The 57,671-nt window shown below is 55.5% G+C and carries 49 protein-coding genes (2 of these 49 only partly in view); 22 read left to right on the top strand and 27 right to left on the bottom strand.

All coding sequences use genetic code 11. The features are described 5' to 3' along the window. The 3 genes from ACQKLP_RS07955 to ACQKLP_RS07945 form a co-directional block, all read left to right on the top strand. Window positions 1–1,027 carry the 3' portion of an NAD-dependent succinate-semialdehyde dehydrogenase gene (locus ACQKLP_RS07955; RefSeq protein WP_427321711.1) on the top strand. The gene continues 329 nt to the left of window position 1, outside the view, so 1,027 of the gene's 1,356 nt are visible here — the last part of the coding sequence; its start codon lies off the left edge, out of view; the stop codon is at window positions 1,025–1,027. A 387-nt stretch (window positions 1,028–1,414) separates the two neighbouring features. Continuing rightward, window positions 1,415–2,179 carry a glycosyltransferase gene (locus tag ACQKLP_RS07950; RefSeq protein ID WP_427321709.1) on the top strand — a complete coding sequence of 255 codons (765 nt, stop codon included), beginning with the start codon at window positions 1,415–1,417 and terminating at the stop codon, window positions 2,177–2,179. Further along, window positions 2,176–2,982, top strand: coding sequence for a polysaccharide deacetylase family protein (locus tag ACQKLP_RS07945; protein WP_427321707.1), 807 nt, complete (start codon window positions 2,176–2,178; stop codon window positions 2,980–2,982). The genes ACQKLP_RS07950 and ACQKLP_RS07945 overlap by 4 nt, the downstream gene beginning before the upstream one ends. On the opposite strand, the gene ACQKLP_RS07940 is transcribed toward ACQKLP_RS07945, so the two are convergent. Beyond that, window positions 2,922–4,178, bottom strand: coding sequence for a PmoA family protein (locus ACQKLP_RS07940; RefSeq protein WP_427321705.1), 1,257 nt, complete (start codon window positions 4,176–4,178; stop codon window positions 2,922–2,924). The two genes, ACQKLP_RS07945 and ACQKLP_RS07940, sit on opposite strands and share 61 nt — an antisense overlap. Before the next feature lie 107 nt (window positions 4,179–4,285). Here ACQKLP_RS07940 and ACQKLP_RS07935 point away from each other — a divergent pair, with 107 nt between their 5' ends. The 3 genes from ACQKLP_RS07935 (at window position 4,286) to ACQKLP_RS07925 (ending at window position 6,634) form a co-directional block, all read left to right on the top strand. Continuing rightward, complete coding sequence (locus ACQKLP_RS07935) at window positions 4,286–5,770, top strand: hypothetical protein (RefSeq protein ID WP_427321703.1); 1,485 nt, start codon at window positions 4,286–4,288, stop codon at window positions 5,768–5,770. Further along, window positions 5,757–6,017, top strand: a complete 261-nt coding sequence (locus ACQKLP_RS07930; protein WP_427321701.1) for a hypothetical protein — start codon at window positions 5,757–5,759, stop codon at window positions 6,015–6,017. The genes ACQKLP_RS07935 and ACQKLP_RS07930 overlap by 14 nt, the downstream gene beginning before the upstream one ends. Window positions 6,018–6,211: 194 nt before the next feature. Then, the gene (locus ACQKLP_RS07925; protein WP_427321699.1) at window positions 6,212–6,634 is read left to right on the top strand and encodes a hypothetical protein; all 423 of its coding nucleotides are present in this window, start codon (window positions 6,212–6,214) and stop codon (window positions 6,632–6,634) included. Here ACQKLP_RS07925 and ACQKLP_RS07920 read toward each other — a convergent pair. From ACQKLP_RS07920 to ACQKLP_RS07905, 4 genes are all read right to left on the bottom strand, one after another. Continuing rightward, window positions 6,631–7,650, bottom strand: coding sequence for a dipeptide epimerase (locus ACQKLP_RS07920; protein WP_427321697.1), 1,020 nt, complete (start codon window positions 7,648–7,650; stop codon window positions 6,631–6,633). The two genes, ACQKLP_RS07925 and ACQKLP_RS07920, sit on opposite strands and share 4 nt — an antisense overlap. Before the next feature lie 393 nt (window positions 7,651–8,043). Next, window positions 8,044–10,422, bottom strand: a complete 2,379-nt coding sequence (locus tag ACQKLP_RS07915; protein WP_427321695.1) for a 4-alpha-glucanotransferase — start codon at window positions 10,420–10,422, stop codon at window positions 8,044–8,046. A gap of 32 nt (window positions 10,423–10,454) precedes the next feature. Next, window positions 10,455–11,063 carry a hypothetical protein gene (locus ACQKLP_RS07910; protein ID WP_427321693.1) on the bottom strand — a complete coding sequence of 203 codons (609 nt, stop codon included), beginning with the start codon at window positions 11,061–11,063 and terminating at the stop codon, window positions 10,455–10,457. A 49-nt stretch (window positions 11,064–11,112) separates the two neighbouring features. Then, on the bottom strand, window positions 11,113–11,427 hold the full coding sequence (locus ACQKLP_RS07905) for a hypothetical protein (RefSeq protein WP_427321691.1): 315 nt from the start codon (window positions 11,425–11,427) through the stop codon (window positions 11,113–11,115). 203 nt (window positions 11,428–11,630) lie between these two features. On the opposite strand from ACQKLP_RS07905, the gene ACQKLP_RS07900 reads away from it, so the two are divergent. Beyond that, the gene (locus tag ACQKLP_RS07900; protein ID WP_427321689.1) at window positions 11,631–12,545 is read left to right on the top strand and encodes a BPSS1187 family protein; all 915 of its coding nucleotides are present in this window, start codon (window positions 11,631–11,633) and stop codon (window positions 12,543–12,545) included. 68 nt (window positions 12,546–12,613) lie between these two features. On the opposite strand, the gene dnaK is transcribed toward ACQKLP_RS07900, so the two are convergent. Then, window positions 12,614–14,476 carry a molecular chaperone DnaK gene (gene dnaK / locus ACQKLP_RS07895; protein ID WP_427321687.1) on the bottom strand — a complete coding sequence of 621 codons (1,863 nt, stop codon included), beginning with the start codon at window positions 14,474–14,476 and terminating at the stop codon, window positions 12,614–12,616. Window positions 14,477–14,736: 260 nt separating this feature from the next. Between dnaK and ACQKLP_RS07890 the strand changes: the two genes are divergently transcribed. The 3 genes from ACQKLP_RS07890 to argS all read left to right on the top strand — a co-directional run bounded on the left by ACQKLP_RS07890 (window position 14,737) and on the right by argS (window position 19,006). Next, a complete protein-coding gene (locus tag ACQKLP_RS07890; protein ID WP_427321685.1) occupies window positions 14,737–16,089 on the top strand; it encodes an OmpA family protein in 1,353 nt (450 codons plus the stop codon). 117 nt (window positions 16,090–16,206) lie between these two features. Next, window positions 16,207–16,791: a porin family protein gene (locus tag ACQKLP_RS07885; RefSeq protein WP_427321683.1), complete on the top strand. Its 585-nt coding sequence runs from the start codon at window positions 16,207–16,209 to the stop codon at window positions 16,789–16,791. A gap of 106 nt (window positions 16,792–16,897) precedes the next feature. Then, entirely contained in the window at window positions 16,898–19,006 is a 2,109-nt protein-coding gene (gene argS / locus ACQKLP_RS07880; protein WP_427321681.1) for an arginine--tRNA ligase, read from the top strand. Window positions 19,007–19,063: 57 nt separating this feature from the next. On the opposite strand, the gene ACQKLP_RS07875 is transcribed toward argS, so the two are convergent. The 3 genes from ACQKLP_RS07875 to lepB all read right to left on the bottom strand — a co-directional run bounded on the left by ACQKLP_RS07875 (window position 19,064) and on the right by lepB (window position 21,866). Then, window positions 19,064–20,065 (bottom strand): tetratricopeptide repeat protein, encoded by a 1,002-nt coding sequence (locus ACQKLP_RS07875; protein WP_427321679.1) that lies wholly within the window; start codon window positions 20,063–20,065, stop codon window positions 19,064–19,066. A 39-nt stretch (window positions 20,066–20,104) separates the two neighbouring features. Further along, entirely contained in the window at window positions 20,105–20,590 is a 486-nt protein-coding gene (locus ACQKLP_RS07870) for a cytidine deaminase (protein ID WP_427321677.1), read from the bottom strand. Window positions 20,591–20,696: 106 nt separating this feature from the next. Next, a complete protein-coding gene (gene lepB, locus ACQKLP_RS07865) occupies window positions 20,697–21,866 on the bottom strand; it encodes a signal peptidase I (protein WP_427321675.1) in 1,170 nt (389 codons plus the stop codon). Between the two features lie 165 nt (window positions 21,867–22,031). Between lepB and ACQKLP_RS07860 the strand changes: the two genes are divergently transcribed. Further along, window positions 22,032–22,934 (top strand): MerR family transcriptional regulator, encoded by a 903-nt coding sequence (locus tag ACQKLP_RS07860; RefSeq protein ID WP_427321673.1) that lies wholly within the window; start codon window positions 22,032–22,034, stop codon window positions 22,932–22,934. Window positions 22,935–22,938: 4 nt separating this feature from the next. Here ACQKLP_RS07860 and ACQKLP_RS07855 read toward each other — a convergent pair whose 3' ends face one another. Genes ACQKLP_RS07855 through ACQKLP_RS07845 form a run of 3 tightly spaced genes read right to left on the bottom strand, consistent with a single transcriptional unit; the run spans window position 22,939 to window position 24,963 of the window. Continuing rightward, entirely contained in the window at window positions 22,939–23,592 is a 654-nt protein-coding gene (locus ACQKLP_RS07855) for an alpha/beta fold hydrolase (RefSeq protein ID WP_427321671.1), read from the bottom strand. After that, window positions 23,585–23,761, bottom strand: coding sequence for a helix-turn-helix domain-containing protein (locus ACQKLP_RS07850; RefSeq protein ID WP_427321669.1), 177 nt, complete (start codon window positions 23,759–23,761; stop codon window positions 23,585–23,587). Before ACQKLP_RS07850 ends, ACQKLP_RS07855 begins: the two co-directional genes overlap by 8 nt. Window positions 23,762–23,778: 17 nt before the next feature. Continuing rightward, window positions 23,779–24,963, bottom strand: a complete 1,185-nt coding sequence (locus ACQKLP_RS07845; protein ID WP_427321667.1) for a sigma-54-dependent transcriptional regulator — start codon at window positions 24,961–24,963, stop codon at window positions 23,779–23,781. Between the two features lie 183 nt (window positions 24,964–25,146). On the opposite strand from ACQKLP_RS07845, the gene ACQKLP_RS07840 reads away from it, so the two are divergent. Continuing rightward, window positions 25,147–25,956 carry a serine O-acetyltransferase gene (locus ACQKLP_RS07840; RefSeq protein ID WP_427321665.1) on the top strand — a complete coding sequence of 270 codons (810 nt, stop codon included), beginning with the start codon at window positions 25,147–25,149 and terminating at the stop codon, window positions 25,954–25,956. Continuing rightward, window positions 25,953–26,837, top strand: coding sequence for a cysteine synthase CysM (gene cysM, locus ACQKLP_RS07835; protein ID WP_427321663.1), 885 nt, complete (start codon window positions 25,953–25,955; stop codon window positions 26,835–26,837). Before ACQKLP_RS07840 ends, cysM begins: the two co-directional genes overlap by 4 nt. A 143-nt stretch (window positions 26,838–26,980) precedes the next feature. On the opposite strand, the gene ACQKLP_RS07830 is transcribed toward cysM, so the two are convergent. Together ACQKLP_RS07830 and ACQKLP_RS07825 are read right to left on the bottom strand one after the other, a co-directional pair. Beyond that, window positions 26,981–27,964, bottom strand: a complete 984-nt coding sequence (locus tag ACQKLP_RS07830) for a pyruvate dehydrogenase complex E1 component subunit beta (RefSeq protein WP_126247137.1) — start codon at window positions 27,962–27,964, stop codon at window positions 26,981–26,983. A gap of 84 nt (window positions 27,965–28,048) precedes the next feature. Beyond that, complete coding sequence (locus ACQKLP_RS07825; RefSeq protein ID WP_427321661.1) at window positions 28,049–29,221, bottom strand: acetyl-CoA C-acyltransferase; 1,173 nt, start codon at window positions 29,219–29,221, stop codon at window positions 28,049–28,051. Between the two features lie 228 nt (window positions 29,222–29,449). Here ACQKLP_RS07825 and dnaG point away from each other — a divergent pair, with 228 nt between their 5' ends. Continuing rightward, on the top strand, window positions 29,450–31,453 hold the full coding sequence (dnaG, locus tag ACQKLP_RS07820) for a DNA primase (RefSeq protein WP_427321659.1): 2,004 nt from the start codon (window positions 29,450–29,452) through the stop codon (window positions 31,451–31,453). A 47-nt stretch (window positions 31,454–31,500) separates the two neighbouring features. On the opposite strand, the gene ACQKLP_RS07815 is transcribed toward dnaG, so the two are convergent. Continuing rightward, window positions 31,501–31,992 (bottom strand): dihydrofolate reductase, encoded by a 492-nt coding sequence (locus ACQKLP_RS07815; RefSeq protein WP_427321657.1) that lies wholly within the window; start codon window positions 31,990–31,992, stop codon window positions 31,501–31,503. Next, window positions 31,989–32,783 (bottom strand): thymidylate synthase, encoded by a 795-nt coding sequence (locus ACQKLP_RS07810; protein WP_427321655.1) that lies wholly within the window; start codon window positions 32,781–32,783, stop codon window positions 31,989–31,991. The genes ACQKLP_RS07815 and ACQKLP_RS07810 overlap by 4 nt, the downstream gene beginning before the upstream one ends. 695 nt (window positions 32,784–33,478) lie before the next feature. Here ACQKLP_RS07810 and ACQKLP_RS07805 point away from each other — a divergent pair. Continuing rightward, window positions 33,479–36,442, top strand: a complete 2,964-nt coding sequence (locus ACQKLP_RS07805) for a SusC/RagA family TonB-linked outer membrane protein (RefSeq protein WP_427321653.1) — start codon at window positions 33,479–33,481, stop codon at window positions 36,440–36,442. A 25-nt stretch (window positions 36,443–36,467) separates the two neighbouring features. Next, complete coding sequence (locus ACQKLP_RS07800; protein ID WP_427321651.1) at window positions 36,468–37,757, top strand: RagB/SusD family nutrient uptake outer membrane protein; 1,290 nt, start codon at window positions 36,468–36,470, stop codon at window positions 37,755–37,757. Window positions 37,758–37,978: 221 nt separating this feature from the next. Here ACQKLP_RS07800 and ACQKLP_RS07795 read toward each other — a convergent pair whose 3' ends face one another. After that, the gene (locus tag ACQKLP_RS07795; RefSeq protein ID WP_427321649.1) at window positions 37,979–39,157 is read right to left on the bottom strand and encodes a proline dehydrogenase family protein; all 1,179 of its coding nucleotides are present in this window, start codon (window positions 39,155–39,157) and stop codon (window positions 37,979–37,981) included. Between the two features lie 203 nt (window positions 39,158–39,360). Here ACQKLP_RS07795 and ACQKLP_RS07790 point away from each other — a divergent pair, with 203 nt between their 5' ends. Continuing rightward, the gene (locus tag ACQKLP_RS07790) at window positions 39,361–40,137 is read left to right on the top strand and encodes a FecR family protein (RefSeq protein ID WP_427321647.1); all 777 of its coding nucleotides are present in this window, start codon (window positions 39,361–39,363) and stop codon (window positions 40,135–40,137) included. Between the two features lie 99 nt (window positions 40,138–40,236). Here ACQKLP_RS07790 and ACQKLP_RS07785 read toward each other — a convergent pair whose 3' ends face one another. The 3 genes from ACQKLP_RS07785 to recQ all read right to left on the bottom strand — a co-directional run bounded on the left by ACQKLP_RS07785 (window position 40,237) and on the right by recQ (window position 43,942). Continuing rightward, a complete protein-coding gene (locus tag ACQKLP_RS07785) occupies window positions 40,237–40,551 on the bottom strand; it encodes a hypothetical protein (protein ID WP_427321645.1) in 315 nt (104 codons plus the stop codon). A 78-nt stretch (window positions 40,552–40,629) separates the two neighbouring features. Then, complete coding sequence (locus ACQKLP_RS07780; RefSeq protein WP_427321644.1) at window positions 40,630–41,658, bottom strand: sugar phosphate isomerase/epimerase family protein; 1,029 nt, start codon at window positions 41,656–41,658, stop codon at window positions 40,630–40,632. 115 nt (window positions 41,659–41,773) lie between these two features. Then, a complete protein-coding gene (recQ, locus tag ACQKLP_RS07775; RefSeq protein WP_427321642.1) occupies window positions 41,774–43,942 on the bottom strand; it encodes a DNA helicase RecQ in 2,169 nt (722 codons plus the stop codon). 203 nt (window positions 43,943–44,145) lie between these two features. Here recQ and ACQKLP_RS07770 point away from each other — a divergent pair, with 203 nt between their 5' ends. Continuing rightward, window positions 44,146–44,529, top strand: coding sequence for a VOC family protein (locus tag ACQKLP_RS07770; RefSeq protein ID WP_427321640.1), 384 nt, complete (start codon window positions 44,146–44,148; stop codon window positions 44,527–44,529). 236 nt (window positions 44,530–44,765) lie between these two features. After that, window positions 44,766–45,458, top strand: a complete 693-nt coding sequence (locus ACQKLP_RS07765; protein WP_427321638.1) for an alpha/beta fold hydrolase — start codon at window positions 44,766–44,768, stop codon at window positions 45,456–45,458. Window positions 45,459–45,526: 68 nt separating this feature from the next. Here ACQKLP_RS07765 and ACQKLP_RS07760 read toward each other — a convergent pair whose 3' ends face one another. From ACQKLP_RS07760 to ACQKLP_RS07745, 4 genes are all read right to left on the bottom strand, one after another. Next, on the bottom strand, window positions 45,527–46,003 hold the full coding sequence (locus ACQKLP_RS07760) for a DUF4920 domain-containing protein (RefSeq protein WP_427321636.1): 477 nt from the start codon (window positions 46,001–46,003) through the stop codon (window positions 45,527–45,529). Window positions 46,004–46,168: 165 nt separating this feature from the next. Then, window positions 46,169–46,873 carry a LytR/AlgR family response regulator transcription factor gene (locus ACQKLP_RS07755; protein WP_427321634.1) on the bottom strand — a complete coding sequence of 235 codons (705 nt, stop codon included), beginning with the start codon at window positions 46,871–46,873 and terminating at the stop codon, window positions 46,169–46,171. A 17-nt stretch (window positions 46,874–46,890) separates the two neighbouring features. After that, window positions 46,891–48,093: a DUF4407 domain-containing protein gene (locus tag ACQKLP_RS07750; protein ID WP_427321632.1), complete on the bottom strand. Its 1,203-nt coding sequence runs from the start codon at window positions 48,091–48,093 to the stop codon at window positions 46,891–46,893. After that, entirely contained in the window at window positions 48,090–49,604 is a 1,515-nt protein-coding gene (locus ACQKLP_RS07745) for a sensor histidine kinase (RefSeq protein WP_427321630.1), read from the bottom strand. Before ACQKLP_RS07745 ends, ACQKLP_RS07750 begins: the two co-directional genes overlap by 4 nt. Before the next feature lie 109 nt (window positions 49,605–49,713). Here ACQKLP_RS07745 and ACQKLP_RS07740 point away from each other — a divergent pair, with 109 nt between their 5' ends. After that, window positions 49,714–50,592: a carbon-nitrogen hydrolase gene (locus ACQKLP_RS07740; protein WP_341843475.1), complete on the top strand. Its 879-nt coding sequence runs from the start codon at window positions 49,714–49,716 to the stop codon at window positions 50,590–50,592. Next, window positions 50,589–51,635, top strand: coding sequence for an agmatine deiminase family protein (locus ACQKLP_RS07735; protein WP_427321628.1), 1,047 nt, complete (start codon window positions 50,589–50,591; stop codon window positions 51,633–51,635). The genes ACQKLP_RS07740 and ACQKLP_RS07735 overlap by 4 nt, the downstream gene beginning before the upstream one ends. A gap of 74 nt (window positions 51,636–51,709) precedes the next feature. Here ACQKLP_RS07735 and ACQKLP_RS07730 read toward each other — a convergent pair whose 3' ends face one another. After that, window positions 51,710–54,190, bottom strand: a complete 2,481-nt coding sequence (locus ACQKLP_RS07730) for a TonB-dependent siderophore receptor (RefSeq protein ID WP_427321626.1) — start codon at window positions 54,188–54,190, stop codon at window positions 51,710–51,712. Between the two features lie 399 nt (window positions 54,191–54,589). Continuing rightward, window positions 54,590–56,722, bottom strand: a complete 2,133-nt coding sequence (locus tag ACQKLP_RS07725) for a catalase (protein WP_427321624.1) — start codon at window positions 56,720–56,722, stop codon at window positions 54,590–54,592. 224 nt (window positions 56,723–56,946) lie between these two features. On the opposite strand from ACQKLP_RS07725, the gene ACQKLP_RS07720 reads away from it, so the two are divergent. Continuing rightward, complete coding sequence (locus ACQKLP_RS07720; RefSeq protein WP_341843472.1) at window positions 56,947–57,147, top strand: hypothetical protein; 201 nt, start codon at window positions 56,947–56,949, stop codon at window positions 57,145–57,147. Window positions 57,148–57,222: 75 nt separating this feature from the next. Here ACQKLP_RS07720 and ACQKLP_RS07715 read toward each other — a convergent pair whose 3' ends face one another. After that, window positions 57,223–57,671, bottom strand: the end of a protein-coding gene (locus tag ACQKLP_RS07715; RefSeq protein ID WP_427321622.1) for a hypothetical protein. It continues 844 nt past the right edge of the window; 449 of the gene's 1,293 nt are visible here — the last part of the coding sequence; its start codon lies off the right edge, out of view; the stop codon is at window positions 57,223–57,225.

Here is a 57,671-nt window from a genome sequence, read left to right as displayed (position 1 = left end):
CGCGCGCAAGAGCTACGCGGCTTTTGAGCCTAAAGGGATCATCCTCGCCATCATGCCCTGGAATTTCCCGTACTGGCAGGTGTTCCGGTTTGCCATTCCGAACCTGCTCGCAGGGAATGCCGCCGTGCTGAAGCATGCCAGCAACGTGAGCGGCTGCAGCCTGGCGATTGCCGGGGTTTTCCTGGAAGCGGGGTTCCCGGAAGGCGCCTTCCAGGCGCTGCTGGTGGCCTCCAAAGATATTGAGCCCATTATCGCCGATCCCCGCGTGCAGGGCGTTACGCTGACGGGCAGCACGCCCGCGGGCATGAGCGTGGCCTCCCTGGCCGGGAAGCACCTCAAGAAAACCGTGCTGGAGCTCGGCGGCAGCGATCCGTTCATCGTGCTCAAAGACGCCGACCTCAAAACCGCCGCCGCCACCGCCGTGAAAGCCCGGATGCAGAACGCCGGGCAATCGTGCATCGCCGCCAAGCGCTGGATCGTCGAGAAAAGCATCGCGGAAGATTTCACCCAGCAGGTCCAGAGCCTGATCACCTCCATGCGCCAGGGAGACCCTTTCCTCCCAGAAACCGACCTCGGCCCCATGGCCCGCCCCGACCTCGCCAAAGAGCTCAACAGCCAGCTGCAGAGCACGATCTGGCAGGGCGCTGAATTGCTGGCAGGCGGAGAGCAGCATAACGCCAATTTCGCGGCTACGCTCCTTTCCGGCGTAAAACCCGGTATGACGGCCTTCGACGAAGAAACGTTCGGGCCGCTGGCAGTGGTGATCTCCGCCAACGACGAGCAGGATGCCATCCGCCTCGCCAATAATACCCCCTTCGGCCTGGGTTCCTCCCTGTGGACGAAAGACCTGGAAAAAGCGGCCCGCCTCGCCCCGCTCATCGAAAGCGGCAACGTGTTCGTCAACGCCATGGTACGGTCAGACGCGCGGCTGCCTTTCGGCGGCATCAAGCAATCCGGCTACGGGCGCGAGCTTTCCATCGAAGGGGTGCATGAGTTCCTCAATATCAAGACGGTTTATATCCAGTAATCCGTCAACAGGGCTGACTTTCCGCCTTCCCACATTCGTAGTATTTCACTTAATTTTATCTAGTCCCGCTTTTAAAGAATAGGGGTTCTTCCTATATTTGAACGTCTTAGAGACAGAACCTAACAATATGCATACGACCGATGTAACGGCACGGGCCAACACATCATTTTTACAGGGCCAATTTTCCCCAGGCCATACCAAGAACGGAAGCCTTCGTTACACGGGCTTTCGCGAAATCAACGGGCACGGGTGCCCGGAGGAGTTCTCATGCTGTCAATCTGTTCGGTGAACTAAAACTTGATCCCGCGCGCGAAAGGCGCGCGGAGAAATGCGCATCTATTATTTGGACCTAACGATCGAGCTGTGAATTAAAACATTGAAACAGACATGCTGGAACTGACCAGGTTACCGTCCCATTTAAACCTAACTATTGCTGGAAACACGGTAACCACAAAATTTGACCTCATCATTCCCTGCTGCAATCCGCCGGAAGGCTGGGTAGGGCAAATGACAAAAGATTTCCGGGAACTGCAGGGGCTGATGCCCGGCACGGAAATCAGGCTGATACTGGTGAACGACGGGTCTGTCCGCAACATGCACACCGCGCTGTTGCAGGAACTGGCGCTCCGCATTCCCGGCGTCCGCATCATCGATCACCCCGTCAACCGAGGGAAAGGCTACGCATGCCGTTTAGGCGTTGCCGTTAGTGACGCATCGTATATCGTTTGTACCGATTACGATTTCCCGTTTGGCGTAGAGGCGGTGAAGCGCGCTTTCGAACAATTGCTCGAAGGTGCCGACGTGGTTGCCGGTGCACGCGGAAGCCAGTACGTGGCCATGCTGCCGCCCGCCCGTAAAATGATCACACGGGTAAACCGCCTCATGAACCGCTGGCTGCTGCAACTGCCCGTTTCCGACGCGCAGGCCGGGCTGAAAGCCTTCAATAGCCGCGGCAGGATGGAGTTTTTGTCTACCCGCATCGACGGATTCCTGTACGACAGCGAGTTCGTCAAGCGGGCAGGCCGCAACAAAACGCTGAACATCCGTTCCATCCCCATTTCCTGCCGGCCAGACATTCAGTTCTCCGAATTCCGGAGCACCGTGCTGCTGCGCGAATTCGTTAACTTTATGGGCCTGCTTGTAAAAAGATGAAAAAAATCCTGATCAGTGTAGACGTCGAGGAATTCGATATTCCAGAAGAGTATGGCCAGCGCATCCCGCTGGAAGAGAAGCTGCGCGTGAGTGAAGCCGGCGTGAGAAAAACGCTGGACCTCTTCGCGGAATGCGGCGTGCGGGGGACTTTTTTCATCACCGCTTTCTGGGCGAAACATTTCCCGGAACGGGTCCGTGAAATCGCGGAACGGCACGAGATCGCATCGCACGCTTACTTCCACGACCGTTTCGAAAATCCCGACCTGCTGGCCTCAAAGCTCGAACTGGAAAGGATTTCGGGCCGGCCGGTAAATGGTTTCCGGATGCCGCGGCTCCAACCCGTAGACCTCGATGCACTGCATGCCGCCGGTTACCTGTACGACGCTTCGGTGAACCCCACCTGGCTGCCCGGGCGGTACGATAACCGGCACGTTCCCCGACACGTGCATGCCCTGGGGCCGGTCTGGGAAATGCCGACTTCGGTGACGCCGCGGATGCGCGTCCCGGTTTTCTGGCTCAGTGTCAAAAACATGCCGCTGTGGTTCTCGCAAACCTGTGCTGCCAGTATTCTCAAAAAAGAGGATTATTTCAGTTGCTACTTCCACCCCTGGGAGCTGGAAGATATCGGCCGGTATCAACTGCCCATTTACGTGAAACACGCGCGCGGCCCGCATTTGGTGGAAAAGATGCGCCGTTGGCTGATCTGGCTGGGCACGAAAGGCACTTTCGTTTCCCACACGGATTACCTCCGCGAAACGGGCCTGCTCACCGGCTCCACCGTAACTTCCGGCGGAAAGGCATAATCGTTCCAATACGCTTCGGCCTGCGCCGCCGTCAACTCACCATCGAACGTAACGATGCGGTAACGCTGCGCATAAGTCTGACCCGGCACGAGGGGCCAGGGCTTGTTTTTCGTGGGACTGAAGTTCGCGAAAACCTGGCCGCCCTGGTCGTTTTCCGGCCAAACGCGGAGGGGTTGCGGGGCATTGAAATTCTGCGGACAGGAGAGCACGAGCAGTCCGCCGTTACCGGCTTTCAGCGCGCCCTGCACGATGAACCACCGCGCCAGGGAGCCATCCGCCTGCCTACGGTCTTTCCCTTCAGAGGTCAGCACTTTACTGTTCCCATTGTTCCATTCTTCCGCTCCGCGGATGGCAAATCCGCCGCCATAGCGGTATTCGTTCAGCGTGATCGGCGCGGCGGACGCACATTGGAGGGTGGAATTGTAGTCCCACACGAAATGATCGTCTGCCGTGTTGTAGACTTTTATTTCCAGCAGCTCGGTCATGGCCGTGCGATCGGGGCTTCCGATCACGATATGGTCCTGCATTTGCCGGAATCCGCCGAACACGTTGCCGGCGGTGAGGGAATTTTGCGGGGAGGAAACGGGGCGCACGGTGCCGGAGCGTTTTTTCAGGTTCCAGAAATCCACCGTTTTGCCTTCGAATTCAGTGTCTGTCCAGGGGCTCCAGATGCCGAGGTGGTGGTAATGATCTTTGGGATGGATGTTGGTGAGCGATTTGCCTTGCGGCGTGAAGGCGGGATGGATGAAGCCTCCGCGGCGGAAAGCCGTATCGGCCCCGGCCGGCGGCTCCATGATGGCGGCGCGGTAATGCAGGACGGGATGGTCGCCCCGGGAAATAGTATAACCGCCGTCTTCTTCCTTATATGTGACCTGGTGTTTGCTCAAAGGCGCGTCCACCTTGCCTTTCAGCAGTACAAGCTCGAACGTGCGCTCCGTGCCTGCCGGCAGGTCGCCACGCAGCTGCCAGGCGATCTGGCCGTCTTCCTGCTGAACGTTTTGCTCCACCTTCTTCCCGTTTTCCACGCTCACCAGGCGGTACACCTTCCCCGGCTCCGCATCGAACGGCACCTGGATGATCGTCTGGTGACGGTTTACAGCCCCCGCTTTCACGGTGATGTGCGCCACCACTTGCGCAGAAGCCCTATGGCCGAGCAAAAGGGCCATGCAGCAAAGGACATAACACGGTTTCGCCATATTAAAAATGATTATTATAAGATAAAATTACACATTCCGGCCGACAATCACAATAACTGGAATTAGTGTAAATTCGGAGTGCAATTGAACCCCAAAACCCCTCATCCATGAAAAAGGATAAAATCATCGTTTCCAATCGGAAGGCGCTGGAAAAGAAGTATGGCGCCAAGCTTCCTGCATTCCTGCAAGACCTCGAAGACCTGAAAGCCGCTGACAAAGCGCGCGGCCTCAGCACCGAGATCGTGTTCGTCGACGACGCAAAGGCCATGAAAAGTTACAAAGTCACGGCCGTAAAGAACGAGGCGGACCCGCGGCAGAACAAACGGGCCATAGACGGGCTGTACAAACACTTCCAGCCCGATTATATCCTCATCGCCGGTGCGCAGGACGTCATCCCCTTTCAGCCGCTGAAGAACCTCATCCACAGCCAGGACGACGAAGACGCCATCGTTCCCAGCGATCTGCCGTATGCCTGCGACAAACCCTGGTCAGACGATCCCGGGAAATTCGTAAGTCCTACGCGGGTGGTGGGCCGCCTGCCCGATTTGCCCGGCGGGAAAGACCCGAAGTACATCCATTCGCTCGTCCGCGATGCGGTCACCAGCAAGCCCGGTAACCAGAAAGATTATCTTAACTACCTGGCCATCAGCGTATACGATTGGCGCCTGTCCACCGAAGAAAGCGTGCAGAACATCTTCGGCAATACCGAAAAACTGCACCTCTCCCCTACGAAAGGCCCGCGCTGGACGCCCGCGCAGCTAAAGGCCAAAACGCATTTCATCAACTGCCATGGCGCCCTGGAAGACGGGAATTATTACGGTCAGAAAGGCAGTAGTTATCCCATTTCCCATACATCGGGATGGCTGGAGAAAAAGATCGCGAAAGGCACCGTGGTGGCGGCGGAATGCTGCTACGGCGCGCAGTTGTACGATCCCGGTCTCACGGATTCCGGGTATCCGAGCATCGCGTCGCAATACCTTTTGCAGCACGCCATTGCGGTAGCGGGCAGTACCACGATCGCGTACGGTCCTGCGGAAGGCCAGGGGCTGGCAGACCTGATCACCCAATATTTTCTTATCAACGTGCTGCGCGGCGCCTCTACGGGGCGCGCGTTCCTGGAGGCGCGCCAGCGTTTCCTCGACGAAATGGGCCCCACGCTCGATCCTTATGAGATCAAAACCTTGTCGCAGTTCTATCTTTTGGGCGATCCCTCGCTCGTTCCGGTGAATGTTCCCGCTAAAACGCGCGATGTACGCGAGATCCGGAGGGAAGGCTTGCAGGCGAAGGGACTTATGCTCGCCCAGTTCCTCGCCGTGCCGAAAGCGCTGCCGGTTACTGAAGAGCCCGCCAGCATCAAGGCGCTCGTCAAGGCACATAAATTTCCCGGGAAGGCGACCAAAAAAGTTTTCGTGACGGAAGGCGGCCCTGCTCCCCTGGCCCATGGGTTACACGCCAAAGGCTTAGCGGCACCCGTGAAATTTCACGTATATTCGGCTTCGAAGTTTCACGGCAAGTTCAAGGAAACCAATGTGTTGGTGGTAAAGGAAAGGGCCGGTCAGATCCTTGGAGAAAGAACATATGTCAGAAGATAAACCTGAAAAACAGCAAAAGGTAAAAGGGAGATTAACGCTCCGGACCTTTGCAAGGAATACCAAAAGCGAAAGCCTGGGCGTGTACCTGGAAACGGCGGACGACTGTTTCCTCATACGCCCGGCTTCTGGCAATCCGTTTGAAAATCCCCTCGCCAGGCTGGCCGGTAAGTACATCGAAGCCACCGGGCGAAGGAGTTCCTATGTCTTTTTCGCGTCCAAATGGCGCGAAATCCCCGATCCGGACTGATCTCTCCAACTAATCCTGTTATTTCCGCTGGTGTAATCGCATGCAACCAAAAGGGCAAAACGTGTGTCCTTTATATAAACAAATCTGTCGCCATGATCCGCCATTCTAACTCCTGGTCGACTGTTTGTTTACTTGCAGTGCTTTTTCTGTGCACAGCGCCCCTGCAGGCAAACAGTCAGCAAATCAATCGCCTCATGCAGCAAAAAACCGCTGCTTTGCCCGGCACTTATTGTATCTCGTTCAAATCTTCCCTCGGAACGCTTCGCTACATGCTGCAAATCGACAGTACGAGCGGGATGTTCTTTTACGGGAAGATGGAAAGCGATCCGCGGTACATTACGAAGCGCCGGGATTTCTGTTATATCAAGGGAATCGTGACGCCTGGAAAGCGGTACGATTTCATCATGAAACCCGATCTGCAAAACGGCTTGCCCTACGAGCTGCCTTGTAGCCCGTACGAGTGGCTGCTGAACAACAAGGTTTATTTTTCGTTCCGCGAGGAGGGGATCATCAGCGGCTACATGGTAGTGCGCAATGAATTCAGCACGCCCAATTTCAGTTTTTCGGGCATGAAACAGGCGTTGCCGCAAGACGGCTATCTCACGAGGAAAGACTAACGGGTACGGGTGAGCACAGCGCCCGTTCCGTTTCTGTCTGCATAGTAGATGACGCCGTTTTCGATGCGGACGCCGGTAGCGATGTCTTCCGCGAGGAGGAGCGGCCCGTCCATGTCCACAAAATCGAGATAAGGGAGGAGGTGCGCAACGGCGGAAGTGCCAACGGTGCTTTCGTTCATGCTGCCGGTCATGACTTTCATGCCGCGCTGCTTGGCTTCGAGGATCATCCTGCGGGCGGGCGTGATGCCGCCGCATTTGGTGAGTTTGATGTTGATGCCGTGGAAATAGCCATGGCAGCGGGCTACGTCTTGCTCCACGATGCAGCTTTCGTCTGCGATCAGGGGCAGGGCGGATCGTTCGAAGACTTTTTTCATGCCGTCCCAATCAGCGGCGGGCATGGGTTGTTCGATAAACTCGACGCCCAAGCTGCGGAAGGCTTCCGCGTTGCGGAGGGTTTCATCCACGCCCCAGGCGCAGTTCGCATCTACCCTGAATATGGCATCGGTGTGCCGGCGCAGTTCCCGGATGATGGCGATATCGTCTTTCGTTCCCAGTTTGATTTTATAGATCGGCCAGGGGAATTCCTGCAGCTTGCGGACCATATTTTCTACCGTATCGATGCCGATGGTATAGTCGGTCATGGGGTTGGAGGAAGGGTCGAGATGCCAGACTTCGTAGAGTTTTTTGCCGAGTTGCTGGGCATGGAGATCATGCGCGGCGAGGTCGAGGGCGCAGAGTGCGAACATGTTGTTTTTGAGCCGGGGGAACATCTCGTCCCAGAAATCTTCCGGCGTATCGAGGGTGTAGCTTTCGATGAAGGCGCGATGGGCGTTGAGGGCGTCCATCAGCATGGGAACGGTGATGTTGTAATAGGAATTGTCGGCAGTTTCGCCGAGGCCACTAAAGCCATTTTGGGAAAGTTTGGCCACGAGGAGTGGTTGAACGTCTTTGCTCTTCCGGGAGATGGTAAATGTATGCCGGAATTTGAGTTCAAAGGGATATAATGTCAATTCCATAGGATAAATATACGGCGGAAAGTTTCATTTTTTCATCCATTCTGGAAGGACATACAAGAGCGGTTGAAATAACGCGAAAGTGGGAACGGGGCGGCGGAAAACGGCTCCCCCGATCCTTCAAACCCTGCCCTGGATGGGAGTTTCCGGGATTTAGGCCGGGGACGGCTGAAGCGGCTCCGCCGAGTGTTAAGGCTGGGATTGTAGAAAAAATTCCACTAAAGTATGTTCGGGATGCAGGGTTGATTCCAGGTTGTTGCGAGATGGGTCGACGCCTGGTGGAGCAAGACTTATAAATGCAGCCTGGCACCTCGCTGAATTCATTCATAAAATCCACCCTCTCTCTTTAATGGTCTTTGTTGAAAAGCTTCAGATGCTCCAGGGCATGAGGATTTTTCATACTTCGCGCCCCGCTTCGCTGATGAGGCGATGTATCCTGTCGCGGAGGGACGTTGCTTCCAGCAGGGATTCCAGGGACAGGGGCATCCGGTAGCGCCAGTACCAAGGAAGTATGGCAGGAACGTTGATCCGTTCCCGGGACGGGTCGTTTGGATGAGGGAGGGAATCGTCGAGCGAAAGCCAGTCCTGCAGTTGAAGGATGCACCACATCGCGGGCGACAGCAATTGCCTGCGGATGGAGGGCTCCCGGTCTGCGGGGATTTCGCTGCGCAGCGTGCTCATATCGTGCGTGGACGGCGTAACTACCGATAAATAAGGCGCGTCTGCCGGTGTTCGGCCGGGATAGCGGGGCATGCGGTCAACCTCCAACCCTAATATCCCCAATGCCGACATCACTTCCGGCACACTGTGCGGGATCAGTCCCAGGTCTTCCCCACACACCAACATATCTGTGGCGCTGGTTAATACCGGCAATTTTTGCAGGGCAGACTGCTTCCAAAGTTCATCATGACGACGGAAAAAGAAATCGTCCGCCAACCGGCGCAAACTGGTTTGCTCCGATTCCGGCAGCGCCTGGAACGAAAGCGTGTCGGCCATTCCGAACCGGGGATGGAATTTGTCCGGTTCGGGTTCCAGGAACAGCACGTTGGCGGCCAGCTGTCGAAGCGCTGCAGCGAACGACGGCTTTTCCCCGGCAAAAGGTTGCGCCTGTTTCAGGCGGTAGAATCCCGGGGACTGTGGCTCGAGATAAGCGGATTTCAACCGCGCTGCCTCGGGCCCAAACAGGGACGATATGACTCCGTCCGTGATATACGGCCTGCAATATCTTTCCCGCGAAAACGGGATACCCGCGTCCGTGATCTCGGATGCCGTCAACGGAATCGACGGCTGGAAGTACCCCAGCAGGGGGCTCGCGGCATTGCGGGGCACCTGCCAGAGGCGGAAGAAACCCAGTACATGGTCTATCCGGAAAGCGGAAAAATATTGGGCCATGTGTTGCAGACGGCGTTTCCACCAGTTAAAACCGTCGGCCTCCATCTGCTCCCAGTTGTAGGCAGGGAATCCCCAGTTTTGTCCTTCGGTGGCGAATTCATCGGGCGGTGCGCCTGCCTGAACGGCGGTGTTGAACAAACCGGGCTGCTCGAGCACGTCTGCGCTATGTAAAAACATACCGATCGGGAGGTCGCCTTTCAGCGCAATCCTTTTCGACCGTAATATGGTTACCGCGGTGGTAAGCTGCTTGTGCAGATGGTATTGCACGAAGCGGTAATACCCCTGATCGCCCGTCCCATCGCGCCGGCAACAAAAATTCGCGTATGCCGGGAGCCAATGTTCCTGCGCGCGCTCCCAGTCAAGATAAGCCGCGTCTGGTATGAAAGTGCGGTAGAAACCCCGCAATGCGGCATCCTTAAAGGCAAGCGTAGCTTCGTAATCCATTTCGGGAAGATCGAGCCGCTTTTGCTGTTCGGCATACCCCCTCACCTGCCCGATCGCGGGAAGGTGTATATAAATGGGGTGAAGGGCAAAGGCGGACACGGCGGCATAGGGATATGAATCCTGCCAGGTTTTGCTCCAGGTCGTGTCATTCACCGGGAGCAATTGTATCATGCGGATCCCCGCCGCTGCCGCCCATTCCCCCAGCAACGGCAAATCGGCGAATTCCCCGCAGCCCAGGCTCTTCCCCGACCGGAGCGAGAACACCGGCACCGCAACTCCCGCACCTTTCCAGGGCTGGCGCGGGAACCGGGCAAACCCATCGTCTATCGAAGCAGTTCCCTCCGAATAATACGTCCTGTTTTCACCCTGCTCCCATTCCCAATCGTCCTCCGACCCGGAAACGCAATATTTGTATGCGATAGCCACCTGGACCGGCAATTCCACTTCCACCGAGAAAATCCCGTTGCTATCGGCGAACATCTCCACCGCAAAGTCCGGCGCCCAATTGCCGAGGGGCTCCACATTCCCGATCAGCCATACTTTCTTTTCGACCGGCAATAACGGCGCCCTTACCCGGAACCGATGCGAGCCCGTGTTGCCTGGATTTTCCCTAGCCATCACTTCTCTCGTAAAAAACACATCCCTGAACGGTGCCCGCATCCACGATGCTGCCATATCCCCCGGGAAATGAAACGTGTCGTGGATAGCATAGGCGCTTACGTTCGGGGGGAAATGTATTTCCCGCATCACGTTTTCCTCCAGGCTCCCCTCCGATTGGATGGCATAACGATATTGAATGACTGCACCTTCCCATTCCAGGGTAAATGCCCACGTTTGCGGATCAACGTAATCCATGACCAGCCGCTGCCCGTTTTCCAGGCAGAGGACCAATTGCTGCCCCCAGGCTGAGGCAAAGCGGACATAGAAACGCAGGGTCATGCCCGGAAATTACAAAAAAACGGTCATTCCTCTTACGGCCAGGATGCCGCCTCCCGCGGCAGGAAAAAACCCAGTATGCAATTCGGGTTGCGGATGCAAATCTGTACGTGTGTCTTATCGTAAATCCCTGCACCGTCGAACACCGGCTTGCCTTCTACGAAAATCCCCCGGACGGAATCATAAGGAAGCCCCTTTTCTCTTTCCGTAACCACATGCAAATACTCGAATACACTGCAATCAAGATACCGCAGCAACAATTCTCCAGAGTCGGCCGCCGGTTTATTACCCGGCAAAACCTTACCTGTTATTCTCGTACTCAAACGTAACTCGTGAAACGACTCCTCCAATGAAATCAGGCATTTCTTATCTGTTAAATCCAGGCAATTGCCCAAATTCAAAATTGCGCCCAAAACTGCCGGCCGCTCACATGGCTGTTTTCCCGGAGGATATCTCGCAAATTCAAGTGCACGCTCGAAGTTGTTTTGCCAGAAATAATAACCATTCCCAAGCCAATCATAAGCATTGACACTTTTCCGCAACATTTCATCACCCGCAAGTACCGAATCCCTGACCTCCTGATCACAACCATGAAAACCAATTACCAGCCCCGGTTCGGCCGTATATAAAATTCCAGGTAACACAAACAATAGATTTCCCTTTACATATTTTTTGAAAAATTGAATCGGCCCTTTACTTCTCCAACCGCGACAGCCAGTTGCCTTTCTTTAACGCCTCCTTCAATTTTTTTCGGTATTCGGCTCTGATCTTTCTTGCCTGTACGGGATCAAATTTTTCATGCACCGTATATTCGTCCAGCTCCCGCTTCATTCTCGCTTTTAATGCGAGATAATCACGCCTGTCATCGGCCGTCATGTCTACCCCTTCACCCAAACACCAATATTCCCGGTGCATCCGTGCATAGGTGCGATCATTCAACAATAAGCGCCGCTGTTCCATGAACCCGGCCCACAACTGGTTATAACTTTCATCTTTCGTGTAATACATCTTTCAATGTTTAAAGCGTTAACAATAGTTGACCGGATCGAAGCTTTGTAAACTTCAACCCAAAAAACGCTTATTCATCATAATAGTGGGAAAATGCAGCGGCAAAGGGTTACAAAAATGCGCTGCGGATTTGCTCAATTTAACACGTTTTTCAATACAAAACTTTTTTAAAACAAAATTCTCATTTGATCGTTCTTTGAAACATGATCCGCTCCCTCATCCTCTGCGCCCTGCTCTCTTTCGGGTGCTCCAAACCGGCCGAGCGCAACACGCCCGCCGGCCTCCGCGAACACATCGTTCCGCCATCCACCGCCAATTCAAATATCAACACCTACAACGATCCGAACTACGCGTATGTGGTCCCCGACAACAAACGCCGCAACCAACTCCTCATCTTCCTTCCCGGCACCGGCGCCGAGCCCAAAAACTACCGGAAATTCATTCGCCTCGCCGCTGAAAAAGGATACCACGCCATCGGTCTCATGTATCCGAACAAACCCGCCGTCAACGAACTGTGCGCCGGCTCGGCCGACATCACCGCCCATTCCCGCGCACGCCTCGAAATCATCGACGGAACCGACCGCTATCCCGGCGTTACCGTCGATCGCACCAACTCCATCATCCAGCGGCTGACCGATCTCCTGCAGTACCTCGATAAAACATACCCCGACGAAAACTGGGCGCAATTCCTCTCCGGCAACCAACCCGCCTGGGAAAAAGTCCTCGCCGCCGGGCACTCGCAAGGCGCCGGCCATGCAGGCGTAATGGGAAAGCACTTCCCCCTTCGCCGGGTAATCCTCTTTTCCGGTATGGACTTCCTCTCCGACGGACAAATTCCCGATTGGGTACAAAACACCACCCGCCATAATATCTACTTCGCGCTCCATCACGAAAAAGACGAGCTTCTCGACATCGCCATCGTGAAATCCGGATGGGCGCACCTCGGCATGACGCCCCCCGTCTCCGCCGACGCCACCATCCCGCCCACGGCGCAGACCCTGATCACTACCGCTACACCCGCGCTCCTGCTGCCTTTGCGCTTCCACAACATGACCGCGGTGGATGTTTTCGCGCCCGCCGCCATCGCAGATAACGCCTGGCTGCATTTCCTGCAATAAAAAATCCCGTGCATAAAAAAAGCCCGGACGCTTTCGCATCCGGGCTTTTCCGTTATTCGTAGTAATCCTTATTTCACTTCTTCGAATTCCGCGTCGGTCACCGTGTCGCCATTGGCGCCTTGCTGACCGCCCTGTTGTTGCTGGCCTCCCTGCTCAGGTCCGCCATTGGCGCCACCCTGTGCCTGGGATGCTTTGTACATTTCTTCGGAAGCGGCCGTCCATGCAGCGTTCAGCTCGGCTGAAGCAGCGTCGATCTGGGCGATGTCCTGGGTTTTATTTGCGGTGCGCAGTTTTTCCAGGGCAGCTTCGATCGGGGCTTTCTTTTCAGCCGGGATCTTGTCGCCGTATTCTTTCAGTTGTTTTTCGGTCTGGAACACGAGGCTGTCGGCCTGGTTGATCTTCTCGATCTTCTCACGCGCTGCCTTGTCTTCCGCTTCGTTGGCCTTGGCTTCTGCTTTCATCTTTTCGATCTCATCCTTATTCAGGCCGCTGCCGGCTTCGATACGGATGTTCTGGGATTTGCCGGTGCCCTGGTCTTTCGCGGTTACGTGCAGGATACCGTTGGCGTCGATGTCGAACACCACTTCGATCTTGGGCACGCCGCGGGGAGCGGGCGGGATATCGTTGAGGATGAAGCGGCCCAGCGTCCTGTTCTGGCTGGCCAGGGGGCGCTCGCCTTGCAGTACGTGGATTTCTACGCTCGGCTGGCTATCGGCCGCGGTAGAGAACACTTCGCTCTTTTTCGTGGGGATGGTCGTGTTGGCTTCGATCAGCTTGGTCATCACGCCGCCCATGGTCTCGATACCGAGGGAAAGCGGGGTCACGTCCAGCAGCAGCACGTCTTTCACCTCACCGGTGAGCACACCGCCCTGGATAGCTGCACCTACTGCCACCACTTCGTCGGGGTTTACGCCCCTGTTCGGCTTTTTGCCGAAGAATTTCTCAACTACTTCCTGGATACGGGGGATACGGGTAGAACCGCCCACCAGGATCACTTCGTCGATCTTGCTGATGTCGATGCCTGCGTCAGCCAATGCTTTGCGGCAGGGCTCCAGGGTCCTTTCCACGAGGCTGTCGCTCAATTGCTCGAATTTGGCGCGGGTGAGTTTTTTCACCAGGTGTTTCGGCACACCGTCTACCGCAGTGATGTAAGGCAGGTTGATCTCGGTTTCCTGGGAAGAAGACAATTCGATCTTCGCCTTTTCAGCCGCTTCTTTCAGGCGCTGCCATGCCATGGGGTCCTTATGCAGGTCTACGGCTTCGTCTTTCTTGAATTCGTCTGCCAGCCAGTCCATGATCACTTTATCGAAGTCGTCGCCACCAAGGTGGGTGTCGCCGTTCGTAGCTTTCACTTCGAACACGCCGTCGCCCAGTTCAAGGATAGACACGTCGAAGGTACCACCGCCGAGGTCGAACACGGCGATCATGCTGTCGTGATGTTTCTTGTCCATACCATACGCCAGTGCGGCTGCGGTAGGTTCGTTGATGATACGGCGAACGGTGAGGCCCGCGATCTCGCCGGCTTCTTTGGTAGCCTGGCGCTGTGCGTCGTTAAAGTAAGCCGGAACGGTAATTACCGCTTCGGTCACTTCCTGGCCGAGGTAATCTTCGGCCGTTTTCTTCATTTTCTGAAGGATCATGGCCGAAATCTCCTGGGGAGTGTACAGCCGTCCATCTATATCGATGCGGGTAGTGTTATTGTCGCCCTTTACCACTTTGTAGCTCACGTGGCTCAGTTCATTGGACACTTCGTCGAAATGGCGGCCCATGAAACGCTTCACCGACATGATGGTGTTAACGGGGTTGGTGATCGCCTGGCGTTTGGCGGGATCGCCCACCTTTCTTTCTCCGTTCTTTAAAAAAGCAACAACTGAAGGGGTGGTACGGCGCCCTTCGTCATTGGCGATAACTACCGGTTCGTTACCTTCCATAACAGCAACGCAAGAGTTGGTAGTCCCTAAGTCAATACCTATGATTTTTCCCATAATAATAATATTCTCCTTTGTGAAACAGTGTATCCCGGAAAACCGGGCTTGATCATCTCTGGACAATGATTATGCCAACGGCAGGCAATATGAAAATATGTCAGTTTCCGTCCAACAGCTTTGTATAACGAATAAAAAGATGTCTTCTCTAATAGAACACAGTCGGGTGTTTTTTGTTTTCAAATACGTACACAACCGACATTCATATGAAAAAAACCATGTTCCGGTGGGTCATTTGCGTCATGACCGCCTTACCCCTCGTCAGTGTTGCCCAGAACTCCGACCCCGCCCCTAACCCGCACGGCAGCCTCTTCGGCGGCGGCGGCATGAACTACAGGACCTTTTCCGTCGGCATCAACGGCGGCATCACCGCCCCCTCCGTCCTCATCGGCGGCAGCAACGATTTCACCAAATCGCTGATCAGCTACGGCTATGGCGCGTATGCCAAATGGCAGCTCCTCCATTTTTTCAGCCTCCGGGCCGATTATATGGGCGGCCGGCTCAAGGGCGACCAGAGCCGCGAGCTCGGCAACGGCGCCAATCCCAACCGGGCTTTCTCGTCTTTCGAAACCCGCCTGAAATGGACCGCCAGCCTCAGCGGCGTTTTCAACTTCGCCTCCATCAACTGGGCCTATAAAAAACCCATCGCACAGCTATACGCCTCCGTCGGCGGCGGCCTCGCCGGCTACAGCCCCCGCGTCACCCCATCCGGCGGTACGGAAATGGAATACAAGACAGACGGCAATATCAAGGAGCTCATCATCCCCGTGGGCGCCGGCATCAAGTTCAGGCTCAATGACTTCATGAACCTCGATCTCGGTTACACGATGCATTTCCTCGATGCCGACAACCTGGACGGTTATAAATACGGCCCCTCCAAAGACCGCTTCTCCTACGGATACGCCGGCCTCGAATTCGCCATCGGCTCCCGCACCAAACCGCAACTGCAGTGGCATAACGGGCCAGCCGTCATGTACGACGACCTTGTGGGCCAGCGCGACCAGCTCCGCCGCGAGCTCGAAGCGGAAAAAGCCAACAATGAAAAACTGGCCGCAGATCTCGCGCAATTGCAGAAAGACAGCGATGGCGACGGCGTTTCGGACGTGTTCGACAAATGCCCGAATACGCCTTCGGGCGACAAAGTGGACGGCGCCGGCTGCTCACTGCCAAAACCGGATACCGCACGGCCCGTTCAGGTCATAATTACAGACGACGACCGCAGGCTCGTGAAAAACGCCATCGACAACCTGGAATTTGCTACCGGCAAGTCGGAAATCAGTCCGAAATCCTTTGCTTCGCTGGACCAGGTGGCGTCGCTGCTGGTGCGTAAAAACCTCAGCCTCAAACTGGCAGGCCATACAGACAACACCGGCAACCGCACCAAAAACATGGCACTTTCGAAAGACCGTGCCGAGTCGGTGAAATCGTACCTGGTGTCCAAAGGCGTGAACCCCAGCCGCATCGAGGCCACGGGTTACGGCCAGGACCAGCCCATCGCTTCCAACAAAACCGCCGCAGGCCGCCAGGCGAACCGCCGCGTGGAATTCACCATCTATTAAAAAACTGTTTTTCAACATAGTGACATCCTGTCAAAAGCCCTTCCGGCAACTCCGGAAGGGCTTTTTTATGCTTCGGCATGTATTTTGTTAAACCAATCCTGCCAATTTTAACATATTATGAAAAAATCCATTTTTTTATTCCTGACTGTATGCCTGTTGAGTGTTGCGGCACAAGCGCAACAAGTGAAATTCGGTGTGAAAGGCGGTTTGAACGTCGCCAAAATGACGAACCTGACCAATAGTAAATCCCGTGCATCCATTTACGTGGGTGGTTTCGCAAGGGTGGGGCTCAATGAACAGTGGAGCATCCAGCCGGAGCTGGTGTATTCCGGACAGGGCTTCGTGTTCGACCCGCCGATATTCGACGAGACCACGGTGGCCGTCAACTACATCAATCTGCCCATCATGGCGCAATATCACATCATCCCCGAATTCTACCTGGAAGCCGGCCCGCAGATCGGTTTCAAAGTAGCCGCCAAAACCAAGAACGACGGCAATACCCACGACGTGGGCGACGCCTACAAAGGTGTTGATTTTGGACTGGGCGCAGGTTTGGGATATGATTTCGATTTCGGTCTTGGTCTGAACGCCCGGTATAACTTCGGCCTCACACATGCCGGTGAAACCGACGAAAAACATGCGAACTCCGTTGCGCAGTTCGGCGTGACCTACACGTTCGGCAATTTCCGGATCAAAAAATAGTAAAGGCATTAGCCTGTAAAACCCGAAGCAGCGTGCCGCAAGGCCGCTGCTCTTTTTTTTGCCCTTCCGAACCGTTACCTTTGCCCTCTACCATCAATTGATATTCATGAGCGTAGTTGCTTCCATTAAACAGGCCGCCGCAGAAGCGGTCCAGGCGCTGTACCAACAGCCCTTCACCGCGGCCGACGTTTCTGTCAACACCACCAAGCCCGAATTCGAAGGCGAGTATACCATCGTCGTGTTCCCTTTTACCAAGTTCAGCCGGCAAAAGCCTGAAGAAACCGCCACGGCCATCGGTACATGGCTGGCGGAGCACCATCCCGCGCTCGTGGCTGGTTTCAACGTTGTCAAAGGCTTTCTAAACCTCTCCGTTCACGACCAGTTCTGGACTGGTTTCGTGCAGGACGCGCATCATAATACCAGCGTGGGCCAGCAGCCTGCCAACGGTAAAAAGGTGATGGTGGAATATTCTTCCCCCAACACCAACAAACCCCTTCACCTGGGGCACCTCCGTAACAATTTCCTCGGTTTCTCCGTGTCGGAGATCCTCAAGGCCAATGGCTTCGAAGTGGTCAAGGCCAACCTTGTGAACGACCGCGGCATCCATATCTGCAAATCCATGCTCGCATGGCAGCTCTTCGCCCATGGCGATACGCCGGAATCCACCGGCAAAAAGGGCGACCATCTCGTGGGCGATTATTACGTTCATTTCGAATCCATCCTCCGCGACCAGGCCGAGCCGATCATTTCGCGCGTGCTGGAAGGGAATTTCGGGGACTTCGAAGGCGAACAGGTGGAAAAGCTCATCAAGCTTCACACTGCGTTGAACAAACCTGAATTCAAGGCCAACGTAGAAAAGGCGGAAAAGCTCAGGCATGACATCAAAGCCCTCGCCCGCACCGCTTCCGCAGAAACCAAAGATGTTATTTCAAGGATAGAAAAAGGCGATTTTTCCGATTTTGAAGGGGAAGAAAAGGCCCGCGCCAAATCGCTCCACCAGGAACTGACGCCCGCCATCAAAGGCGACGAAGAAAAAGCTGGCAAAATCCATGATGACATCAAAGAACTCGCCCGCAACCGGACCGAGATCATGCAGCAGGCCAAGATCATGCTCCAGCAATGGGAAGCCGGCAACCCGGAAGTGCGCGCCCTCTGGCAAACGATGAACAGCTGGGTATATGAAGGTTTCGAGAAAACCTACAAACGCCTCGGCATCGATTTCGACAAAATGTACTTCGAAAGCAATACCTATCTGCTGGGGAAAGACGTGGTGGAAGAAGGCCTCCGCAAAGGCGTGTTCTTCAAAAAAGCCGATAACTCCGTGTGGATCGACCTTACCGCCGACGGGCTCGATGAAAAACTCGTGCTCCGCGGCGACGGCACATCCGTGTACATCACGCAGGACATCGGTACCGCACGCCTCAAATACGACGACTACCACATGGACCAAAGCATCTACGTGGTGGCCGACGAGCAGAATTACCACTTCAAGGTACTGAAACTCATCATGCAGAAACTCGGCGAACCCTCTGCCGACGGCATCGCCCACCTTTCCTACGGCATGGTGGAACTGCCCCATGGCCGGATGAAAAGCCGCGAAGGGACGGTGGTAGATGCAGACGATCTCGTGGAGGAAATGGTGAGCACCGCTGCCAAATACACCGAAGAGCTCGGTAAAGTGAAAGATTTTACGGAAGAAGAGCTGCGCGAACTGTACGAAACGATCGGCCTGGGCGCCATGAAATTCTTCCTCCTGAAAGTGGACCCGAAAAAGAAAATGGTTTTCAACCCGGAAGAGTCGATCGACATCCATGGCTTTACCGGCCCGTTCATTCAATACAGCCACGCCCGCATCCGGTCGATTTTACGCGAGTTTTCCGCGGAAGACCTTGCCGCATTGGCCACCTATCGCCACAAGGATGCGCTGCTGCCCATGGAAAAAGAGCTCATCAAGATCAACGAACAGTTCGGCGAAGTGCTGGCGGAAGCCGGCCGCGAAATGAGCCCCTCCGTGATCGCGAACTACGCGTTCCTCCTGGCGCAAACCTTCAACTCGTTCTACGCGAAAAAAGAAAACGGGAAATACACCTATTCCGTGCGTGATGCCGAAAACGAAGACAAGCGCAAGCTGCGCCTGCAGATCGCTTCCCTCACGGCCAATACCATCCGGCAGGCCATGAAATTCCTGGGCATCCGGGTACCTGAAAGAATGTAGGAAAAGAAACTGACGAAATGTCAATGACGCAACTGTCATTGACATTTCGTTCCCCCGTTAATGTAACTGAAGCGCCTGATCGCAGATGCGCTGCCCCTTCACCACTTCCCCCGAACAGATATAGGATTTACCGAGCATGAACATCGCAAAGGCGTTCTGCGGCTGGAGCACGAGAATACGGTCCCATTGCATGGCGGCTTCCGCATAGCTTTGCTTTTTGAAGTAGGCATGGGCCAGCTGCTGCATGATGCGGATATCTGCGCTTCGCAGCTGGAGGGCTTTTTTAAGATTTTGAATGGCGTCGTCGTAAGCTGCCTGTTGAAGGTAGGCGATACCCAGGTTTGCATAAAGGTCCGCATCGCCGGAAGCTCCGTACCTGGCAGCCATTTCAAATGCGCCGGCGGCGTTTTTGTAGTTTTCCATATTAAAATGCATCATTCCTGATTCCAAATATAAATCGGCAGATGTACTGTCTGCCTTCAGTGCTTTTTCGTAAATTCTGAGTGCCGCGGCGTAATTTTCCTCCTGCGCGTACAGTCTTGCCAGCCGCCGGCTAAGGGCGGGTTGATGGGGGTCTTCCGCCAGCGAGCGCTCCATGGCCCGGATGGCTTCCCCGGCATGGTCGAGCGCGGCGTAGCTCATCCCGATGATGGCGTACATGCCCGGCGCGCCCTGCTCCTGCGCGCGCATGGCCCAGGTGAGCGCATCTTCCCAGGCTTCCAGCTCGAAGCTCACTTCCGCCATCCCTGCCAGCGCCGAAGGCTCTTCCGGCACTTCTTTCAATAAATCGAGGTATCGCTGCCGCGCCAGCTCGCCGTCGTGACGCAGCCGGTACAGCACCGCCAGCTGAAGATAAGGCGCCACGTACTTCCGGTTGGCCCCGATCGCCGCGGCAAAACATTGCTCAGCTTCGTCCAGCCGGCCTTCCAGCATGCATTGCTCGCCTTTTCTGTAAAATTCCGAAGCGCGGTCGCCCCCGGGCGGAGGCACCGAAGCGGCCACAGGCTGAAGCGCCGGGCCGGACAGGCATAGGATAAGGATACAGCGGTATAGGAACATGGTTCAATGTGCTTAGGCACTGAACCAAATATATATAAATTATTTCATACTTTTTGCAGAAAATGATAAAGGCATCAGGTCGGCGCTGTCTGCCACCACGATTACCTTTCCGGAAAGCCCGCCGAGGATGAGTTTGATGGGCCGGTGGAACCGTGCCTGGTATTCCATGAGCGTTTGCCGGCAGATGCCGCAGGGTGCGATGGGCTCCACCGAGGGAGCCAGCTCGTTATCGTAGCTCACCGCGATCGCCAGTACCGGCACATTGGGATGCAGGCCCGAAGCCACGGAAAGCACCGTCCGCTCCGCACAGATGCCCACGGGATAGCTGGCGTTTTCCTGGTTGGTGCCGGTCAGCACTTCCCCATTCTCCAGCAACGCGGCCGCACCCACCCGGAAGCGGGAATAGGGCGCCCAGGCGTCTTTCGTGGCGGTGCGTGCCTGCCGTAACAGCGCGGCGTCTTCGGGCGGAAGCGCGCTGATGTCTGCATATGTCTCAAATTCGATGATGTGCCGGGTCGTTTCCATGAGCGGGAGTTTGCATAAAAAAGGCAGTCGCGCTGCCGGGCCGAAAGTACATTTTTTTCGGGACGGAGGCGCGACTGCCGTTATAATCGATTGTGTATGAGCGTTTTTATTTGATGGTGCGGAACAGGCGGCTCCAGCGGATGCCGTTCTTGCCGTAGCTCATCCAGATCATCCAGGCTTTGCCCACGATATGATCTTCCGGAACGAAGCCCCAGAAGCGGGAATCGAGGGAACGGTGGCGGTTGTCGCCCATCATCCAGTAATAATCCATTTTGAAAGTATAGGTGCTGGCGGCCTGACCGTTGATGTAGAACTGGTTGGGGCCTCTTTCTTCCAGCTTGTTGCCTTCGTAAACCGCGATGATACGGCGGTACAGCTCGATCGAAGCGCTGTCCAGCTTCACCGTGGCACCTTTCTTCGGGATGTAGATGGGGCCGAAATTATCGATGGTATACTTGAAATTCGCGGTATCGTGCGGCCAAACGTCGGGAGAAGGTTCGTCGTACACGTAAGGCGTAACGCCGGTAACGGCGGAGCCGAGGCTTTCGACGGATTTGGCTTCGGAGGGCGTCATGTTGAGCACGTTGCCGGCCGGCGATTCTTCGATCCCCAGTTCTTCGAGGCGCATGGGGTTGATGTTGCTGCCGTCCTGCGTTTGCACGGTGTAATACCGTTCGCCTGCGGGCGGCGGGGTTTCGGCAATGCCGTTAACGACGATCACGCCGTTGCGGACGGCAAGGCTGTCTCCCGGAATGCCCACACATCTTTTGATATAGTTTTCGCGTTTATCGACCGGTCTGGAAATGACGTGATAGGAATTCCACACGAAATCGCGGCCGTTTTTACGCACTTCATCCGAATAGAACCCGCTTTCCTGGATTTCCAGGGCCACGGTGTCTCCTTCGGGGAAGTTGAATACCACGACATCGTTGCGTTTGATATCGCTGAAACCGGGCAGGCGGCGGTATTTCCATTGAACGGCCTCGGAATAGGCCTTGGTATATTTCGTGAAAGGGAGGGTATGATGGGTGAAGGGTACAGCCAGCGGCGTCATGGGGATGCGCGGGCCGTAGCTAACTTTACTTACGAAAAGGAAGTCGTTGACCAGCAGGGTCTTTTCCATGGATGGCGTAGGGATAGTATAGGCTTCGAAAATGAAGGTACGGATCAACGTTGCCGCAATGATGGCGAAGATGGCCGCATCCAGCCATTCCCTCACTGCGGACTTCTTTTTCTTCGGCTGGCCGTCCTTCTTCTTCCAAAATACCAGGTTCATGCGTATTGTTTTAGTTTATTTTACCAACAAATATAATATTCTGTTAATTGTCAGCTGATTTTTCTGAAGATAAAGTTTTCTTAAAAAATACCACGTAAGTTTCGGATTCAAAACAACGGTTGAACCACTTTATTTCTATTTTTGTTTAATTCTATATCCAGAACCTTGAACAGCTTCACGATAAAAGACATTGAAAGCCTCACCGGCATCAAGGCGCATACCATCCGAATATGGGAACAGCGCTACAATGTGCTTCGTCCCAAGCGGAAAGACACGAACCATCGCGTCTACGACAACGGCGACCTGAAGCACATTATGCGTATCGCTTACCTGTACCGGCATGGTTACAAGATATCGAAGATCGTGGGGATGTCGGAGGAAGAGATCAGGCAGCTTTCGCTGGAGGAGACCGGGCATAAGGGTAACCACCTGCACCAGGTCTACATCAACCAGCTCGTGGAAGCGATGATCGATTTCGACCAGATCCGTTTCGAAAAAATCTTCCACAACGTCTTGCTCCGCATGGGCTTCGAACAGTGCATCCTGAAGGTGATCTACCCTTACCTGGAGCGCATCGGGCTGCTGTGGCTCGTGGATTGCGTCATCCCCGCCCAGGAACATTTCGCCGCCAATATCATCCGGAAAAAGCTCATGGTCGCCATCGACGGGCTCGATATCCCGCAATCGTCCACCGAATGCTTCATGGTTTTCCTCCCCGAAGGCGAATGGCACGAAATCCCCCTCCTGTTCATGCAATACCTGCTGAAGAAAAACGGCTGCACGGTCGTGAACTTCGGCGCCAACGTACCGCTGGAGGACCTTTGCTTCTATACCGACCGCAAGCAGGTAGACCAGATCTATACCCACATCATCACCAATTTCCCGCAGCGCGCGCTCGATAACTTCGTAAAAGACCTCGGCCGCCTGTTCCCCACTATCCCCGTCACGATTTCCGGACCGCAGATCGCCCGCATCTCCGTTCCCCTGCCCGAAAACGTGAAAACGCTCCTTTCGATGGACGAAGTGCTCCAATACGCCCGCCGAAAGCCCGTAACTACTTCGTCCTGAGGCTTTACAGCAGATTTTTTTCCAGAATGTTACTGATTTCCGGCGCGCGGTTCATGATCATGAAATGCCCGCCCTTGACGATCGTGTGCGTTGGGGTAACGTAACGCCGCGGGAACGGCCTGTCCGAACTGCCATGGATGTGGAGGAGGCCGGGCGGCATCCATTCGTTGTTCCATTGCAGGATGGAATTCAGCGCCCAGCGCATGTACCTGAGGTCTTTTTTGCCCAGGTAGTCGTTGAGCAGCAACCGCTCTTCCGTGCTCTGGCACTGCATGAAAAGCTGAACGATAAAGCGGCGGTTGGTGAAAAGCAGCCTGTCGGGCAAGCGATGCAAAACTTTCCGCGCGAAGTTGTTGTAGTAAGGCGGCAATTCCTGCCGGTTTTTGACGCTGGAGATGAGGACCACCTGCCTCACCGGCAGTTGGCGGGCGATCTCGATGCTCATCATGCCGCCAAAAGAAAGTCCGACGAGGATGGGCTCCGGATGAAGGATCCTCCGGGCCATGCGCCCTGCATATTCGCCGATGGGCTCATCGGCGTTGAGGGGCGGGATCCACGGAAGGTAATGCACTTCGCAATCGGCCGGGAACACCAGCCGTTCGAACACCCTTTCGTCGGCGCCCAGGCCACTGATCAGGTATATGTGTCTTTTACTCATCCCCGTCGGCTGTTTTGCGGATGCCGTAACGTTCCATCTTGTTGTAAAGATGGCTCCGCTGGATGTCTAGCGCCTGTGCGGTTTTCGTCACGTTCCATCCGTTCTTTTGCAACATGAATTCGATGAATATCTTTTCCACTTCGTCCCTGAAATCGTGCAGCTTCGTCAATACGAGCAGCTCGTCATTCAGGTAGTGGCTTTTTTTTTGTCGTGATTAGGTACCACGTAATTTTCCACATCGTCTGCCGTGATGGTTTTCCCGGAAAGGATCACCAGTCTTTCCACCACGTTCCGCAGTTCGCGGATGTTGCCCGTCCACTGATGGTTCTGGAGCGCCTTCATCGCGTCTTTGTCCGCCGTTTTACGGGCCATGCCATATTCTGCGCAAACGAGGTCGAGGAAATGGTCTACCAGCAGGGGCACATCTTCGCGGCGGTCGTTGAGCGAAGGTACGTGGATCAGGATCACGCTGAGGCGATGATAGAGGTCGAGGCGGAAGTTCTTGTCTTCCACTTCCTTCAGCAAATCTTTATTGGTGGCCGCTACTACGCGAACATCCACGCTGATTTCCTTGTCCCCGCCCACTCTCGTGATCTTGCCTTCCTGTAAAGCGCGGAGCACTTTGGCTTGTGCGCTGAGGCTCATATCGCCGATCTCGTCGAGGAACAATGTTCCGCCGCTGGCTTGTTCGAACTTGCCGATGCGTTGTTTCACGGCGGAGGTGAAAGAGCCTTTTTCGTGGCCGAACAGTTCGGATTCGATGAGCTCCGACGGGATGGCGGCGCAGTTCACTTCAACGAGCGGGCCGTTGGCGCGGTTGCTGAACGCATGTATCCAGCGGGCTACGAGCTCCTTGCCGGCGCCGTTTTCGCCGGTCACGAGCACGCGTGCGTCCGTGGGCGCCACTTTATGGATCGTTTCCTTGATTTTGGAGATGGGCCCCGATTCGCCGATCATTTCCTGGGTCTTGTTCACTTTCTTGCGCAGCGTTTTCGTTTCGGCCACCAGGGTGGTTTTGTCGAGCGCGTTGCGCAGCGTGATGAGCAAACGGTTCAGGTCGGGCGGTTTGGAGATATAGTCGAACGCGCCTTTCTTCACTGCGTCTACCGCCGTGTCAATATTTCCGTGGCCGGAAACCATGATGATGGGAACGTCGCCGTTGATTTCGCGGGCTTTTTCGAGGAATTCGAGCCCGTCCATTTTCGGCATTTTGATATCGCACAGCACGGCGTCGTAGGTTTTGGCCTGGAACATCTTGAAGCCTTCGGCCCCGTCGGCGGCTTCGTCGATTTTATATCCTTCGTAGCTGAGTATCTCGGTGAGCGTTTTGCGGATGCTCTTTTCGTCGTCGATGATCAGAATGTTGGCCATAAGAATGTCTATATTTTTGAACAGGGCAAAAATAACGGAAAACGGCCGATGTAGCACAATTCACTTACTTTAAACGGCAGCGGAACAAAAAAATGTCCCCGGACGGGCGTTTTAGGCAAATAAAGTCTACCAATCTTGTCGGTTTTATCAGTAATTTTAGCCCGACACAGGTAACTAAACGTTATGATGCACCAACTACTCGAATTATTGAAACAGCGGCACGCTGCTGCCGGCGCTGTGCCATATCCCAGTTCGGAAGCCGTCTGGCAGTTTTGCAGCGACCTGATCAGCTGGATGTTCCCGGAGCATAATGGCCGGGTGCTGGACGATGCGGCCATCGAGCAATACGTGGTGCGGCTGGAAACGCAGCTGAACGATCTGTTGCAGCATATCTCGGCGCAATTGCCCGAAGCCCCGCCCGCAGTGAGCCGCCAGTTCATGGAGATGGTGCCGGGCATATACGCGGATCTCACGAAGGATGCGGAGGCCATCCTCCAGGGAGACCCCGCCGCCACATGCCTTTACGAAGTGATCCGGGCATATCCCGGCTTCTCGGCGATCGCAGCATACCGTGTGGCGCATGCGCTCCACCTGCTGGAAGTGCCGCTCCTGCCGCGCGTCATCACCGAATACGCGCACGCACGCACGGGCGTCGACATCCACCCCGCGGCGGAGATCGCACCGTATTTCTGCATAGACCATGGCACGGGGATCGTCATCGGTGAAACCACCGTCATCGGCCCCCATGTTAAAATATACCAGGGCGTAACGCTCGGCGCATTGAGCATCGACAAATCGATGGCCCGCGCCAAGCGCCACCCCACCATCGAAGAAGGCGTGGTGATCTACGCAGGTGCCACCATTTTGGGCGGAGACACCATCATCGGCCACCACAGCGTCATCGGCGGGAACGTGTGGCTCATCAAATCGGTGGACCCTCATTCCAGGATTTATTACAAAGCAGACGGTAGCATAAAAGTAATCGAACAATGAGCACAGTACTGGATTTAGTGGGCAACACACCTATGGTTGCCCTGCAGCGCATCCCTGAAAACCCGGACGTTACGATCTACGCCAAGCTGGAAGGCACCAATCCCGGCGGCAGCGTGAAAGACAGGGCCGCCTACGGCATGATCAAGGGCGCGCTCGACCGCGGCGAGATCCGCCCGGGCATCAAACTGATCGAAGCCACCAGCGGCAACACCGGCATCGCGCTGGCCATGATCGCGAACCTTTTCAACGTGGAAATAGAGATCGTCATGCCCGAAGACGCTACCCGCGAGCGCGTGCTCACCATGGAAGCCTTCGGCGCAAAGGTCACCCTCACCCCGAAAGAGCAAAGCATGGAAGGCGCGATCGACTATGCGCACGCACAAGTGGCGAAAGGCGGCTATCACATGCTGAACCAGTTCGCCAATCCCGATAACTACGGCATGCATTACCGTACCACCGGCCCCGAGATCTGGCGGGATACCAACCACGGCATCACCCATTTCGTGTCGGCCATGGGCACCACAGGCACGATCATGGGCGTTTCCCGGTTCCTCAAGGAAGTGAGCCCCGCGGTGCAGATCGTGGGTTGCCAGCCGACGGACGGGAGCAAGATCCCCGGCATCCGCAAATGGCCGGAAGCTTATCTGCCCAAGATTTTCGAGCGGCAGCGGGTAGACCGGATCATGGATATTTCGGAAGCGGAGGCCCGCGAAATGTCGAACCGCCTGGCGAAGGAAGAAGCCATTTTCTGCGGCATGAGCAGCGGCGGAGCGATTGCCGCGGCGGTAAGGCTCGCCAACGAACTGACGAGCGGCGTGATCGTGGCTATTATCTGCGACCGCGGCGACCGCTACCTCAGTACCGACCTTTTCGGCAAATAATTCAGCTTTTTATATCATCAACCATCAATCTCAATCCGGCCGCGCCTCCTACTGGGGGCGCGGTCTGCGTTTCGGGACGGGGCAAAAAAAAGCTGCGCCCCGGTGTGGAGCGCAGCTATGATTATGCACTGTAAAGTTGACTTTTACTTTTTCATGTACATCACTTCCTTCACCAGTTTCACGGTACGCTCCACATCGGGGAGGTACAGTTTCACGAGGTTGGGCGCGTAGTGCATGGGAGCGTCTTGCGCGGTGATGCGGCGGATGGGCGCGTCCAGGTAGTCGAAACCTTCTTTCTGGATGCGGTAGGAAATCTCGGAAGAGATGCTGGAGAACGGCCACTGTTCTTCCACGATCACCAGGCGGTTGGTTTTCTTAACCGACTCCAGGATGGTGAACCAGTCGAGCGGACGGATGGTGCGGAGGTCGATCACTTCTGCCTCGATACCTTCTTTGGCCAGCTCTTCGGCGGCGCCGAGGGCTACTTTCATCATTTTGTTGAAGGAAACGATGGTCACGTCCTTGCCGGCGCGTTTGATATCCGCTTTACCGATGGGGATGATGTATTCTTCTTCCGGAACTTCTCCCATATCGCCGTACATCTGCTCGGATTCCATGAAAACCACGGGATCTTCGTCGCGGATAGCGGCTTTGAGGAGGCCTTTCGCGTCGTAAGGGTTAGATACGGACACTACTTTCAGGCCGGGGATATTGGCGTAATAATTTTCAAATGCGGTGGAGTGTTGCGCACCCAGCTGACCAGCGGAACCGTTGGGGCCGCGGAAAACGATGGGGCAGCCAACCTGTCCGCCAGACATGGCCAGCATTTTGGAGGCGGTGTTGAGGATCTGGTCGAGCGCCAGTACGGCGAAGTTCCAGGTCATGAATTCCACGATCGGACGGAGGCCGTTCTGCGCGGCGCCTACACCGATGGCGGTGAAGCCCAGTTCGGCGATCGGCGTGTCGATCACGCGGCGGGCGCCGAATTCATCGAGCATACCCTGGCTAACTTTATAGGCACCGTTGTATTCTGCCACTTCCTCTCCCATCAGGAACACCCGTTCGTCACGGCGCATTTCTTCCTGCATGGCTTCTCTTAAGGCTTGTCTGAAGGCTATCTGACGCATTTGATTCTTTACTATATGTTTAATGATGTTCCTTTTTGAAAAGGCAGGGCAAATTTATCGTTTGTTTCCCAAAAAGCAAAGGAATTAGATTTTCTCTATGACCATTGCGCTGGCGCCGCCGCCCCCGTTGCAGATCCCGGCTACGCCGTAGCGGCCGTTTTTCTGCTGCAGGATGGAGGTGAGCGTTACCATAATGCGGGCGCCGGAGCAGCCGATGGGGTGCCCCAGGGCTACGGCGCCGCCCCATACGTTGAGCTTTTCGTTGGGGATGCCCAGGTCTTTTTCGTTGGCCAATGCTACGCAGGAAAACGCTTCGTTGATCTCCACGAAATCCATCTGCCCGATGTCCAGCTTCGCTTTGGCGAGGGCTTTATTCACGGCTTTTACGGGGGTGGTGGTGAACCATTCCGGTGCCTGGCTGGCATCGGCGAAGCTCACGATGCGCGCTAAAGGCTTGAGGCCCAGCTCTTTCACCTTCTCCCCGCTCGCCAACACCACCGCCGCGGCACCGTCGTTGATGGCGGAGGCATTGGCCGCCGTCACCGTCCCGTCTTTCTGGAAAACCGGTTTGAGGGTGGGGATTTTATCAAAGTTCACCTTTTTATATTCTTCGTCTTCGCTCACTGTCACCGGAGACTTACCGCCGGTGGTCACGGGAACGATCTCGGAGGAGAAGTACCCTTTTTCCCAGGCTTCGGCGGCGCGCTTGTAGCTCTGGACGGCGTAGGCGTCCTGGTCTTCGCGGGAGATTTTATACTCCGCGGCGCAGATTTCGGCGGCGTTGCCCATGTGGAAATCCTTGTAGGGGTCCCACAGGCCGTCGCGCAAAATACCGTCGATCACGGCGCCGTGGCCGAGGCGGTAGCCGTTGCGGGCTTTATCGAGATAATACGGGATATTGCTCATGGATTCCATGCCGCCGGCCACCACGATGTCGTTATCGCCCAGCAGGATGCTTTGGGCCCCGAGCATGATGGCTTTCATCCCCGATGCGCATACCTTATTGATTGTGGTGCACGGAACGGTGTTGGGGAGCCCGGCGTAGAGGCTCGCCTGGTTGGCGGGCGCCTGGCCGGTATTGGCGCTGATCACGTTGCCCATATATACTTCCTGCACCTGCTCTTTCGCAACGCCGGCGCGCTCCAGTGCGGCTGTTATGACCGTAGCACCCAAAGTAGTGGCGGGAACGGACGCCAAAGCGCCGTTGAATGCCCCGATGGGGGTCCTGGCTACGGATACGATAAATACTTCTTTCATAACTTGATTTTCCGAATGTTTTGGTGGAATCCGACAAATATACCGATTTGGGACGCGGTGGCCAAAAGGCGGACCGTCCCGAAAAATTGCCTTAAGTTTGCATTTGGTTCATTGCTGAAAATTTTGCCCGGCCGCCTGAAAATCTTTCAAAAATAGAAAGGCCATTTTGACGATTCCGTAGCAAAATCTTTAGTAATTTGATAGACGTTCGATAACAGCAGACCGGCATTGATCTCCCAGGCTACCATACAAACCATCCTCCACCGCATCGACATCATCGATGTGGTCGGCGCATTCGTGAAACTGAAGAAAAGAGGCGCCAACTACATGGGCCTCTGTCCTTTCCACAACGAAAAATCGCCCTCGTTCACCGTTTCCGGCACCAAGGAAATCTATAAATGCTTCGGCTGCGGCAAAAGCGGGAACGCCATCAACTTCGTCATGGAGCACGAAAAGTACTCCTATGTGGAAGCTATCCGGTGGCTGGGGCAACGCTACCAGGTGGATATCGAGGAAACGGAGGTCAGCCCCGAAGTGAAGCAGCGGCAGCAAATGGCCGACAGCCTCTTCATTATCAACAACTTCGCGCGGGATTATTTCGTCAAAACCCTTTTCGAGACCGACGAAGGCCAGAACGTAGGCCTTTCCTATTTCGAAGAACGCGGGTTTTCGGAGGAGATCGTCCGCAAATTCCAGCTGGGGTATGCGCTGAACCTGCGTGAAGCTTTCGTCCGCGAAGCGCAGCACAAAGGCTACAACCTGGAATACCTCCAAAAAACGGGCCTCGTGACCGTCCGCAACGATCAGCCGATAGACAACTACCGCGGCCGCGTCATCTTCCCTATCCACAACCAGAGCGGGAAAGTGCTCGGGTTCGGCGCACGTATCCTCGTCAAATCCGACCGCGCGCCCAAATACATCAACTCCCCGGAAAACGATATTTACGTCAAAAGCAAGGTGCTGTACGGCACCTACTTCGCCCGGCACGCCATCGACAAGCTCGATGAATGCCTGCTGGTAGAAGGCTATACCGACGTAATTTCCCTGCACCAGGCCGGTATCGAAAACGTGGTGGCCTCTTCCGGCACATCGCTCACTACCGACCAGCTGCGGCTCATCAAGAAATACACCAACAACCTCACTATCCTCTACGATGGCGACAATGCCGGGGTGAAAGCCGCCCTCCGCGGGCTGGACATGGCCATCGAAGAAGGCCTGAACGTGAAGCTTGCCCTCATCCCCGATAACGAAGACCCCGACAGCTACGTCCGGAAGATCGGAGCGGAAGGCTTCCGGCAGTTCATCGCGGATAACAAGCAGGATTTCGTCCTCTTCAAACTGCACGTTTCCATGAAGGAAGCGGGCAACGATACCACGCGCAAATCGCAACTCGTGAACGAGATCGCGGAAACCATCGCGCGGATCGATAAAGTCGAGGATTTCACCCGCCAGCAGGATTACATCCGCCAGTGCAGCCAGCTGCTGAAGATCGACGAGGAAAGGCTGGTAGACCTGGTGAACAAGTTCATCCGCGAACGCCTCTCCAAACAGGCGCTCAACGAACAAAACAACAACAAGAAAAAAGGCGGGTTCGATGCGCCGCCGCCGGACGATGACGGTCCGTCGCTGGCCGAAATGTATCCCGAGTACTTCCCCGACGGAGCGGAAGCGCCGGCCGCGCCTGCCGAAAACATTTTCAATACCTCCGAACGCCAGGAGCGCGAGCTCATCAAGATCCTGCTGCGGTTCGGCGATAAACTGTTCGACGACGAACAACAGACCACCGTGGCGGATTATATCTTCCACCTTCCCTACGATTTCGAATCGCTCTCCGAAAACGAAATCGTGAAACGCATCCTGCGGGAATACAAGGAACATTACGACCAGGGCTCCATTCCCGATAAAAAACTCTTCCTCTACCATCCGGACAACGACGTGGCGCGCAACGTGGCCATCATCCTCGAAGACAAGGAAGCCGAGCTGAGCGCCGCCTGGAAAGAGCGTTTCGAGATCAAGACGGTGTATGGCGACGATGCTTTCCGGCGCGATACCGTGAGCACCACCAATTACCTCATCATCCGCAAAATCCAGAAACTGATCGCGGAAAACCAGCAGGAAATGCAGACGGCTACCGATTTCGAAGCGCAGATCCGCTGCCTGGAGATGGACAAACATCTCAAGCAGATCGTGAAGGAACTGACGGAAACGGTCGGCACGGTGATCTTCAAATAAAAAATGCAGCCTTTTCCGGCTGCACTTTCCTATTATTTTTCAAGGAATTATTTCCGTTCCCAGGTTTCGAACGTGAAGGCATAGGCATGCTTTTCGTCGGCCGGGTGTTCCTGCGCATGGACACGTTTCCATTCCATCGGGTTGATGTCGGGGAAAAACGCATCGCCCTCCACGGTGGTGTGGACGCGGGTGAGGTAGATGCGCTGGATCTGTGGCCAGGCCTGGTTGATGATTTCCATCCCCCCGATCACGAAATATTCTTTCACATCGTCCTGGTCCGCCAGCTCGAGGGCATCGGCCAGGGAATGCACGACGGAAACCCCGCTGGGCGCGTAGTCCGTTTGCCGGGTGATGACGATGTTGTGGCGGCCCTTGAGGGTGGCGCCGCCGAGGGATTCGAAGGTTTTACGGCCCATGATGACCGGGAAACCGTAGGTGGTATTTTTGAAAAACCTGAAATCGTCGGGCAGTTTCCAGGGAAGCTGGTTGTTGATACCGATGACGTTGTTCTCAGAAGCGGCTACTATTACGGAAATCATACGGCTACCGGGGCTTTGATGTGAGGGTGCGACTGGTAATTTTCCAGGGTGAAGTCTTCGAACCTGAAGGAGAAGATATCTTTTACTTCCGGATTGATTTTCATCGACGGCAGGGGGAACGGTTCGCGCTCGAGCTGGAGGCGGGCCTGATCGAAGTGGTTGTTGTACAGGTGAACGTCTCCGAAGCTGTGCACGAATTCACCCGGCCGGAGGCCGCAAACCTGTGCGATCATGAGCGTCAGCAGCGCGTAAGACGCGATGTTGAAGGGAACGCCGAGGAAAACGTCGGCGCTGCGCTGGTAGAGCTGGCAGCTCAATTTTCCATCCGCCACGTAGAACTGGAACAGGCAATGGCAGGGGCTGAGGGCCATATCCGGCAGATCGGCCACGTTCCAGGCGTTCACGATGAGGCGGCGGGAGTCGGGGTTCTTTTTGATCTGGGCGATGACGTCGCTGATCTGGTCGAACGTTTTACCGTCGGCCCCTTCCCAGCTGCGCCATTGTTTACCGTATACCGGGCCGAGGTCCCCTTCCGCGTTGGCCCATTCGTCCCATATTTTGACCCCATGCTCCTGGAGGTAGCGGACGTTCGTATCTCCCTGGAGGAACCACAGCAGTTCGTAAATGATGGATTTGAGGTGCAGTTTCTTGGTGGTGAGCAAGGGGAAACCGGCCTGCAGATCGAACCGCATCTGGTAACCGAATACGCTCCGGGTGCCGGTGCCGGTACGGTCCGTTTTGTCGGCCCCGTGATCGAGAATATGTTGAAGAAGGTCTTTGTACTGTTGCATAGCTTCTGCAAACTTAATGGTAAATAGAGAATTACCGGCCAGTTTTCTCCTGACATATGTGGATAACTGGCTGAAGCAGGATAGCAGGGCGATACAAATAGCGGGATGGAATAATATAATGGAATCCCCCCACATAAACAAATCTCGTTTTTCATAAATTTCGTTAATCTGCGAAGGTGCGACTTGCCCCGTCGTGTTACAACAGATCGAACCGAAAAATTAGCAGTGATTCCGACATTTAACCAGTTGAAAAACAGCACTTGGAACTGAACCCGATTATGAGTATCACCATGTAATGAAAAACAGGACCTAACAAGCAGCTGGAACAAGCCGGGGGCAAGACAATTTCAGCACCGATGTATGTAGAAGAAAGGCCATATCACGTGAAGCGGGCCATTTCCCGCGCACTGTAGACGCAGGTACGCAATGATCAAACATGCAAAAGCATCCGGACCGGAAAACAGCCGACGTTAACCCGCCGGCGTCGCGCCATTGAGCTCCGCGATTTTTCGCGCGTACTAACGCGTGCGGAAAGCTGTTTGCCCCATCGCCTGCCTGCCCCTGAACCGTTTTTTATCAACCTCTAAATCTATCGAATCATGCTTCATCGCGCCACTGACCCTTAGCAGCAACGGCAAGTAACGTACGACCTTATCAACCTCCCATCATTTCACAAACCTCTAAATCGCCAGAACATGCATTTCCTTAAACAATGTACCTGGCTGCTCCTCCTGCTTTGCAGCGCGATTTGCGCGCATGCCCAGCAGCGTGTAAGCGGCCGCGTTACGGACAATGCGGGCAATGGACTGCCCGGTGTTACCGTCCGTATCCAGAATACCAACCGCGGGACCGTTTCCGACGTACAGGGCCGCTTTGCCATCGAAGCGCCCGCAGGCAGCACGCTCGTATTTTCCTTCACGGGATACAAAACCGTTTCGCAGGCGGCCTCCGGCAGTGCCATGGCCATTACGCTCGAAGAAGACTTCGCCAACCTCGACGAAGTGGTGATCACCGGCCTGGCCACCAGCGTAAAGCGCAGCAACCTCGCCAATGCCGTGGCCACCATTTCCGCGAAGGAACTTTACGGCATGGCGCCCGCCCAGACCTTCGACGCCGCTTTGAGCGGCAAGATCCCCGGGGCGCTGATCACCGCCAACTCCGGCGCGCCCGGCGGCGGGATGTCCGTTAAAATGCGCGGGGTAACGTCCATCTTCTCCAACAGCCAGCCGCTGTATGTGGTAGACGGGATCTTCATCAGCAACGTCTCCGTGCCCGCGAGCCTCAACATCATCACGGCCGCTTCCCGCGCGGGGAACGAGCAATACCAGGATAACCCCTCCAGCCGTGTGGCCGACATCAACCCGGACGATATCGAAAATATCGAAATACTGAAAGGCGCTTCGGCGGCCGCCATTTACGGTTCCAAAGCCGCGGCAGGCGTGATCATCATCACCACCAAAAAAGGCCAGGCCGGCCGCACGATCGTGAAGGCGCGCCAGGACGTGGGGTGGACGCAGGCCCGGAAGCTCCTCGGCATGCGGCACTTCACCGAACAGACCGCTTTCGATAAAGGCGGTGCGGCGGCCAGGGACGCGTTCATCGCCGCCAGGAACGCCGGCAAGCTGTACGATCACGAAAAAGAAATGTACGGCGAAAAAGGCCTCCTGCTCAATACGAACGTGAGCGTTTCCGGTGGGGACGAACGCACCGGGGTCTTCTTCTCCGCCAACCGCAAAGACGAAGACGGCATCATCAAAAACACCGGCTATTCCAACAATTCGCTCCGGCTGAACGTGGACCACAAGCTCAATAACCGTATCTCCGTAGGCTTGCGCGCCACGTACATGAAAACCTCCTCCGACCGCGGGCTCACCAATAACGACAACAACTCCATCAGCTACGGCGTTGCCCTTTCCGCCGCGCCGGAATACGTGCCCCTGCTGCCCGATGCCAACGGCAACTACCCCATTCTCGTGGGCGCACAGAACCCCATCGAAACACGGGATAAAATGCGGAACAACGAAACCGTCAACCGCGTGATCACCGGCGGCGAAATCAAGGTATTGCTGCAGGAAAGCCCCAAAAGCAATACCCGCCTCATCGTTCGCGGCGGGGTCGACTTCTTCCACCTGAAAACGGAAGCCATCTTCCCACGGTCCCTGCCTTTCATGAAAGACAACCTCGAAGGCGCCTCCATCCAGGGGAATACGAGCAACCTCAATTCCAACCTGGCCGGCATCCTCGTGAACCAGTTCGCCGCCAACAACAAGCTGAACTTCACGACTTCGCTGGGCGCTACCCTGGAAACCAATTACCTCGACCTCATCCTGGCCACGGCCACCAACACCACGCCGCTGCAAACCAACGTAGACATGGCCGCCAACGCCGCATTGCAGCAGTTCCGGACCAAGTACCGCGACAACGGCATTTTCATCCAGGAAGACCTGCTGATCATGGACGCCATCACCCTGGGCGTGGGCTTGCGGCTCGACCGCTCTACCAATAACGGCGACTGGAAAAAATACTACGCATTGCCCAAGGCATCCGCCTCTTGGAACATCGCGAAGATGCCTTTCTGGAACATGCAGCTCATCAACAGCCTGAAGCTCCGTGCGGCCTATGGCCAGTCGGGCAACGTAGCGCCTTACGGTGCGCGGTTCCTGGCGGCCTTGCCCAGCAATATCGGCGGGAACGGCGGTGTGCTGGTCGACAATCAGCTGGGGAACCCAGACATCAAGCAGGAAAAACAGACCGAATTCGAAGCCGGCGTGGACGTGAGCTTCTTAAACGGCAGACTGACGCTGGAGGCGACCTATTACAACAAAAACATCTTCGACCTCCTCATCCGCCGGAACCTCCAGCCCTCTACCGGATTCACGGCACAGTGGCTGAATGCGGGCGACCTCAAGAACTCCGGTATCGAAATCGGGATCGGCGCCCTGCCCGTCAACAAGAAGAATTTCCGCTGGAACACCCATGTCAATTTCTGGAAAAACAAGTCGAAGATCACCAAGCTGCTGATCCCGCCGTTCCCCATGGGCGCATTCGGCAACTCGCTGGGCAATTTCTACATCGAGGAAGGCAAATCGGCCACCCAGATCATAGGCACGCTTGGCGCCACGCCCGGCATCGGGGTACTGGGGAATTCGGAGCCCGACTTCCAGCTGAGCACGCTCAACGAAATCAATTTCCTGAAAAATTTCAGTTTCCGCTTTATGCTGCACTGGAAGAAAGGCGGAGACAACATCAACCTTACCCAGCTGTTGAACGATCTGAACCAGACTTCGCCCGACTACGACGACGATAAGAACGGCAACGGCATCAAAGACGGCGACGACCGTAATACCGCATTCGGTAAAGGGGAAGCGAAAGGATTTGTGCAGGATGCGTCTTATGTGCGTATCCGGGAAATCGGGTTGTACTACGAACTGCCCATTCCGCGCAACAAATACATTACGGGCGTGAACATCGGCGCGTCGCTGAACAACTGGATCACCTGGACGAAGTACAACAGCTACGATCCGGAATCTTCCAACTTCGGTTCCAACACCATTTCCACCGCTACCTCGAGAGGCAGTAACGGCCTTTCTTCCGGCGTGGAAGTAATGCCTTACCCGGCATCGAAGCGCGCCACTTTCCACGTGAACGTAACGTTCTGATTGTTTCATCCGAAAAGAATTCAACATGAAAAAGCATCTGATCATATTGTTGGGATCGCTCATCGGCCTGGCGGCCTGCCAGAAGGGTGAAATCCCCAACCTCAACAGTCCCATCGTAGACGACGCCATCCGCAACGGCACCAAGGTGAAGCTCGACAACCTCATGGTAGGCCTGGAATCGGGCACGCGGAACAGTCTTGCCACCTACTACGACGCCATCGGCCTCATCGGCCGGGAGATCTACCGGATGTCTGCCTCCGAGCCACGGTACACCAAAGAACTGATGGGCGACGGTACGCTCGACAATAACACGTTCTACATCACCAACCCCTGGGCCGCCCGTTACCGCGTGGTGCGCCAGGGAAACATCATCCAGGATGTGGTAGCCAATGCCACTTACCTGTCGGACGCGCAAAAGAAAGGCTATACCGGTTACACCAAAACCATTATGGCTTACCAGTTGCTCATGAACCTGAACATGACGTATACGAATGGTATCCGGACGGATGTGAAAGACCCGAACAACATCGGGCCCATCAAGGGGTACGCGGAATCGCTGGCGGATATCTCGGCATTGCTCGACCAGGGCAAGGCCGACCTGACCGGCGCCGAGATCGCGTTCCCGGTTACGATCGGCACCAACATCAATGCCACGAGCCTCCTCAGGTTCAATCGCGCCATTGCGGCCAGGGTGGCTATTTACAGGCAACAGTGGGCGGCGGCGCTGACGGCGTTGAACGAGTCGTTTTTCGATCTGAACGGGCCGTTCGACAATGGGTTCTACCATTCCTTCAGCAACAAATCCGGCGACCAGCTCAACCCGCTCTTCCTGCCGCAGAACACCACTTCCGGCGAGTTCCGGGTGGCTACGCCTTATTATGCCGCCGACATCCGGCCGAACGACGACCGTATCGCGAAAGCCACGCTGCGCACCGAGCCCGCCTCGCAACTGGGGCTCGTTTCCAACCGCGACGTATGGATCCACAAAGGCAATGAAGCGCCGGTGTACATTATCCGAAACGAGGAACTGATCCTGATCTATGCGGAAGCAAAGATCCAGCTGAACCAGATCCCCGATGCCATCGTGGCCCTTAACGTTATACGGCACGAGCATAACCTCACCCCATATGCAGGCGGAATCACCCAGGCGGCGCTCATCACCGAGCTGCTCTATAACCGCCGGTATTCGCTCTTCGCCGAAGGCCACAGGTGGATAGACATGCGCCGGTACAACAAACTGGGCGAACTGCCCAATCCCCGCCCGAACGATAAAGTGTGGGACAAATTTCCCGTTCCGCTGACGGAAGGGAACTGATCGGAAGAAAACAGTGAAAAAATAAAGAGGGCGCCCTTGCAAGGCGCCCTCTATTCTTTTACATGGCAAAAGAATATAAGTATGGTTTCCGTTTAACGCCGCCTGGGTACGGGCGGGTCAGTTATGTGTAAGACGTACCATATGTCCCGAATGTTACAGGTTGAGCGGAAATAAAAAAACCGCTCCCCGGAGGAAGCGGTTGTCTTTTCACGACAAATATTTTATAAACCCCTGCGTTTCATCTCTTTACGGATCAAGCCCAGCTCACGGCCCATTTGCCCGGCGATGGAAGTGTTTTCCTGTGCGCGGCGGATGAGGTACGGCATTACGTCTTTCACCGGGCCGTAAGGCAGGTATTTGGAGACGCGGTAGCCGGCGTGGGCGAGGTTGAAAGTGATATTATCGCTCATCCCGTAAAGTTGGGAGAAGCTGACACGGGGAGAATTATGCGGGATTTTCTTTTCGTCCATCAGGCGGGCGGCCAGCATACAGCTTTCTTCGTTATGGGTACCGATGAACAGGCCCAGGGAATCGATGCGGTCCAGGCAGAAAGCCAGGGCTTCGTTGTAATCTTCGTCTGCGGAAGGTTTGTTGGGCTGGATGGGCGACGCGTAGCCCAGTTCTTCCGCGCGTTTGCGTTCTTTTTCCATGTAGGCGCCGCGAACGAGCTTGGCGCCGAGGAGGTAGCCATTGGCTTTGGCGAGGTCGAACGATTTTTTGAGGTATTCGAGCCTGTCGTGCCGGTACAGCTGGAAAGTATTGTAAACGAATACGTTATCTTTATTGAAGCGGCTCATCATTTCATCCGTGAGATCGTCTACCGGCTGTTGGACCCAGGATTCTTCGGCGTCTACGAGCACGGCGATATTCGCTTTGGCGGCGGCGGCGCAGATGGTGCGGATGCGTTCGCGGACGCGGTTCAATTCGGCTTGTTCGTCGGCCGAAAGGGTTTCACCGGCGTGGATTTTTTCGAGCAGGCCGAATCTTGCGAACCCGGTGACTTTGATGGGAAGGAACGGGATGTAGGGTTTGCCGGCTGCGAACTGGATAGCGCGCAGGAACTCGGGGACCGCCTTATCGTAATTTTCTTCGCCTTCGAGGGCTTCCACACCATAATCGAGCGCAACGCCGACGCCGAAACGGCCGAGGGCTTCCGCGGCGTGAACGGCTTCCTCGAGGGATTCGCCTCCGCAGAAATGGTTGAAGATGGTGCTTTTGATGAGGCCTTTCACAGGCAGGTGGAGCTTGAAGGCCAGCGGTGTGGCGAAGGCGCCGAATTTCACCAGCCAGGGCTTGCCGATATTGCTGAACAGAAAATTCGCTCTTTTCAATTCCTTGTTCGACATATGCTCGAAAGCAATGGCTGTATTCTCAAACGATAAGGGTAGCTGTTGTTCCATGGCCCGCAAAGTTAAGGGGAACGATCCCTTCTAAAAAAATCAGTTTTTTCTTATGATCAATTTCTGACATACAAGAACGGGAGCCAGCAAGGGTTCAGCCGAATTTTTTACTATATTGTAGCCGGGACGTACACCAAATCTTTTTATTCCCAACCATGAGTGCACGAATCAAGCAAAACAGACGGCCACGATTTCCACTGTATATGAAAAGGCGGCGCAACTGGCAACCTGTTGCCCTGGCGCTGATACTCGTCATGCTCATATCCGGAGGCGTGTTTTACTATCTGGCCGGCCGCCACCAGCGGAGCTCCGCCATGTTGCAGCCGGGTATCCGGTATAAACTCTTCCAAAGCCGTTACGGGGAAAGGAAAGCGGTACGCCTGCCAGACAGTACGCTGGTCATCCTCAATTCCCGCTCCCGCCTCTACATGCCGTCCGACTATCCCGGCCGCCGCGAGCTGGTGCTCGACGGGGAAGCGTTTTTCTCCGTGCCCCAGGGCCCGCAGCTCACGGTTTGGACAGACAAGCTCAAGACCATTACGCCCGGCGCCACTTTCCGCCTGCATAGCCTCGAATCCCAACAGGGCGCTTTCTGCTATGTGCTCAGCGGCTCCGCACACGTCCGCAAATCATACCACTCCCCTTCCGACAACCAGCCGGAAGACCTCGTGGCGGGCCAAAGCGTGCTCGCCAACAAGATGATCGACCTCATGGAAAAAGAGACTTTCGAGCTGGAAGAGCAGCAAGACTGCCTCAATAATCGCCTCGTGTTCCACAATACGCCGCTGCCTGCGGCGTTAAAGAAGATGGAAGACTGGTATGGTGTGGAGATGGAAGTGAAGGGCAAACGCAGCGAGCCCTCCCGCAACATCACCGGCGAGTACAGCAAAGAGACCCTCCGGGAAATGCTGGAAGCCCTGCAAGACAGTATGGGCTTCACTTACCGGATCACCCGCGACAAAGTCGTGATCAAATTCTGACACATTCCATATCCTCTGGAAAAAAGTCCCGGTATAAGGGACAATAAAAAAAGGGTGACGATGCAGATCGTCACCCTTTGTATTTTTTCAGGCCCGGCGCTACCATTCGCGCTCCTCGACCGGCAGGTTGCGGATAAAATTATCGAACATATCGCCGTCGTAGTCGCTATATGCGCCATAAGCGTTAATGATGTAACCCTGGATGCCTTCTGTGTTTTCCAGCAGGTACAGCACCGCCGCATCGTCCGGGTTGGATTCGCCTTCGAACCGGTAGGTCCGGATGATCTTCACCCCATCTGCGCTGAAGGTACGCCCGGAATCGGTGTCCAGCAGCTTTCCGTCTTCCATGAGCCGCAGTTCATGGTCTACGCCTCTTTCCTTCAGTACTTCCATTACGTCTGATAGCGTTGTCATATTGTGTCCTGGATTTGTGATCATATTGCGATGAATTTGTAACGCTTATAAAAAACAAAGGGCCGGGCCAATTGTTCGTCAGCTCAGTTCCATGCCTACGCGTTTCAGCAGTTCGAGCGTTTTGCGCACGCCAACGTCTTCCGCGTCTTTCATTCCTTCATATTCTATGCCGATGTAACCGGTATATCCCGCTGCTTTGACAATTTGCAGCATTTTTTTGTAATCCGTTTCCGTTTCGTTGCCATTGGCATCAAAATCATGACTTTTTGCACTTACGCCTTTGGCGAAGGGCATCAGTTCCGTTACGCCTTTGTATCGGTCGTATTCTTCGATGCATTTGGTGGCGTGCCATGCTTCGGGGGTATTGTCTTTCGGTTTGGACCGCTCGATGCAGAAGTTGCCGAAGTCGGGCAATGTGCCGCAACCGGGTTTGTTCACGCCTTTCATCACGTCGCTCAGCCAGATGCCGTTGGAGGAGAACCCGCCGTGGTTTTCCACGATCACGCCGATATTGAAATCTTTCGCGAAATCGGTGAGGCGGCCGAGGCCGTCGATGGCGGCTTTCTTCACTTCTTCCACCGTGCCGTGGCCGGCCGCGTTCACGCGGATGGAATGGCAACCGAGGAACTGTGCGGCTTCCACCCATTTATAGTGGTTTTCCACGGCTTGCGTGCGCTTCTTGGGATCGAGGTCGCCCAGTTCGCCTTCGCCGTCGCACATGATGAGCACGGAGGTAACGCCGTTGTCGTCTGCCCGTTTCTTCATATCGGCCAGGTAGTTTTTGTCTTTGGCTTTGTCTTTAAAGAACTGGTTGACATATTCCACGCCGGTGATGCCGTAATCTTTTTTCGCTTTTTCGGCGAAGTCGAGGTTAGACATTTTACCGGAAAACAGGGCGTTATGGAAGCTCCATTCTGCGAGGGAAATCTTGAAGAAGAGCTCTTTCGCCGTGCCGGTGGCGCCGGTACTGTCTGCTTTTGCGGAGTCTGCATTGCCGGAGGTGCCTCCGCTGTTACAGGCGGTGAGGAATGCGGGCCCGAGGGTAACGCCGGCCGTGAACATACCGATCTGGCGTAAGAAATGTCTGCGGTTCGTGGATGATGACATGGGTGTAAAGATTTGAAGTAATGAAACAGTAAAGACTACACGTTAAGCTCCGTGAACGTGGAAGTATCAAACAAATTAAGCAAAAAAAACAGTAAATCAAACAGCCTTTCCGGGATCAGGCCTGTTCCTGGAGCCAGTAATAATAATTGACGACGGCGCGGATTTCGCCGTAACCCACTTCCTCGCCCAGCTGTTCCCTGATGCGGGTAAGCCCCTGGGCGCCGGCGCTTTCGACGGCCCGGAGGATCCAGGCGAGGCGGCCGCTGTCGGGCACCATTTCCCGGATGTCCAGTTCCCCTTTCCGGATAAAATCGGCGAGGTGGCTTTCTACGGTGGAAACCGCGAGCCCCCTTTGCGCGGCGATCTCTTCCACCGCCATGCCGTCCTGGAACAACTGCAGGCTCGCGCGCTGGCTGTTGCCCGTTTCCGGCTTCGATTTGCGGGGCTTGACGGCCTTGCCGGCCTTGAGGTGCATCTGGCTCTGGAGGCCGTGGCGCTGGCAATATTGCAACATTACCTCGAGGAAAGGTTCACCGTATTTGGCGAGCTTCACTTCCCCGAAACCCGAGATCCGCGCCAGTTCCCCCATGCTCTGGGGCAGCCAGGAACACAGCTCGGCCAATGTAGCGTCGGAGAAAATGATGTACGGCGGCACGCGCTCCTTTTCCGCCAGGCTCCGCCGCAACTGCTTCAGTTCGGCCAGCAGCACGGGTTGCGGAATGTCGCCGGTATTGCGCGACGACCCGGATTGCATGGCACTCCCCTGCGGAGCGGCCACCTGGGCCGTCAGTTGCACCTGCACTTCGCCGCGGAGCACGCTCCAGCTGGTATCGGTGAGGCGGAGGAGCGGGTATTCGCCGGCCGACTGCCCCAGGAACCCCAGCTGCATCAGCTCGCGGGCATATTGTTTCCATTGGTCTTTCCCGATGTCTTTCCCGATGCCGTAGGTCTTGATTTCCTGGTGCGCTTCGCGGACGCCGGCGCTCCCGCGCAGGAAATCCACCACGTAATTCAGCCCGAACCTTTCCTGGAGGCGGTATACGGCGCTCAGCAGCTTCTGCGCGGCCACGGTGCCGTCGGCCTTTTCGTACTGGCCCTGGCAGATATCGCAATTGCCGCATGCGTCGGGGGATTCTTCACCGAAATAGCGGAGGAGGTATTGGCGGCGGCAGGTGATCGATTCACAAAGACCGGCCATTTGTTCCAGTTTGCGGAGCATTACGGCCGATTGTTCTTCGTTGCCATCCACGCTGGCGAAGCGTTTCATCTTGAAAACGTCTCCCGCGCTGTAGAACAGCACGGCTTCGGACGGGAGGCCATCGCGACCGGCGCGGCCCGTTTCCTGGTAATATCCTTCGATGTTTTTGGGCAGGTCTACATGCACCACGAACCGCACGTTGCTTTTGTTGATCCCCATGCCGAAGGCGATGGTGGCCACCATGATGCGGATATCGTCGCGCAGGAACCGGTCTTGCCGCTCTTCGCGCAGCGCCCGTTCGAGGCCGGCATGGTAGGCGGCGGCGGAGAAGCCTTCCGACTGGAGGTCTTCGGCGAGCGATTCGGTGCCGGAGCGCGACAGGCAATAAATAATACCGCTATCGTCCGGGTGCTGGCGGAGGTATTCCACCAATTGCTGGTAATGGTCTTTTTTCGGGCGAACGCTGTAGTGGATGTTCGGCCGGTTGAAAGAATTCTCGAATACGGCGGGGTTGCGGAGCCGGAGCTTGTCGAGAATGTCCTGTTTCGTGATGCCGTCTGCCGTAGCGGTGAGCGCGATGACGGGCACACCGGGGAATTTGTCTTTCAGTTGCCCCAGCGCCAGGTATTCCTGCCGGAAATCGTGGCCCCAGTGGCTGATACAGTGCGCTTCGTCGATAGCGAACAGCGCCACTTTCAGCGTGGCGAGCCATTGCATGAAATTGGCTTCGCCGATCAGCCGTTCCGGCGCCAGGTACAGCAGTTTTACCTGTCCAAGCTGCATCATCTGCATCACGGTCTGCTGTTCCTGCATCGACTGGGTGGAATTGAGATAGGCAGCGGTGATCCCGTTCTGCCGCAGCGCGTCTACCTGGTCTTTCATCAGGGCGATGAGCGGGGAAACGACGATGGTGACGCCTTCCAGCGCCAAAGCAGGCAACTGGTAGCAAATGGATTTACCACCGCCCGTAGGCATTAATACCATCGTATCTCCCCCATTCAGCACATGCTCAATGATAGCCTGCTGATTATGACGGAATTGCGTATAACCGAAATGTTGTTTCAGAAGCGCGAACAAAGACTGCATACCCGACTAAAATTTAGCTTCCGGGCAAATATAGGATAAAAGGATGTGCATAAATTTAACATCAACAACCATGGGCGGAAAGAAAAATTCCTTTATATTTAGAACGAGAGTCGAAGCTACTTCAATACTAAATCGAAAAAGCAAGAAAGCAAGACTGATACAACTAATACAACTGTCGCACTAATTACCCAAACAGAGAACTTATGGAACTGCTGGCACCCATTCCTACACTGGCTACACCATCACTCCAGGAAACGGTAGACTTTTATGTTACCGTGCTGGATTTTACCTGCAAGGCGCTCGACGAACAATGGAAGTTCGCGTCTATTCAGAAAGACAAAGTCACCATGCAACTGGTGCATCCGCAGGCGAAATATCCTTTCGGCAGCTCAACGCCTTTCGAAGAGCCCGTTTTCACCGGTGAAATCTATATTCATATGGATGGCATCGATGAATTGTGGGAGAAGGTGAAAGACCGCGCGGAGATTTGCTTCCCCGTTCAGAATTTCGATTATGGCATGCGCGAATTCGGGATTTACGACAATAATGGTTATCTGCTCCAGTTCGGACAGCAGATCAGCGCGTAAAATTCCTGGCGGAAGCGGCGAAAAAAAACCGCAGCGGACCCGCTGCGGATATTATCCATTAAGACTCACATTCCTTCTGCTCCGTAGGGTTTTCGAGAGGACAATGCGTTTTTAGATGGAAAATAATGTATGTTAAGCGACGATAATCAATGTGTTGAGGAAGACAGATTCAGATTTACATAAATATAGTTAAATTCGTTGACTCGCATACATTTTTTTTAAAACCCCGCTTCCGCATGAAACCTGCCCTCATCTTACTACATGGCGCATTGGGCGCTGTCCAGCATTTCGACAGCATCGCAACCGTATTGGAAGACCAGTACACCGTTTACCGTTTCAACCTGTACGGGCACGGCGGAACGCCGTTACCGGCAGCCCCCCTCCGCATAGAAGCCTTCACGGGTCAGCTGATCGATTACATCCGGAGCCAAAACATCGGCCCTGCGGCCGTTTTCGGTTACAGCATGGGCGGCTACATCGCCCTGCAGGCCGCCATCCAGGCGCCGGATACCATTTCGCGCATCCTCACCCTCGGTACCAAATTCGACTGGACGCCCGACGTGGCCGCCAAAGAAGCCCGGACGCTCAACGCCGACTTCCTCCGCGAAAAAGCCCCCGCGTTCGTCAACCAGCTCGCCGAATTCCACGGCCCCTCGGCCTGGGAACCTTTGCTGCCCGCCACCGTAGGCCTCATGGAAGCCCTGGGCCAGCGCCCCCTGCTCACCCCGGAAACCGTTACGGCGGTAGACATCCCCGTTCGCCTCATGGTGGGCGACCGCGACCATATGGTCAGCGTGGAAGAAACGCTGGGCATCTTCCGCAGCCTGCAAAACGGCTCCATGGTGGTATTGCCCGAAACGAAGCACCCCATCGAGAAAGTGAACAAAGCCGTGCTGATCTGGGAGATCCGGTCTTTCATGACGCTGTGATGGCGGCGCAGGGATAAAAAAAGGGCGCTCCCGGCCGGGAACGCCTGCTGTATCCGCTTGCGCGGCCATTATTTTACGACCACCACCCCGTCGGCGACAATCACGATGTCTTTCTTCGGTGTATTGATCTTTTCGATCTCGGTTTTGCTTTTACCCGCGTCTTCCGCGTAATGGCGCAGTCTTTCCACGGAAGTTTCCGTCACTTTCGCCTTGCCTTCCAGCACTACCGTTTTGCCCACGATGTTCTGCGGCATGAAAAACGCGTAATCCGTGAATTTCACCATCACGGCTTCGCCGTTTTCGCGCTCCAGTTTCATGAAGCAGCCTTTCTTCTTGCAGACTTCCACCACTTTGCCTTCGATTTTGCCGGTGTAGGAAGTGTCTGACCCGATCTGCTTTTCGAGATCGTTCAGCGCTACAGCGCCTTGTGCGTCAATGGATTTGCCGTAGGTAACCCCGGGAGCGGCAGGTTCTATCCGGGTTTGGGCCTGTGCCCCGCCAGCGGCCAGGAGCGCCGCGGCAAACAGGGAAAGGATTGTTCTCATAAGTAAGCTGATTTACGGTATTCAAATATACGGCGCAAAATCCGCCTCCGGGCCATGGTTATTTTTTAATTTATGAACAGTTATAATATATATTTGTGACGTGGGAACCGACCCACCGGATACACCATCTGAAACGGGCGTTCGCTATGTCGGCGCCCGTATTTTTTACGCCTCCCCGCTGATCTTCCCCACCGCTTCCGCAAATGCCGCCCCGATGGGAATGTCCGTATTTCCTACGTAGACGCTGTTCCGGTCGATGCGGTCTACCCGCGCATTGGCGACGATGTAAGACCGGTGCACCCGGGTAAACTGGCCAGCGGGCAAAAGGTCCAGCGCATCCTGCATGGAAAGGCGGCTCAGCAGCTTGCGGTCGCCCAGCACGAATTGCACGTAGTTCCCGGCGCTTTCCACGTAATGGATGTCCAGGAAGGCGACCTTGCATTGCTCGTACCCGCTTTTGACGAAGATGTAATCCTGCGGTTGGGCAACGGCGGAAGGTTTATCCTGCTTCAGCAGCAACAGGCTGTGCGCTTTATTGCAGGCTTTCAGGAAACGTGCGAGGGAAAAGGGTTTCAGGAGATAATCGATCGCGTCCAGCTCAAAGCTCTGCACGGCATGTTCGGAATACGCCGTCGTGAAAATGGTCATGGGCGGCTCGTGGAGGCCCGACAGGAAATCGAGCCCGGAAATATCGGGCATTTTGATGTCGAGGAACAGCAGGTCGATCTTCTCCCGCCGCAGGTAGTCCATGGCTTCGAAAGCGTTGGTGAACGTACGTTTCAGTTCCATGAAAGGCACCTTCTCCGCATGCGCGGCGATCACCGAAAGCGCCACCGGCTCATCGTCTATCGCTATGGCTGTCATTTTCATAAACACAATTTACGATTTCAGGCTTTATGGAGTAATAGCAGCCTCCGCGCGGAAGCCCATAGTTTGCGGAAGCTCCGTCCGTCGGCCCGTTCCCATTCCTCCACCAGTTTTTCCGATTCCCGGCGCCGTGCGGAAGCCGTCAACCCGAAAATATGGTCCATCACTTCCTTGTCTGCCGCTCCGGCGCCTTCCGTAAAATGTTGCTGCAATTGCTTTTGCTGTGCGGCCGACAGTTCGGATTCGTTGATGCTGGACGCGGTGATGGCGGCCAGGCGGGCGTCGTACTCGCCTTTGGGCATCATGAGCTTGGTTAACAGCGGCATGATCTCGATGAGGGTGATGATGAACACGATGAGCCGGTACCGTTGTTTGAGCGGCGGTTTTTCTTCCGTGAGCGTGTTGAGCGCCTCCACCTGCGCGAGGAACCCGTCGGTCAACGTAGCGCGGTAGGCCGATTCGCGGGTGCTGTCTTCCGCCTGGATGAGCGCCAGTTCGGCCAGCGGACCTTCGCGGAGGGTGGCGGTTTCAGACCTTAATTGCCGCAATTCGTCTTCGGCTTTCAGGTATTCGTTCCGTTTCACTTTCGCGATGGCGTACTCCCCGATCTTCCCGGAGCCGCCGGTGCCGTCGGTTTCGCGGATGTAGGCGTCTTTATAATCCTTCACCTGCTTTTCGCGGTCGGCCAGGGTTTTATCGAGCCCCGCCAGCTGCGTCCGCAGCCGCGTGGTGCGTTCCGAATTATAGGCGGTTTGCTGTTTGCGGAAATCTTCCATCTTCTTCTGCCGGTCTACCACCATCTGCGCCTGCACGTCTTTCTGGAAAAGCATCAGCACAACGGGCTGCGAGATGAACAGGCCGATGGTGATGGCGAGGATGAGGCGGAATGCGACGGGCAGTACCTGTACTTTCCCGTTGCGTTGCATCGCGGCGATGAGGCTCCTGTCTATACACAGTACGGCGAACCCGAAAAACAGGGCCAGTCCGTAAATGAGCAGGTCGTCTTTCACGACGGTGGAGAAAAAGTACCCCCAGGCCAGGGTGGCGAAAAGGGCGGTCACGAGCACCGCCAGGCCGATGATGCGGTACCTTTCGCGGTCTGCGCGGCAATCTGCCAGCACGTCGGGGTCTGCGGCGGCGAGCCACCACAGGAAGCGGCTCCAGCCATCGGGTTCTTTGCTTTTTACCGGTCGGGGATCTTGTTGTTGCGTGGTGTCGGTCATGCTGTTGGAACTATTTTTTCGGATTTGATGGTCAGGTGAACGAAGAATTCCGATGCTGTTTCGCGGATAGACAGTTCGTGCCTGCCGGGATAAATATGCTGCAGCCGCTGGCGGACGTTATTGAGCCCGATGCCGAGGCTGTTGCGTTCCGGATCGTTTTCCCTTTTGGGATGGAGGCTGTTGTAGGCATCGAAATAGATGTGATGATCGTCGCACGAGAGCGATACCACGATCCACGACCTGTTCCGCAGGCTGATGCCGTGTTTGAAGGCGTTTTCCACGAACGGGATGAGCAGCATGGGGGCGATGGCGTGCTCGCAGTTGGCGTCCTGGATGTTGACCTCGATCTTGATGTCGGGCGATTCCTGTGTGCGCAGGCGTTGCAGAGCGATATAGTTCTGGAGGTACCCTACTTCCTTGCTGAGGTGGATTTTTTCTTCCGTGTTTTCGTGGAGCATGAAGCGCATCATGTCTCCCAGCTTCTGGATCCCTTCGCTGGTGCGGCCCGCCCGTTCCTGGAGGGCGGTGCCGTAGAGGGTGTTGAGGGCGTTGAAAAGGAAATGAGGGTTGATCTGGGAGCGCAAAAAGTCCAGATTGGCGGAAGAGCGACCCAGTGCTTTCTCCAGGGTCAACACCTCATTTTTTTGGCTGAGCGTGGCCCAGGTGAGCCACCAGGCGAGGGGGATCACCATGAGCAATTGGCATACGAATATCAGGATGTAGAATGGCGCCATGTGGCTGATGTTGGTAGAAGCGTCTGCCAGCACGCAGGCCAATACATAGGTAATGAGGAACACCATGATGGCATTGGGCAGCAGTTCTTTCCAGTGGCGCTCCTTGCGGAGCAGCGGGCCGAAAAAGCGGCGGCTGATGAAATAGTAGCAGATGATATAACTGCCGGCCGACCAGAAGAACAGGTTGGTGCGGGCGGGATGGCGGTCGAGGATGAAAAAGAACGTGACGGCGAGCCAGACGATGACGAGGATGACCATGTCTGCCGGGATCTTGATGCCGGCGATGCGGCGGCCCCAGCCGTTTTCGGCGCCTGCGAGCAGGAGGGATTTTGCGCCGTAATAAAAAGCGAATGCCACCAGGCACACGAAATCGATGATCAGGGCGCGGCCGGCGCACCAGTTGTGAAAAGCGCGCACGCTGGAAAAATCGGTCCGGTAGCCGTACTTCCAGCTTTCGGCCACCATCAGCATGAGGAAAGCGCCGACCGCCACACCCAGCGAGATGGCGATGCCGCGCCAGTACCGGTGGTGTTCCACGAACTGGGGCATGGCCCGGAAATTCAGCAGAATGAAGCCCCCGTACATGGCGGTATATGTGAGCAGGCCGGGCCAGACGGCATGCAGGAAATGATCGTACGGCACACCATTATTTTCGTACATCCAGGCCAAACCGGAATACCGGCCGTCGTCAGACAGTACAGGGAAAAGGATCGTGAATAAAGCCAGCAGGTAAATGCCCGTAGCCGCCCATATTTCCACCTTTTGTAACTTATTCATGCAAGATTTCTTTGATGCAATATTAACAAAGCCGCGCCGTCCCTTTTCGTAAATGGGATGAAAAGTTGGGATTATGGGACGAACCTGTCTTTTTTATAACTTTGCGCCCATGTCTAAAGTAAAAGTCGGCTACGTTCAGATGAGCTGTTCCGCCAACAAGGCGGACAATCTTGCCAAAGCCATCGAAAAGGTCCGGGAAACCGCGGCCAGCGGGGCGCAGATCATCTGCCTCCAGGAACTGTTCACTTCGCTGTATTTCTGCGATGTGGAGGATTACGAAAATTTCAAACTGGCCGAGCCCATTCCCGGCCCCTCCACCGAATCCCTCGGTGCGGTGGCCAAAGAACTGGGCGTGGTGATCATCGCTTCGCTGTTCGAAAAACGGACGGAAGGCCTGTACCACAACACCACCGCCGTGCTGGACGCCGACGGCTCCTATCTCGGCAAATACCGCAAAATGCACATCCCAGACGATCCGGCGTATTACGAGAAGTTTTACTTCACCCCCGGCGATCTGGGCTATAAAGTCTTCAAAACCAAGTTCGCCACCATCGGCGTGCTCATCTGCTGGGACCAATGGTACCCCGAAGCCGCGCGCATCACGGCGCTCATGGGCGCGCAGATCCTCTTCTACCCCACCGCCATCGGCTGGGCCACGAACCAGGACGAAGCCACCAATACCGAGCAATACAACGCCTGGCAAACCATCCAGCGCAGCCATGCCGTCGCCAACGGCATTCACGTGGTGAGCGTGAACAGAACGGGTTTCGAGCAAGACGGGCTCATGAAATTCTGGGGCGGCTCCTTCGTGGCCAACCCCTTCGGCACCGTGCTCCACCAAAGCTCGCACACCGATGAAGAAAACGTGGTGCTGGAGCTCGACCTTTCCAAAACAGACCGTTACCGCACGCATTGGCCTTTCCTGCGCGACCGCCGCATCGACTCCTACCAACCGATCACCAAACGCTACATAGACGACGAACAATGATACAACCTACGCCCCGGGAACTGGGTTACTACTTCCCGGCAGAGTTCCATCCGCATACCGCCACCTGGCTGAGCTGGCCCCACAAGGAAGCCAGCTGGCCCGGAAAGATCGATTCCATCTTCCCCCACTACAGCCGTTTCATCAAATACCTGGCAGACAGTGAACTGGTGCGCATCAACGTGGCCGACGAAGTCATGAAAACCTTCGCTACCAGGCACCTCCAGCAAGCCGGCGTGAACGTCGGGAACGTGGAATTCTTCATCCATCCCACCAACGACGCCTGGTGCCGCGACCATGGCCCCGCGTTCCTCATCAACCCCGACGCCGAAAAGAAAAAGGCGGTGGTAGACTGGAACTATAACGCCTGGGGCGGGAAATACCCACCCTTCGACCTCGACGATGTGATCCCCACCCGCATCGCCCGCCATTTCGACCTGCCGCTCTTCGAGCCGGGCATCATCATGGAAGGCGGATCCGTGGAATTCAACGGGAAAGGGACCATCCTCACCAGCACCTGCTGCCTGCTCAACGAAAACCGTAACCCGCACCTCAACCGCGAACAGGTCGAACAGTACCTGCACGATTTCTACGGCGCCAACCAGGTGCTTTGGGTGGAAGAAGGCATCGTGGGCGACGATACCGACGGGCATATCGACGATACCATCCGTTTCGTGAACGAAGACACCGTGCTGACCGTTATCGAATCCGACAAAAACGACGAGAATTACGACATCCTCCAGCAGAACCTGCGCCAGCTCAAAACCATGCGCCTGCTGAACGGCAAGCCCCTCAACATCGTGGAGCTGCCCATGCCCGATGCGGTGATCTGGGAAGACCAGCGCCTGCCGGCCTCCTACGCCAATTTCTATATCGCCAACAAATACGTCATCGTTCCCACTTTCCAGTGCAACAAAGACGAGCAGGCCCTGCGCATCATCGCCGACTGCTTCCGCGACCGCGAAGTAGTGGGGGTGGATTCCACAGACATCATCTGGGGCCTCGGCAGCTTCCATTGCCTGAGCCAGCAGGAACCTGCGATTTAAAGCGCTAAATTATTCCAAATAGAAAAGGGCTGTATCATCATCTGATACAGCCCTTTTCCTTTATCCGAGCCAGCTTATTTGTATTTGAAGCGGTATGCTACGGTAGCGGTGAACTGCCGCGGCGGGATCGGGTTGATGCTGTAGTTTTCATGCACCAGGAAGTTGTATTCATTGGTGATGTTGGACAGCTTCGCCATTACGGAGAATTGTTTCCAGCTGTAGCCGATGTTCAGATCGAGCGTGGTATAGCCGTCGACGTTGAACATACGGTCGGGTTGCGCGGTAGTATTGTTCCAGCCCACATTGCGATCGCCGGTGTAGAACGCCATCAAGCCGAATTTCAGGCCTTTCGCGGCACCGTTCTGCAGGGTGTAGAAAACGCTGGCGTTGGCGGTGTGATGCGGGTTGTTCACGAGACGGTCGCCCTTCAGGAGGTTGCCGTTGGTTTTGCCTTCGGCGGGAGAAATGGCTTTGGACACGAAGATATCGTTATAGCTGTAGCCAGCCACGATATCGAGCCCTGCAACGGGATGGCCCGCTACGTCGACCTCAACGCCATTGCTGGTAGTACCGCCGATGAGCTCTTTCATGTTCGCGTCTCCGTTGATTTGTCCATCGCGGGTATAGGTAGCCACCTGCGCGAGGTTGCTGTTCCTGATCTTGTAAACGGTAAGGTTGGCAGACAGTTTGCCAGCAAAGAAATCGTTCTTCACGCCCGCTTCGTACTGATCGATGAGCGAAGGCTTGAGGGCTTCCTTGTTCAGGTCGTAACCGGAGTTGGTGGTGAAGGAATTGCTGTAGCTCACGAAGAGGGCCGTGGTGGGAATAGGTTTATATACCACACCGAAACGGGGCGAGAAAGCATTGTCATATTGGCCTTTGGTGAAAGTTTCCGCACCGGTTTTATACACCGTTTTCCTTTGTGCCTCGTTGCCGATATAGCTCCAGCGGATGCCGGCGAGCACTTTCAGTTTTTCGGAAATGCTTACCAGGTCTTGCACGTAACCGCCGAAACGGGAAACGGGCAAACGGTTGATCTCCCGGGCGGTAGCCATCGGCATATCCTGGCGGCCGGGCTTTTGACCGAGGTCGCGGAAGCTGATCTTGTCGTACAGGTTTTTGCTGGTGCCGTAAGCGCCTTCGAAATCCCAGGCAGTGGTATTGTCGGTAGTATATTTATCGGCGTCTACACCTGCAAGTACGGTATGCTCAACGGAACCGGTCCTGAATTTACCGGTGAGGTCGATCGTAGCGCTTACGTATCTTTCGTCGTTAAGTGCTTTGCCGAGGGGCCGGTCCAGCGAATCTTTCGAGAATTGGAGTCTTTCGATGGAGTAATAATCCCTTTTATATTGCTGGAAAGCCACGTTGCCGTTGATGCTCCAGTTGCTGTTCAGCTGATGTCGTACGGTAACGCCGGCAGTGGCCTGCTGTACCTTGGAATACTGCCAGGAAGTGCCGAAGAAGGTGTTGCGCGGAACGTCTACGATGGATTTACCGTTGTTGGTGCCGATCCCGAAGTCGGGCGTGTAATCGTGTTTCAGGTAATCGCCCTGCACGATGATCTCCGTGCGGGGAGACACTTTGAAAAGCAGCGAGGGGTTCACGTAGTAGCGTTTGCTGCTCACGTGGTCGCGGTAGCTGCCGGCGGATTCGTAGGTACCGTTTACGCGGTAGGCTACTTTGCCGCTGATGGGGCCGTAGATATCGAAAGAAGGTTTATAGAGGTCGTAGCTGCCTACGCGCATGCTCACTTCGCCGCCGCCTTCGAATTTGGGCTGTTTGGTGACGAGGTTCATCACGGCGCCGGGGGCCACCTGTCCGTAGAGGATGGCGGCGCTGCCTTTGAGCACTTCAACGCACTCGAGGGAGCTCATTTCCGGGAAAGTGCCGGAGTTGACGCGTGCACCGTTTTTGAACATATTGTAGCTTCCGAAACCGTAACCGCGGGCGGAGAAGGCTTCCTGGGTGCCGGCGCGCGTGGAGGCGAGGTACACGCCGTTCACGTTTTTCACCACGTCGCTGAGGCGCTGGGCCTGCTGATCACGGATGGTGGCCTGGCCGATCACGGCAACCGCCTGGGGAAGGTCCATCACGGGGATGGGCAGTTTGCTCAGGTTAACGGGGCGGTCGTTCTGGGTGCGCTTGTCTGAAATCACCACTTCGGAAAGCTGGTGAGCCGTTTCTTCCAGCGAAATGTTGATTTCTGTGCCTTGCTCACCGGTGATGGTGATCTGTTTTTCAACAGGTTTGAGGCCGACAGACGATATGAAGAGGGTGTAAGATCCGGGCTTGAGGTTGCGGAGGGAGAATGACCCGTCTTCGCCGGTGGTGGTACCGCGGTTGAGTTCGCGTACTACAACGGTTACGAAGCCTGCGGGCTTGCCGTCGGCGGTGGATACATGTCCTTTGAGGGAACCTTTGGCGGGGTTTTCTTCTTCAGATAAGGTGGCTGCAGTATCGGAAACCGCTGCTGTTGTATAGTAGGTTGATCGTGCTGCCGCCGTGTGGGCCCCAAGGGCGCCGGCGAGCATCAGGAGGTATACTTGCTTCATTTGCTCACTCTAAATTTTTGCAAAGAACAGCAGTTTTCAGTGTTAAAGACCGACGGATCGGGAAATCCATTTACGCGATCGGGAAAAAGTTCGCGCGTCTGGCCGATTTCTAATCAACCTATTGATTTACAATCACATGCAACTAAATTCCAAAATTGCCATCGCGCCGCTTTCCCGATCCGATCAATTAATTTTCACTGAAAAGACCGGGTTCGATCAGATTTCCGGCATTGCTTCCTGTCTTTCATGTACCTGCCCATCACCTATCTTTTCCCGATGTCGAAAACGGAAATCCCTTTCCGGCGAATGGAACAATTGTCACAAAACCAGCAAATATCCTTGAAATTGCCACAAAAAAGGGTGACCAAGCGGCCACCCTCTATTCACTCAACATCAAACTCAAGCCGGTATCGGCCCGGGAATTTCCCTTTCCCAGAACCGGTGCTGCTTCAATCCTGCGATGAATTCCTGTGCGAGGGCGTTCACGTCTGCCCCGGAAAAACATCCGGGATGCAAGCTCCCCGCGAAATACGTGGCTTCCAGCACGTCCGAGGCTGCCGGATCAGAAGCAATGGGCTTGCAATGCCGGAATGCCTCGTTCAGGAAATGCACCGCATCGCCATTCAGCACCAGCGCATTGGTACCACCCGGCAGGTACACCCCGTCGTACAGCACGGAAGCCGCCGTCAGGTAGCTGTTTTTCACCGGGATATCTTTTCCATCATCCCCTTCCACAAACCCCTGCCGCGGCGCCACCACTTCCCCGACCGCGCCTTCGGCGGCCAGCGCCGCCTGCATGGCTTCCACGTTTGCGGTCACCACCCCGTCTGCCGTCAAAATGGCGACTTTCCGGGATTTGATGGTGTCTTTCACCGTATTGGCCATGCTCAGCGCCTCACTGGCCGAAAGCTCCAGCTTTGCCGCAACGGGCTGGTAATCCTGCGGATCGCCGTCGGCGGGAATACTATGATTAACGGGCTGCTCCGGCACTTCGGGCACTTCCAGCCCCAGTGCGTCGGCCACCGTGGTGGCCAGGCCCATGTCTATCTGCGTGAGAATGCCCACCATCCGCTCCCGCACTTCCACCGTTTCCACTTTTCCCAGTTCGAAGGCCAGGGCGTTTTGCAAATGCAGTTTTTCGGCGGGCGACTGGCTATTAAAAAACAGGGTGGCCTGGCTGAAGTGATCGAAGAAGCTCCTGCTGCGGCCGCGCACTTTATGCGCATCGATTTTCTCCGCGTGGGAACGGAATCCGCCTTCTGACCACTTCGCCTGGAACGGGCATCCGCCGCCGAGCGAATTGGGATGGTAGCTGGACCGGCCGGGATTGACCTGCTGGCGCATGAACCCGTCGCGCTGATTATTATGCACTTCGGGGAGCGGCCTGTTGATGGGAATTTCGTGGAAATTGGGCCCGCCCAGGCGGATGAGCTGCGTATCGGTGTAGGAAAACAGGCGGCCCTGGAGGAGAGGATCGTTGGTAAAGTCGATCCCCGGCACCACGTGCCCCACATGGAACGCCACCTGCTCCGTTTCCGCGAAAAAGTTGGCGGGGTTCCGGTTAAGCGTCAATTTGCCCACGCGCTGCACCGGCACCATTTCTTCCGGGATGATCTTGGTAGGGTCGAGCAAATCGAACGGGAATTTATGTTCGTCTTCTTCGGCCACCAGCTGCACGCCCAGCTCATATTCGGGAAACTGGCCGTTTTCGATGGCTTCCCAGAGATCGCGGCGATGGAAGTCCGGATCTTTCCCGGAGATTTTCTGTGCTTCGTCCCAGGCCACAGAATGCACGCCCAGCAAAGGTTTCCAATGGAATTTCACGAACGTAGGTTTGCCCTGGGCATTGATCAGCCGGAACGTATGAACCCCAAAACCTTCCATCATGCGGTAGCTGCGCGGAATGGCGCGGTCGCTCATGAGCCACATGATCATATGGGCGGATTCGGGCATGAGGGAAATGAAGTCCCAAAAAGTATCGTGCGCACTGGCTGCCTGCGGCATTTCATTGTGGGGCTCGGGTTTTACGGCGTGTACCAGGTCGGGGAACTTGATGGCATCCTGGATAAAAAACACCGGCATATTATTCCCCACGAGGTCGAAATTCCCTTCCTGCGTGTAGAATTTCGTCGCAAATCCCCGCACGTCGCGCGCAAGGTCCGTAGAACCCCGGGAACCGGCAACGGTGGAGAACCGCACGAACACGGGTGTTTCGGCCGAAGGGTCGGTGAGGAAAGCGGCGCGGGTGTAGGCGGCCAGCCGGTCGTCGTACACACGGAACACACCGTGGGCGCCGGCGCCGCGGGCATGGACCACGCGCTCGGGAATCCGTTCGTGGTCGAAATGCGTGATTTTTTCGCGCATGATGAAGTCTTCCAGCAACGAGGGGCCCCGTTCGCCGGCTTTGAGGCTGTTCTGATCGTCGTTCACGCGGGTGCCCTGGTTGGTGGTGAGGAATTGGTCTGTGTTGTCGGTCGTGTGTTCGTTGAGCTGCTGGTTTTTGGCGTCGCCGCCGGGTTTGGGTGTTGCCATTTGAAATGGTTTAAGGTGTGAGAGCGAGGGTTTTTCCAATGCAAGGCGCCACAATCCGGATGCCAGAAGCGCAACAGCCATGCGCGGGGGCCACCTGCGCGGAGGTTGCTTGTCAACCCCTTAAAAAGCCACTGTGGAAAAGCGGCCCCGCCCCATTTTTAAAATTCTTTGGGATTTTTTGGCACGCCCATTGTTTGTATTTGCATGAACCAAAAACAAGAGTCATGAACAAGATCATCATCGCAGCTTCCGTTTTGGGCACCGCCGCCGCCGGCATTTTCTGGTACATGAAAAACCGCCAGCGCGCAGACGCTGCCATAGACGATATGAAGAAAGCTGCCCGCAATGCATACGACCGCGTCAGCAGGAAAGCGGCAGAGGCCAGCCATAAGGCAGACCGAAAGGTAAGAGAGCAACTTGCATAATTCTCTCTACACGATCATATACCAAAAGGGCCGTCATTTCGAAAATGACGGCCCTTTTGCATGCTATAAAGTTTGCTATCTCGATTTTACCCGGAAAAATCCCCGGATCAATTTTGCGGGCGGGTTACAATCTACCGCCGCGTTGTACACGGTAACGGTATATTGTCCTTCCACGTATTTTGTACCTCCCACCACTTCTACTTTTTCTATCGAGACGCTGCCGGGGCTATTGATATCGTACCCGTCCTTACAATGCGTATATCCGCTCAACCAGCCGCCAGGACCGCCGGGGAGATACACCGCCTGTGCCGTAGCGGCGGGTTGTGCAATGTCCCATCCGTAATTCCCGGTTGCAGGTGCCCCGATCTTGATGGTGAGCATGATGCTGGAAGTTGCGCTGATGATCCCTTCGATATTGAGCGCGAAAGGATCGGCAAAATACCAGTGTTGCACAGTGTTGAAATCCTGCCCTGCAATGGTACCGTAATGCCACGTATCTTCCACGATCCGGATCTTTTTGAACA

This window comes from Chitinophaga sp. NPDC101104, from assembly GCF_050277495.1.
Lineage (GTDB): Bacteria > Bacteroidota > Bacteroidia > Chitinophagales > Chitinophagaceae > Chitinophaga.
Note: the sequence above shows the minus strand (reverse complement) of the source record. Positions and strands in the feature narration are given on the sequence as shown.

Coding starts and splice junctions, on each gene's coding strand:
- ACQKLP_RS07950 (WP_427321709.1), top strand. CDS start 1,415: ATGCTGGAACTGACCAGGTTACCGTCCCATTTAAACCTAACTATTGCT.
- ACQKLP_RS07945 (WP_427321707.1), top strand. CDS start 2,176: ATGAAAAAAATCCTGATCAGTGTAGACGTCGAGGAATTCGATATTCCA.
- ACQKLP_RS07940 (WP_427321705.1), bottom strand. CDS start 4,178: ATGGCGAAACCGTGTTATGTCCTTTGCTGCATGGCCCTTTTGCTCGGC.
- ACQKLP_RS07935 (WP_427321703.1), top strand. CDS start 4,286: ATGAAAAAGGATAAAATCATCGTTTCCAATCGGAAGGCGCTGGAAAAG.
- ACQKLP_RS07930 (WP_427321701.1), top strand. CDS start 5,757: ATGTCAGAAGATAAACCTGAAAAACAGCAAAAGGTAAAAGGGAGATTA.
- ACQKLP_RS07925 (WP_427321699.1), top strand. CDS start 6,212: ATGCAGCAAAAAACCGCTGCTTTGCCCGGCACTTATTGTATCTCGTTC.
- ACQKLP_RS07920 (WP_427321697.1), bottom strand. CDS start 7,650: ATGGAATTGACATTATATCCCTTTGAACTCAAATTCCGGCATACATTT.
- ACQKLP_RS07915 (WP_427321695.1), bottom strand. CDS start 10,422: ATGACCCTGCGTTTCTATGTCCGCTTTGCCTCAGCCTGGGGGCAGCAA.
- ACQKLP_RS07905 (WP_427321691.1), bottom strand. CDS start 11,427: ATGTATTACACGAAAGATGAAAGTTATAACCAGTTGTGGGCCGGGTTC.
- ACQKLP_RS07900 (WP_427321689.1), top strand. CDS start 11,631: ATGATCCGCTCCCTCATCCTCTGCGCCCTGCTCTCTTTCGGGTGCTCC.
- dnaK (WP_427321687.1), bottom strand. CDS start 14,476: ATGGAAGGTAACGAACCGGTAGTTATCGCCAATGACGAAGGGCGCCGT.
- ACQKLP_RS07890 (WP_427321685.1), top strand. CDS start 14,737: ATGAAAAAAACCATGTTCCGGTGGGTCATTTGCGTCATGACCGCCTTA.
- ACQKLP_RS07885 (WP_427321683.1), top strand. CDS start 16,207: ATGAAAAAATCCATTTTTTTATTCCTGACTGTATGCCTGTTGAGTGTT.
- argS (WP_427321681.1), top strand. CDS start 16,898: ATGAGCGTAGTTGCTTCCATTAAACAGGCCGCCGCAGAAGCGGTCCAG.
- ACQKLP_RS07875 (WP_427321679.1), bottom strand. CDS start 20,065: ATGTTCCTATACCGCTGTATCCTTATCCTATGCCTGTCCGGCCCGGCG.
- ACQKLP_RS07870 (WP_427321677.1), bottom strand. CDS start 20,590: ATGGAAACGACCCGGCACATCATCGAATTTGAGACATATGCAGACATC.
- lepB (WP_427321675.1), bottom strand. CDS start 21,866: ATGAACCTGGTATTTTGGAAGAAGAAGGACGGCCAGCCGAAGAAAAAG.
- ACQKLP_RS07855 (WP_427321671.1), bottom strand. CDS start 23,592: ATGAGTAAAAGACACATATACCTGATCAGTGGCCTGGGCGCCGACGAA.
- ACQKLP_RS07845 (WP_427321667.1), bottom strand. CDS start 24,963: ATGGCCAACATTCTGATCATCGACGACGAAAAGAGCATCCGCAAAACG.
- ACQKLP_RS07840 (WP_427321665.1), top strand. CDS start 25,147: ATGATGCACCAACTACTCGAATTATTGAAACAGCGGCACGCTGCTGCC.
- cysM (WP_427321663.1), top strand. CDS start 25,953: ATGAGCACAGTACTGGATTTAGTGGGCAACACACCTATGGTTGCCCTG.
- ACQKLP_RS07830 (WP_126247137.1), bottom strand. CDS start 27,964: ATGCGTCAGATAGCCTTCAGACAAGCCTTAAGAGAAGCCATGCAGGAA.
- ACQKLP_RS07825 (WP_427321661.1), bottom strand. CDS start 29,221: ATGAAAGAAGTATTTATCGTATCCGTAGCCAGGACCCCCATCGGGGCA.
- ACQKLP_RS07815 (WP_427321657.1), bottom strand. CDS start 31,992: ATGATTTCCGTAATAGTAGCCGCTTCTGAGAACAACGTCATCGGTATC.
- ACQKLP_RS07810 (WP_427321655.1), bottom strand. CDS start 32,783: ATGCAACAGTACAAAGACCTTCTTCAACATATTCTCGATCACGGGGCC.
- ACQKLP_RS07805 (WP_427321653.1), top strand. CDS start 33,479: ATGCATTTCCTTAAACAATGTACCTGGCTGCTCCTCCTGCTTTGCAGC.
- ACQKLP_RS07800 (WP_427321651.1), top strand. CDS start 36,468: ATGAAAAAGCATCTGATCATATTGTTGGGATCGCTCATCGGCCTGGCG.
- ACQKLP_RS07795 (WP_427321649.1), bottom strand. CDS start 39,157: ATGGAACAACAGCTACCCTTATCGTTTGAGAATACAGCCATTGCTTTC.
- ACQKLP_RS07790 (WP_427321647.1), top strand. CDS start 39,361: ATGAAAAGGCGGCGCAACTGGCAACCTGTTGCCCTGGCGCTGATACTC.
- ACQKLP_RS07785 (WP_427321645.1), bottom strand. CDS start 40,551: ATGACAACGCTATCAGACGTAATGGAAGTACTGAAGGAAAGAGGCGTA.
- ACQKLP_RS07780 (WP_427321644.1), bottom strand. CDS start 41,658: ATGTCATCATCCACGAACCGCAGACATTTCTTACGCCAGATCGGTATG.
- recQ (WP_427321642.1), bottom strand. CDS start 43,942: ATGCAGTCTTTGTTCGCGCTTCTGAAACAACATTTCGGTTATACGCAA.
- ACQKLP_RS07770 (WP_427321640.1), top strand. CDS start 44,146: ATGGAACTGCTGGCACCCATTCCTACACTGGCTACACCATCACTCCAG.
- ACQKLP_RS07765 (WP_427321638.1), top strand. CDS start 44,766: ATGAAACCTGCCCTCATCTTACTACATGGCGCATTGGGCGCTGTCCAG.
- ACQKLP_RS07760 (WP_427321636.1), bottom strand. CDS start 46,003: ATGAGAACAATCCTTTCCCTGTTTGCCGCGGCGCTCCTGGCCGCTGGC.
- ACQKLP_RS07755 (WP_427321634.1), bottom strand. CDS start 46,873: ATGAAAATGACAGCCATAGCGATAGACGATGAGCCGGTGGCGCTTTCG.
- ACQKLP_RS07750 (WP_427321632.1), bottom strand. CDS start 48,093: ATGACCGACACCACGCAACAACAAGATCCCCGACCGGTAAAAAGCAAA.
- ACQKLP_RS07745 (WP_427321630.1), bottom strand. CDS start 49,604: ATGAATAAGTTACAAAAGGTGGAAATATGGGCGGCTACGGGCATTTAC.
- ACQKLP_RS07740 (WP_341843475.1), top strand. CDS start 49,714: ATGTCTAAAGTAAAAGTCGGCTACGTTCAGATGAGCTGTTCCGCCAAC.
- ACQKLP_RS07735 (WP_427321628.1), top strand. CDS start 50,589: ATGATACAACCTACGCCCCGGGAACTGGGTTACTACTTCCCGGCAGAG.
- ACQKLP_RS07730 (WP_427321626.1), bottom strand. CDS start 54,190: ATGAAGCAAGTATACCTCCTGATGCTCGCCGGCGCCCTTGGGGCCCAC.
- ACQKLP_RS07725 (WP_427321624.1), bottom strand. CDS start 56,722: ATGGCAACACCCAAACCCGGCGGCGACGCCAAAAACCAGCAGCTCAAC.
- ACQKLP_RS07720 (WP_341843472.1), top strand. CDS start 56,947: ATGAACAAGATCATCATCGCAGCTTCCGTTTTGGGCACCGCCGCCGCC.